At 40.4% G+C, this 56,927-nt stretch carries 62 protein-coding genes and 1 riboswitch (1 of these 63 running past the window's edge); of the genes, 35 read left to right on the forward strand and 27 right to left on the reverse strand.

All coding sequences use genetic code 11. The annotated features are described in order from the left end of the window. Positions 1–94: 94 nt before the first annotated feature. The gene (locus L990_RS02790; protein ID WP_047445319.1) at positions 95–697 is read left to right on the forward strand and encodes a hypothetical protein; all 603 of its coding nucleotides are present in this window, start codon (positions 95–97) and stop codon (positions 695–697) included. Positions 698–757: 60 nt separating this feature from the next. On the opposite strand, the gene L990_RS02795 is transcribed toward L990_RS02790, so the two are convergent. From L990_RS02795 to L990_RS02845, 11 genes are all read right to left on the reverse strand, one after another. Continuing rightward, entirely contained in the window at positions 758–1,420 is a 663-nt protein-coding gene (locus tag L990_RS02795) for an HAD family hydrolase (protein ID WP_047445321.1), read from the reverse strand. A gap of 313 nt (positions 1,421–1,733) precedes the next feature. Continuing rightward, on the reverse strand, positions 1,734–2,804 hold the full coding sequence (locus tag L990_RS02800; RefSeq protein WP_047445323.1) for a type I restriction endonuclease: 1,071 nt from the start codon (positions 2,802–2,804) through the stop codon (positions 1,734–1,736). Between the two features lie 445 nt (positions 2,805–3,249). Further along, positions 3,250–4,194, reverse strand: a complete 945-nt coding sequence (locus L990_RS02805; protein WP_047445326.1) for a DUF4421 family protein — start codon at positions 4,192–4,194, stop codon at positions 3,250–3,252. Between the two features lie 489 nt (positions 4,195–4,683). Continuing rightward, positions 4,684–5,148 (reverse strand): hypothetical protein, encoded by a 465-nt coding sequence (locus L990_RS02810; protein WP_047445328.1) that lies wholly within the window; start codon positions 5,146–5,148, stop codon positions 4,684–4,686. Positions 5,149–5,184: 36 nt separating this feature from the next. Beyond that, on the reverse strand, positions 5,185–5,670 hold the full coding sequence (locus tag L990_RS02815; RefSeq protein ID WP_047445331.1) for a DUF2628 domain-containing protein: 486 nt from the start codon (positions 5,668–5,670) through the stop codon (positions 5,185–5,187). A 59-nt stretch (positions 5,671–5,729) separates the two neighbouring features. Further along, positions 5,730–6,260, reverse strand: coding sequence for a DUF4920 domain-containing protein (locus L990_RS02820; protein WP_047445333.1), 531 nt, complete (start codon positions 6,258–6,260; stop codon positions 5,730–5,732). A 61-nt stretch (positions 6,261–6,321) separates the two neighbouring features. Beyond that, positions 6,322–7,059: an energy transducer TonB gene (locus L990_RS19050; protein ID WP_052180674.1), complete on the reverse strand. Its 738-nt coding sequence runs from the start codon at positions 7,057–7,059 to the stop codon at positions 6,322–6,324. Between the two features lie 246 nt (positions 7,060–7,305). Next, positions 7,306–8,154 carry a hypothetical protein gene (locus tag L990_RS02830; RefSeq protein ID WP_047445335.1) on the reverse strand — a complete coding sequence of 283 codons (849 nt, stop codon included), beginning with the start codon at positions 8,152–8,154 and terminating at the stop codon, positions 7,306–7,308. A 62-nt stretch (positions 8,155–8,216) separates the two neighbouring features. Continuing rightward, the gene (locus L990_RS02835) at positions 8,217–8,648 is read right to left on the reverse strand and encodes a hypothetical protein (protein ID WP_047445337.1); all 432 of its coding nucleotides are present in this window, start codon (positions 8,646–8,648) and stop codon (positions 8,217–8,219) included. 19 nt (positions 8,649–8,667) lie between these two features. Continuing rightward, on the reverse strand, positions 8,668–9,048 hold the full coding sequence (locus tag L990_RS02840) for a DUF2007 domain-containing protein (protein ID WP_047445339.1): 381 nt from the start codon (positions 9,046–9,048) through the stop codon (positions 8,668–8,670). Between the two features lie 83 nt (positions 9,049–9,131). Then, positions 9,132–10,049 carry an alpha/beta hydrolase family protein gene (locus L990_RS02845; RefSeq protein ID WP_047445341.1) on the reverse strand — a complete coding sequence of 306 codons (918 nt, stop codon included), beginning with the start codon at positions 10,047–10,049 and terminating at the stop codon, positions 9,132–9,134. A 362-nt stretch (positions 10,050–10,411) separates the two neighbouring features. After that, a riboswitch (TPP riboswitch) is annotated at positions 10,412–10,507 on the forward strand. A 72-nt stretch (positions 10,508–10,579) separates the two neighbouring features. Between L990_RS02845 and L990_RS02850 the strand changes: the two genes are divergently transcribed. The 3 genes from L990_RS02850 (at position 10,580) to L990_RS02860 (ending at position 14,331) form a co-directional block, all read left to right on the forward strand. After that, positions 10,580–13,027 carry a TonB-dependent receptor gene (locus tag L990_RS02850; RefSeq protein ID WP_047445344.1) on the forward strand — a complete coding sequence of 816 codons (2,448 nt, stop codon included), beginning with the start codon at positions 10,580–10,582 and terminating at the stop codon, positions 13,025–13,027. 63 nt (positions 13,028–13,090) lie between these two features. Then, positions 13,091–13,696 carry a nicotinamide riboside transporter PnuC gene (pnuC, locus tag L990_RS02855; protein WP_047445346.1) on the forward strand — a complete coding sequence of 202 codons (606 nt, stop codon included), beginning with the start codon at positions 13,091–13,093 and terminating at the stop codon, positions 13,694–13,696. Further along, complete coding sequence (locus L990_RS02860; RefSeq protein WP_047445348.1) at positions 13,690–14,331, forward strand: thiamine diphosphokinase; 642 nt, start codon at positions 13,690–13,692, stop codon at positions 14,329–14,331. Before pnuC ends, L990_RS02860 begins: the two co-directional genes overlap by 7 nt. 50 nt (positions 14,332–14,381) lie before the next feature. Here the strand turns inward: L990_RS02860 and L990_RS02865 are convergent, their stop codons facing one another. Continuing rightward, positions 14,382–14,843 carry a hypothetical protein gene (locus L990_RS02865; protein WP_047445351.1) on the reverse strand — a complete coding sequence of 154 codons (462 nt, stop codon included), beginning with the start codon at positions 14,841–14,843 and terminating at the stop codon, positions 14,382–14,384. A gap of 226 nt (positions 14,844–15,069) precedes the next feature. Between L990_RS02865 and panB the strand changes: the two genes are divergently transcribed. The 7 genes from panB (at position 15,070) to L990_RS02900 (ending at position 25,591) form a co-directional block, all read left to right on the forward strand. Further along, entirely contained in the window at positions 15,070–15,885 is an 816-nt protein-coding gene (panB, locus tag L990_RS02870) for a 3-methyl-2-oxobutanoate hydroxymethyltransferase (RefSeq protein ID WP_047445353.1), read from the forward strand. 3 nt (positions 15,886–15,888) lie between these two features. After that, positions 15,889–16,590 (forward strand): RluA family pseudouridine synthase, encoded by a 702-nt coding sequence (locus L990_RS02875; protein WP_047445355.1) that lies wholly within the window; start codon positions 15,889–15,891, stop codon positions 16,588–16,590. 478 nt (positions 16,591–17,068) lie between these two features. Next, a complete protein-coding gene (hutI, locus tag L990_RS02880) occupies positions 17,069–18,313 on the forward strand; it encodes an imidazolonepropionase (protein ID WP_047445357.1) in 1,245 nt (414 codons plus the stop codon). Between the two features lie 11 nt (positions 18,314–18,324). Further along, positions 18,325–19,071, forward strand: coding sequence for a DUF4197 domain-containing protein (locus L990_RS02885; protein ID WP_047445359.1), 747 nt, complete (start codon positions 18,325–18,327; stop codon positions 19,069–19,071). A 19-nt stretch (positions 19,072–19,090) separates the two neighbouring features. Beyond that, positions 19,091–20,779 carry a glutamate formimidoyltransferase gene (gene ftcD, locus L990_RS02890; RefSeq protein ID WP_047445361.1) on the forward strand — a complete coding sequence of 563 codons (1,689 nt, stop codon included), beginning with the start codon at positions 19,091–19,093 and terminating at the stop codon, positions 20,777–20,779. A gap of 169 nt (positions 20,780–20,948) precedes the next feature. Next, positions 20,949–24,164, forward strand: coding sequence for a SusC/RagA family TonB-linked outer membrane protein (locus L990_RS02895; RefSeq protein WP_047445362.1), 3,216 nt, complete (start codon positions 20,949–20,951; stop codon positions 24,162–24,164). Positions 24,165–24,181: 17 nt separating this feature from the next. Next, complete coding sequence (locus tag L990_RS02900) at positions 24,182–25,591, forward strand: SusD/RagB family nutrient-binding outer membrane lipoprotein (protein WP_047445365.1); 1,410 nt, start codon at positions 24,182–24,184, stop codon at positions 25,589–25,591. Positions 25,592–25,715: 124 nt separating this feature from the next. Here the strand turns inward: L990_RS02900 and L990_RS02905 are convergent, their stop codons facing one another. Then, complete coding sequence (locus tag L990_RS02905) at positions 25,716–26,081, reverse strand: DUF3276 family protein (protein ID WP_052180676.1); 366 nt, start codon at positions 26,079–26,081, stop codon at positions 25,716–25,718. 316 nt (positions 26,082–26,397) lie between these two features. On the opposite strand from L990_RS02905, the gene L990_RS02910 reads away from it, so the two are divergent. The 7 genes from L990_RS02910 (at position 26,398) to L990_RS02940 (ending at position 30,966) form a co-directional block, all read left to right on the forward strand. After that, positions 26,398–27,363 carry a transcription antitermination protein NusB gene (locus tag L990_RS02910; protein WP_047445367.1) on the forward strand — a complete coding sequence of 322 codons (966 nt, stop codon included), beginning with the start codon at positions 26,398–26,400 and terminating at the stop codon, positions 27,361–27,363. Between the two features lie 110 nt (positions 27,364–27,473). Continuing rightward, complete coding sequence (locus L990_RS02915; protein WP_197057218.1) at positions 27,474–27,776, forward strand: DUF1573 domain-containing protein; 303 nt, start codon at positions 27,474–27,476, stop codon at positions 27,774–27,776. Positions 27,777–27,798: 22 nt separating this feature from the next. Beyond that, the gene (gene yajC / locus L990_RS02920) at positions 27,799–28,116 is read left to right on the forward strand and encodes a preprotein translocase subunit YajC (protein WP_047445369.1); all 318 of its coding nucleotides are present in this window, start codon (positions 27,799–27,801) and stop codon (positions 28,114–28,116) included. 230 nt (positions 28,117–28,346) lie between these two features. Continuing rightward, positions 28,347–29,186, forward strand: a complete 840-nt coding sequence (locus tag L990_RS02925; RefSeq protein WP_197057219.1) for a CdaR family protein — start codon at positions 28,347–28,349, stop codon at positions 29,184–29,186. Then, a complete protein-coding gene (coaE, locus tag L990_RS02930; protein ID WP_047445373.1) occupies positions 29,183–29,773 on the forward strand; it encodes a dephospho-CoA kinase in 591 nt (196 codons plus the stop codon). The genes L990_RS02925 and coaE overlap by 4 nt, the downstream gene beginning before the upstream one ends. A 2-nt stretch (positions 29,774–29,775) precedes the next feature. Further along, complete coding sequence (locus tag L990_RS02935; RefSeq protein WP_047445374.1) at positions 29,776–30,498, forward strand: TerB family tellurite resistance protein; 723 nt, start codon at positions 29,776–29,778, stop codon at positions 30,496–30,498. Between the two features lie 45 nt (positions 30,499–30,543). Further along, positions 30,544–30,966, forward strand: a complete 423-nt coding sequence (locus L990_RS02940; protein WP_047445376.1) for a DUF5606 domain-containing protein — start codon at positions 30,544–30,546, stop codon at positions 30,964–30,966. A 45-nt stretch (positions 30,967–31,011) separates the two neighbouring features. On the opposite strand, the gene lepB is transcribed toward L990_RS02940, so the two are convergent. The 7 genes from lepB to L990_RS02975 form a co-directional block, all read right to left on the reverse strand. Further along, positions 31,012–32,361: a signal peptidase I gene (lepB, locus tag L990_RS02945; protein ID WP_047445378.1), complete on the reverse strand. Its 1,350-nt coding sequence runs from the start codon at positions 32,359–32,361 to the stop codon at positions 31,012–31,014. A gap of 14 nt (positions 32,362–32,375) precedes the next feature. After that, entirely contained in the window at positions 32,376–33,092 is a 717-nt protein-coding gene (dapB, locus tag L990_RS02950; protein ID WP_047445380.1) for a 4-hydroxy-tetrahydrodipicolinate reductase, read from the reverse strand. Positions 33,093–33,261: 169 nt separating this feature from the next. Further along, positions 33,262–33,606: a 50S ribosomal protein L20 gene (gene rplT, locus L990_RS02955; protein ID WP_047445382.1), complete on the reverse strand. Its 345-nt coding sequence runs from the start codon at positions 33,604–33,606 to the stop codon at positions 33,262–33,264. Between the two features lie 82 nt (positions 33,607–33,688). Then, on the reverse strand, positions 33,689–33,883 hold the full coding sequence (rpmI, locus tag L990_RS02960; protein ID WP_047445384.1) for a 50S ribosomal protein L35: 195 nt from the start codon (positions 33,881–33,883) through the stop codon (positions 33,689–33,691). A gap of 36 nt (positions 33,884–33,919) precedes the next feature. Next, the gene (infC, locus tag L990_RS02965; protein WP_047445386.1) at positions 33,920–34,423 is read right to left on the reverse strand and encodes a translation initiation factor IF-3; all 504 of its coding nucleotides are present in this window, start codon (positions 34,421–34,423) and stop codon (positions 33,920–33,922) included. 102 nt (positions 34,424–34,525) lie between these two features. After that, positions 34,526–36,463: a threonine--tRNA ligase gene (gene thrS, locus L990_RS02970; protein ID WP_047445388.1), complete on the reverse strand. Its 1,938-nt coding sequence runs from the start codon at positions 36,461–36,463 to the stop codon at positions 34,526–34,528. 304 nt (positions 36,464–36,767) lie between these two features. Continuing rightward, positions 36,768–37,334, reverse strand: a complete 567-nt coding sequence (locus L990_RS02975; protein ID WP_047445390.1) for a hypothetical protein — start codon at positions 37,332–37,334, stop codon at positions 36,768–36,770. A gap of 221 nt (positions 37,335–37,555) precedes the next feature. Between L990_RS02975 and L990_RS02980 the strand changes: the two genes are divergently transcribed. The 16 genes from L990_RS02980 (at position 37,556) to L990_RS03055 (ending at position 50,117) form a co-directional block, all read left to right on the forward strand. Further along, positions 37,556–39,466 (forward strand): AMP-dependent synthetase/ligase, encoded by a 1,911-nt coding sequence (locus L990_RS02980; protein ID WP_047445391.1) that lies wholly within the window; start codon positions 37,556–37,558, stop codon positions 39,464–39,466. 206 nt (positions 39,467–39,672) lie between these two features. After that, positions 39,673–40,170, forward strand: coding sequence for a hypothetical protein (locus tag L990_RS02985; protein WP_156121301.1), 498 nt, complete (start codon positions 39,673–39,675; stop codon positions 40,168–40,170). Positions 40,171–40,311: 141 nt separating this feature from the next. Next, positions 40,312–40,689, forward strand: coding sequence for a LytR/AlgR family response regulator transcription factor (locus L990_RS02990; RefSeq protein WP_047445393.1), 378 nt, complete (start codon positions 40,312–40,314; stop codon positions 40,687–40,689). Positions 40,690–40,887: 198 nt separating this feature from the next. Beyond that, positions 40,888–41,289, forward strand: a complete 402-nt coding sequence (locus tag L990_RS02995) for a LytTR family DNA-binding domain-containing protein (protein WP_047445395.1) — start codon at positions 40,888–40,890, stop codon at positions 41,287–41,289. Between the two features lie 156 nt (positions 41,290–41,445). Then, positions 41,446–42,078 (forward strand): DUF2589 domain-containing protein, encoded by a 633-nt coding sequence (locus tag L990_RS03000; RefSeq protein WP_047445397.1) that lies wholly within the window; start codon positions 41,446–41,448, stop codon positions 42,076–42,078. A gap of 136 nt (positions 42,079–42,214) precedes the next feature. Next, a complete protein-coding gene (locus tag L990_RS03005; protein ID WP_047445399.1) occupies positions 42,215–42,835 on the forward strand; it encodes a DUF2589 domain-containing protein in 621 nt (206 codons plus the stop codon). Between the two features lie 2 nt (positions 42,836–42,837). Continuing rightward, positions 42,838–43,050 carry a hypothetical protein gene (locus tag L990_RS03010; RefSeq protein WP_047445401.1) on the forward strand — a complete coding sequence of 71 codons (213 nt, stop codon included), beginning with the start codon at positions 42,838–42,840 and terminating at the stop codon, positions 43,048–43,050. 4 nt (positions 43,051–43,054) lie between these two features. Next, a complete protein-coding gene (locus L990_RS03015) occupies positions 43,055–43,513 on the forward strand; it encodes a DUF2589 domain-containing protein (protein WP_047445403.1) in 459 nt (152 codons plus the stop codon). A gap of 17 nt (positions 43,514–43,530) precedes the next feature. Beyond that, the gene (locus tag L990_RS03020) at positions 43,531–43,977 is read left to right on the forward strand and encodes a hypothetical protein (protein ID WP_047445405.1); all 447 of its coding nucleotides are present in this window, start codon (positions 43,531–43,533) and stop codon (positions 43,975–43,977) included. A 209-nt stretch (positions 43,978–44,186) separates the two neighbouring features. Further along, a complete protein-coding gene (locus L990_RS03025) occupies positions 44,187–44,717 on the forward strand; it encodes a hypothetical protein (protein ID WP_156121303.1) in 531 nt (176 codons plus the stop codon). Between the two features lie 105 nt (positions 44,718–44,822). Continuing rightward, complete coding sequence (locus L990_RS03030; RefSeq protein WP_047445410.1) at positions 44,823–45,281, forward strand: D-Ala-D-Ala carboxypeptidase family metallohydrolase; 459 nt, start codon at positions 44,823–44,825, stop codon at positions 45,279–45,281. A gap of 121 nt (positions 45,282–45,402) precedes the next feature. Then, positions 45,403–45,645, forward strand: a complete 243-nt coding sequence (locus L990_RS03035) for a hypothetical protein (RefSeq protein ID WP_047445412.1) — start codon at positions 45,403–45,405, stop codon at positions 45,643–45,645. 118 nt (positions 45,646–45,763) lie between these two features. Continuing rightward, positions 45,764–47,980 (forward strand): hypothetical protein, encoded by a 2,217-nt coding sequence (locus L990_RS03040; protein ID WP_156121305.1) that lies wholly within the window; start codon positions 45,764–45,766, stop codon positions 47,978–47,980. Between the two features lie 117 nt (positions 47,981–48,097). Further along, positions 48,098–48,859, forward strand: coding sequence for a 23S rRNA (guanosine(2251)-2'-O)-methyltransferase RlmB (gene rlmB / locus L990_RS03045; protein ID WP_047445416.1), 762 nt, complete (start codon positions 48,098–48,100; stop codon positions 48,857–48,859). Between the two features lie 181 nt (positions 48,860–49,040). Then, positions 49,041–49,349: a hypothetical protein gene (locus L990_RS03050; RefSeq protein ID WP_156121307.1), complete on the forward strand. Its 309-nt coding sequence runs from the start codon at positions 49,041–49,043 to the stop codon at positions 49,347–49,349. 147 nt (positions 49,350–49,496) lie between these two features. Beyond that, complete coding sequence (locus L990_RS03055) at positions 49,497–50,117, forward strand: RNA polymerase sigma factor (RefSeq protein WP_197057220.1); 621 nt, start codon at positions 49,497–49,499, stop codon at positions 50,115–50,117. A gap of 58 nt (positions 50,118–50,175) precedes the next feature. On the opposite strand, the gene L990_RS19055 is transcribed toward L990_RS03055, so the two are convergent. Together L990_RS19055 and L990_RS03065 are read right to left on the reverse strand one after the other, a co-directional pair. Beyond that, positions 50,176–50,889 carry an FKBP-type peptidyl-prolyl cis-trans isomerase gene (locus L990_RS19055; protein ID WP_052180679.1) on the reverse strand — a complete coding sequence of 238 codons (714 nt, stop codon included), beginning with the start codon at positions 50,887–50,889 and terminating at the stop codon, positions 50,176–50,178. Positions 50,890–51,037: 148 nt separating this feature from the next. Beyond that, entirely contained in the window at positions 51,038–51,541 is a 504-nt protein-coding gene (locus L990_RS03065) for a hypothetical protein (protein WP_156121309.1), read from the reverse strand. Positions 51,542–51,655: 114 nt separating this feature from the next. Between L990_RS03065 and mltG the strand changes: the two genes are divergently transcribed. Then, on the forward strand, positions 51,656–52,726 hold the full coding sequence (gene mltG / locus L990_RS03070) for an endolytic transglycosylase MltG (RefSeq protein ID WP_047445420.1): 1,071 nt from the start codon (positions 51,656–51,658) through the stop codon (positions 52,724–52,726). Positions 52,727–52,768: 42 nt separating this feature from the next. Here mltG and murB read toward each other — a convergent pair whose 3' ends face one another. From murB to odhB, 5 genes are all read right to left on the reverse strand, one after another. After that, entirely contained in the window at positions 52,769–53,770 is a 1,002-nt protein-coding gene (murB, locus tag L990_RS03075) for a UDP-N-acetylmuramate dehydrogenase (RefSeq protein WP_047445422.1), read from the reverse strand. A gap of 79 nt (positions 53,771–53,849) precedes the next feature. After that, positions 53,850–54,323, reverse strand: coding sequence for a hypothetical protein (locus L990_RS03080; protein ID WP_047445424.1), 474 nt, complete (start codon positions 54,321–54,323; stop codon positions 53,850–53,852). 7 nt (positions 54,324–54,330) lie between these two features. Continuing rightward, the gene (locus L990_RS03085) at positions 54,331–54,933 is read right to left on the reverse strand and encodes a 3'-5' exonuclease (protein ID WP_047445427.1); all 603 of its coding nucleotides are present in this window, start codon (positions 54,931–54,933) and stop codon (positions 54,331–54,333) included. A 108-nt stretch (positions 54,934–55,041) separates the two neighbouring features. Further along, the gene (locus L990_RS03090; RefSeq protein WP_047445431.1) at positions 55,042–55,971 is read right to left on the reverse strand and encodes an NYN domain-containing protein; all 930 of its coding nucleotides are present in this window, start codon (positions 55,969–55,971) and stop codon (positions 55,042–55,044) included. 203 nt (positions 55,972–56,174) lie between these two features. Beyond that, positions 56,175–56,927 carry the 3' portion of a 2-oxoglutarate dehydrogenase complex dihydrolipoyllysine-residue succinyltransferase gene (gene odhB / locus L990_RS03095; protein WP_047445433.1) on the reverse strand. The gene runs 498 nt beyond the window's last position, so 753 of the gene's 1,251 nt are visible here — the last part of the coding sequence; the start codon falls outside the window, past its right edge; it ends in the stop codon at positions 56,175–56,177.

Consider the following 56,927-nt stretch of genomic DNA (forward strand, 5'->3'; position numbering starts at 1 on the left):
TTTTTATTTTATCCTTGTTTTATGGGTTAGTAAAGTGCTTTGCAAAAAATCGGTACACTTTGATTTCATTTAGCGGTATGCTGCTGCTTTTGCATTGCTATTTGGTGGCTTTGCGATACTATTCGGTTGTTTTGCGGCGCTATTCGTTGGCTTTGCGGAACTATTCGGTTGTCTTGCGGCTCTATTCGGTGGCTTTGCAATACTATTCGGTTGTCTTGCGGCGCTATTCGGTGGCTTTGCGAAACTATTCGGTTGTCTTGCGGCGCTATTCGGTGGCTTTGCGATACTATTCGGTTGTCTTGCGGAACTATTCGGTGGCTTTGCGATGCTATTCGGTTGTCTTGCGGAATTATTCGTTGGCTTTGTTATTATAATCGGCCCTACAGCTAAGCTTGTTGATGGTTATGCAAAGCTATTTGTTGCTGTTGTAGCCCTATTCAGTGGGTTTGATGAGCTACTTGTTATTTTTGCAGCTTTTATTGGTAGCCTTGTGCAGCTATTGGTTGCCCCTGCTAACGCATATTATTCTTTTGCGGGGTATTCTGTCTTTTTTTACTTCTTAGCTGCAATACTCGATAGATTGTTTGTGATTGCTGCTATTGAGGTTGATGGCAGCGTGAAGTGCTGCATTACGTACTATTTTACCGATGCGGTAAATGTTTTTGCAATGTGGGTGCAAATGGGGAAGGTGCTTTAAAAAAAAATGGCGCAAGAAGCTGAATGGAGATTGCCTCTTGCGCGTTATGGGGTGTTTGTTCTACCTTACCACCTCTAGCAGCGACCTGTTGAACTGGTCGAAGTGGGAGATTTGTGGCAGGTCGAACTCGCTGTAGCGGCTGCCTGTCGAATTTACAATTACTACGGCTGCGGCCTTTGCCCGTAGGGCTGCCTGAATGCCGGAGCTCGAATCTTCGAAGATTATAGACTTTTCTTTGTCTACCTCCAGCGCTGCGGCAGCTTTCTCGAATAGGTCGGGATGGGGCTTGCCCCTTACGGTGCCGTCGTTGTAGATTATATGCTTTTCGTCGAAGTACTGGAGCAGCCCAAACTTTTCTATAAAGAAGTCGACGTTTGATTTGCCTGCGGCGGTAGCTATGGCCATTGGTATGCCCTCCGATTTGAGGTGTTGTAGCAGCGAAATGGCTCCGGGCGCTAGCTCCATTGCATGCTTAAGGCATTCGTTGCGGTATATTACCTCCTTTTCTTCGGTTCTGCGCTCCACCTCGTCGTTCGCCATGCTGCGATTGAAGAGGATCTCGAAGGTATCCTTTCCGTTGCGACCGTGAATGTACTCGCGCTTTTGTTCGGGGGTAAGCTCAATGTTATGCTCCTGCAGGTACTTATCCCACGATGTTTCTTGGTATTCCGAATCCCAGAATAGGGTTCCATTGAAATCGAATATGACTCCACCTCTGCTCATAACCGTACGTTAAGGTTTTTGTTGGGTTTGAGGGGGCAAAGTAAGGGCTATTATCGGAGCTACTGGTCGATGATATTTTAAATTCTACAAATAATTTTGTATTGGAGGCTTTGAGTTGTGGGGCTGATGCCGTAGAGTTATATTTCTTTTGTTTGATTTTTTTTGAATCTGAATATTCTAGTAGAATTCTGTTCTAGCCTTTTGATGGTATATAATTATTTTGGTTTGAGTAGGAGTTTTTATTGATGATGTGGGCATAAAGAGTAAGCATCTGAAGCTTACTCTTTATGCTGTTAATAATATTATTTATCTACTACTTGTCGTTTTCGTAGTTGTCTAAAGTCGAAAGAAGTTCGTTGGTGTATTTGTAGATATCGTCTAGTGATTCTATTTCTACTTTTGTCTCTTTCTTTTCTGCATCAAATATTCCAAGGTACTTTTTAGACATGCTGTTGAGCCATAATCTGCAAATTGGTTTGCGATTGTTGTCGTCAAGGATTATGCTAAAATATGTTTGGGAGTCTCTGTAAAATATTCTGGAAGAGTCAATTTTTGTTCGTAGTATACTTTTTACAATATAAAAACCGTTTAATTCATCTTCCGTTGTTAAAACTTTTGATTCAGATGTTTCGTTCGATTGGCTTTCTGTTTGACTTTCTTCTTTGGCTGGTTTTGTTTGATTGATGGCGTTCATTAGCCGATCACTTACGATGTCATTGAATGTTTGATCGAGGGTTCTTTTTACAAGTTCGGTGAATTGGGTCATTACTTTTTCTGTTGCTTTCCCCTCATAGACTCTACTTACAAAGAATTTGACAAATTCAGGAGATGGTTTTGCAATTTCATTACTTAAAACCATTTTAATAGCATTGGTATATTTAAGTTCGCTGGCCGATGTTAGTATTGTATTGATATCGAATCCGCTTTTGTGAAACTTTGAAAGTTCTTTTATTTGCTGTTCTTTCGGATTTGTTATGTCGAAGCTGAAAAATGGTTTTTCGTCCATTTTATTTGACAGATCAAGGTCTGTGAAAAAGTTATATTGCACTCCATTGGTAAGCAATGCAAATCGGGCATTGGTTAGATGAAAATATTTATGGATTTGAGTGTAATGCTTATCAAGATTTTCTGAGTGATTTTTGCATTCTATGATCATTACAGGTTTTTCTTCCTTAAGAATGGCATAGTCAACTTTCTCGATGTTTTTTGCGCCGTAATCTGTTATGAATTCAGGGACAACTTCCATTGGGTTGAAAACATCGTACCCTAGACATTGGATGAAAGGCATGATGAAGGCACTTTTTGTTGCTTCTTCGGTTTGAATTTGGTCTTTCATCTTTACAACTTTATCTCCAAGTTGTTTGATTTGTTCTTTGAATTCCATGATGTTCTTTTTTAGTAAGTTATATAGTTGTTTTTCTTCTTTTGTATTCAGTATTTCAACAAAAATGGAAGTGCAATCAGAAATTTTTTGCTTGCTACAGCAAAATCAATTTATATCAGATTCAAAATGTCTAACTAAGGGTATTTGTTGTAGTACGTTCTTTTATAGAAATAGTGAATCTTTTAGAATTTTGTAATTTTAGTAATTATTTCTTCACGATGTTCGCGAAAAGTAAATTAAAGTGAAATAATATTAATAATTCAAGACGGTTGACTTTTAGTTTGACGGCGTGAGTGGCTAGAGGTTCTTTTTGAGGGTCTGTGTTATGCTTGCGATTTTAAATCGCTTTTGGTAGTTATATAGTAAACTTATACAGTTTTTTTGGGGAACTCTAAAATTATCTGTATTCCTATGTTGTTTTGTCTTTTATTGATTTGTTTTTAGCCTATCGCTGTATGCTAAACTTTCGGACGTAGAAAAAGTATATCCGCCCGTAGTTGAGGTTTACCATGGCGTTTGTTTTATCGCGTAGCTCGATGTAGTTGGTTACGAAGGCCATTCCGGCATGCCATTTCTCGTGGTTGTAGCAGATGGTGGCCCGTGCTAAAGCGGTTGGGGCCACGTAGAGATTGCGGTTAAAGAAAGATTTTATGCTGTTGTTTACCAAGTTTGCCCCTAAGGTGATCGATCCGTTAAAGAGCCATCTTTTTTGGGGTACCCAGCTGTAGGAGTAACCTACGTTGACGCCTGCTTGGTAGGCCGACTTCTTTTTTTGTCCATCGAACTTAAACGAGCTATCGGCTGTGAGGCGAATGAAATGCAGCGCGCCGCCCACCAGAAGGCTTCCGGCCGATTTTATTTGCCGCTCGTTCTGATCGAAAGCTGCCTGGTACGAAAATTTATTGCCGTTGAACACGTATTGGCCAACGATGCCAGTTCCGAAAACCGATAGGTCGGGGCAGTCTATCTTAATGGGCAGCACGTTTCGCGAATCGCTGAATAATCCCTTGTACTGCTGGTAAAATATATCGAGCACGTACTTTCTGCCGTACTGGTTAAAGAGCACGTCGAACGATTTGGTGCGAACGTACTTGTTTTCGGATCTTGCGCCGGTAATCCAGCCTATTGATATTCCAAATGGGAGCTTTGGGTGGGCCAATCCGATGCCAATACCTGTTGGATTGTTGGATCGATAGGTTACCTCCTTGTCCTGCTCGGTTTCCTTTAGGTTTAGTCCAAGCAGGTTGCTGTATAGGTAAGGCTTAAGTATGAATTCATTTTTATGAAGCTCGATGTAGCTGCTATCAACTTGCGAAAAACCGCTTACATGATTCCAAAATATTAGTGCGAGTAACCCTACTGCACGTCTGATGTGCCGACAATTTTTCATTAACGCCCGTTTCCGTTTCCTATCTACTTCTTGCAGGGATCAACCTTTCCCTAAATTCACTCAAATGGCTAAATGCTTTAGCGAGGTAGGGGAGTAGTAGCGCCCTTATGCCAGTACGTATGCACGGGTAGGCATTTATCGCATCGAAGCTCCAATAAACTTCGCATTCCTAACAGTAAAGCGACTGTAACCTTTTAATTTGATGCTGCAAAAGTACTTTTTTCGGATATTGGTGCAACTCCCCGAGGCGAATATCATGCTACCTAGCAGCGCTTTTAGCTTTTTAGCTGGCAAGTTTAGGTTTATGGGCTGCCGGTTGCTCCTGTTTTTTTATCGGATGGGGCCTGTAGCCCTTTTGTTAGTTGATTGATGCAATGCGTTTGGGTTTACGCAGCTGCAGTTGCTGCATCTTTTTAGTGGGGATAGCTTACGCTAGGCTGCGCTGGTAGCGAAAAAGGAACGGTGGCGCTTGCTTGTCGCGATGTTGGCTTAGGTTAGCAGCATGCCCTCCAGCTTCCATCCTGTTGCGGTGTTTACAAGGGTAAATAGGAGGTTGTAGGCTCCCTCTTCGGCATTTTTACTTTGTATGGTGTACACGATACGGATGGTGTTGCCATCGAGCGATGCCGAGAAGGGAATGCCATTTAACGAGGGCAGATGTTTAAGCTCGTTGAGGTAGCTGTTAAGCACTACAGCGTTGGGGTAGCGATGGTTGTTGCCGCTGCTATCGGGGCGGCACTCGGTGCACTGTAGGGTGTCGAGCGAATTTTGGGCTAGGTAGCTTGTGTTTTTATCATCCAGCGCCTTTGCAAATACGTGCCATAGGCTGTCGGCATAGGTGCTTGTCTGATTTTGCTTGCTGCCGCTGCCGCTTTGTTGTCCGCTGCCGCTGCAGCCCGCTAGCGCCAGCAGTGCAACGGCTACCTTACCCACTTTTTTTGCTACCTCTACCATAGTAAATACGATGCTTATTTTGTTGGCTACAATTACCTATCCGGCAACCGATGCGGTTATGATGCTACAAATGATGCCTATCAAAATAAGTATTGTTACAATAAGGCTGTTAGTTCCTCCTTTTCTTTCTAGGGCTTGGTGTAGCAAGCTTTCGTCGCCCTCGAAATTTTGGGCTACCTCTCCAACTTTTTTTATGGCATGCTTAATGTACAGGTAGTTGGCCGTAAAACCGTAGGTAATTGCCAAACAAATATTGCATATAAGATCGATGCTTTTTATTTGGGCATCGTCATAAATGCCGTAGTACCCAACTATTTTCTCTTCGGTGATGCTTACTAATGTAATTAGCACAGAAATAAGGAATGCGTGTAGGTACATTTTGCGGTAGGCAAACCAGAATATGGAGAAAAGAAATGCGTGGAGGTTAAACGTAAATTTTTTACCCTGCTCGTACTGCTCCAGCTTGTTGGTGTAGTATTCTGTGGATGTTTTTACGAATGCTTCGAAGTGTTCTTGCTTCATTAGTGTGATAGTTTTCCTCTATTTTATGGATTGCAAAATTTACACTTTATTCTGTAGGCTTACTTTACCTCCTCTATCTTTTCGGCGGTAATCTTAACCAGCGATATGTAGCCCTTCTTCGAATTTTTCAGCTTTGCGCGCAGGTCGGCCGCCCCCTTTTGCGATATTTCGGCAGCCTTGCCCTTTTCTTGCTGCTTCTTTACCCATACAGAGTCGATGCACATCTTTTTGTCGATGCTACAGGCGAGAATCTGCCGCTTTTCGACCTGAGAGATGTAGGCTTCGTCTAACCGAGTTTCCGTTACCTTTCCGGTAACCCGCACGGTTTTTCCGTTCAGGTTGTAGCTTATTTTTCCCTCCTTGTCCTTTAGCGTAACCATGATTTCGCTCTTGTTGGGCGTTTCGATCTTCATTTTTTTTCCGTCGACACCGCAAATATGGGTAACCTTGCCCGTTACCTCTACCTTTTTTCCAGCTAGCTTGTCGATGCCGCTAATGAGATCGTCGGCGTTTACCTTTTTTGTTTGCGCTATCGCATCTATTCCCATTAGGCAAAAAAATGCCAGCACTAGGGCTATCTGTTTTTTCATAGGTTGGTGGGTTTTATTCCTATTGCATGTGTAAAAGGATGGTTGTTTGTTTAGTACAGTCCTAGTTCAATTGAAATTTAATGGGAATGGCAAATGATATATCCGCTTTTTTCCCTTCTACATACCCAGCTTCCCAAAATATGGACGATTCATTAACTACTCGAATGGCCTCATTATCTAATAAATCGCTGTGAGTATTGGAATATACAACCTTCGCATTACAAACTCGTCCTTCCTTATTTATGGTAAAACGAACAAAAACAACGCCTTGTTTTTTATTTTGTAAAGCTTCTATTGGATATTCTAGCTTTAGTCTAATAAATGATTGTATTTTAGAACGATCTTCTCCATTAAATCTAGGGTATACTATTATAGGAAAGTATGATGTGTCTTTTCCGGTAGATGTATAGCATTTCCCTGTTACTACAGAATCTAACTTGTAGGTATCTTTTCGGCGTAAGGTTCCCGTAGAATCGTATCCGAATACCTCTCCATCTAACCTGTTTTCGTTATAGTTTAATTTGTATTTAATGGCACCATTTAGATAGTACTCTTTTGTTTCTCCATGCTTTATTTTATGATTATTCTTTTTGTAGTAGCCTTCTTCTAGCAAAATTTCATTGAGGTTGTATTTCTTTATTAGAATTGATTTGTCTCGAATGCTATCAGTGTAAATTTTGAGAAGGGAGGTTGCTTTTGCTTTTTGTGTTTTGATTCCATCATCGTCGATATACTCAATTTTTTGTGCAAAAGAGCTGATGGTAAATGCGCAAAGCATTAAGGTAATGATCTTCTTCATGTTTTCGATGTTATTGCACCCTTCGCAAATGCGCTGGTGCTGTTTTGTAGTTATGGATAGATATTTTCTTGTTTATAGCTTCGAAGGTAACCGTTTTTGTTCCAAAATTAGTCGTAGTTGAGCGAACATTTTTTTTACTGTGGGATGTTTTTTTAGAGTTGTTGCTTGCGTTTTGTTTAGTGATTGACTTTATACCTTACTCTAGCACAAATTATTTCGATGATGTATGGCGTGTCTATTTTAGCTTTAACGGGTTGGTTGCTTAGTTAATATGTACGCAAGTTTACCTGCTTTTAGATTTCTATTTTCTTCGCTTCCTGTTAAATCATACAAGTAAATAGTATCTCCTTTTATCTTAAATCCATACGTTTTTTCTTTTTTTGAATAGATGTTGAAGCATATCTGTTCGATGGTAGGCTTGTATGCCCCTAAGTAATCGGTAAAAATGTAGAATGTTTTAAATTGAGGATGCCCAACTACAATTCCATTGCTATTAAATGTGATTAATGTTTTGTTGTTGTATTTGTCTTGGACGATGTATTTCCCGTCAAGGATACTCTTGTTGGTGATTACTTGTATTCCCCAATCTAAGTCCTCATCTTGAGGCCTGTTGGCTATTTTGGTGAATTTTTTTGAGTCGAGTAAAAGGGAATTTTTGTCGTAGTGGTATAAAATTAGTTCGATTACTCCATTTTCTTGTTCGTAGCCGATTTCGTAGAAATTCTTCTCATCATCATAATCGGGGATGTTTGTTTTTAATCCTTTCCCACAGCATCCTTTAATAAAGAATAGGGTGAATAGCGTTCCTTCGTGGTTGTTTAGGCTTGCGCCTACTTCGATGCTATCTAGTAGGTTGTTCGTTTTTATGTGTAAGGCAGCATATCCGTCCAGTGTATGTGCCGATTTTATTGGAGATTTTGTTTTTTTTATTGAATTAACATAATCACGTGCAACCCATACTCCATTTATAATGGGACTATAGCGATGTTTTAAGCTGTCTATGTCGTTTTTTGTAGCTCTTTGCGCAAAAGTTCTTGTTGTATTTGCATTCCATATAAGGAGAACGATTGAAATTAATATTTTGAGAAGTTTCATTTATCCGTTTGTTGTTATTTGTTGATATCGATTATTTTATATGCGTTATTGGCTGTTTTTGCTTATCGGTGTGGTTCGCTTTTTTTTATGTGCTCCTTTATCAATGCTATCCTTTGCTCGTGATCGGCGGAGTTGGCTTCGTCTATCACCTTGATGTGCTCTAAAATTAGGAGCGCCCTGTGGAGGAGGGCGAGCTTGGTGTTACACTCCTGCTTAACGGCTATTTTTTCGAGCAGGGTGCTTAGCATAAGCAAGTTTTCGATGTCGAATCCTTTTATCTTCTCGATGTACTCTACTGCCTGGTCGTCGTTTTTTTGGATGAAGGCCCCGAGATCGAATTCGAGGTAGTATAAAAGGTCTTCGGCTGTTTGCCTATACAGCACCTCGGCTGTAGCACCCTTACGATGTGCACTGCCAGCTACTTTACTGGCAATCATTCTTACTATTGCTCCTGTTTTTTCTATTTCGCGGAGCATGTAATCCTTCTGTTCCATATTTTTTATCGAACTTAGGTTATACCGAAAGAAATATAACTGGGAGTATGATGGCCATTATTAAAATGGTGATAAGTATAATAAAGCGCAGCTCCACCGTTAGCGTTCCAATGAGCGGCAATCTTGATGTTTTTTTGTCGAACTCCGAAATGAAGGACGGGGTAGGTGTTGTTTCCTCCTTAATGTAGCCTGCTTCGAGCAGCGCCTGCATGGCTTGTTCTACGTCGGTTTCTTTTACCTGCACCTTTACGCCTCCAATGGCGTTGGAGTAAAAGTTATTTACCTGCGCAGTTAAATCGTCCTTAATTGTTACTTCAATTCCTTCCGACTCGAGCTTTGCTTTTGCTAGGTAGGCCTCTTGTGGGTAGGTAAACGATATTACAGTAATCCAATTTTCCATAGTTAGGGTTATTTTGGGGAAACTTGAGCCTGCCTTTGGATGGATTAAGCTCAAGTTCTGTTTTTCTTACCCTAAATATAGCACTATAAGTATTTATTGAGAAATTCTAGCACCTTTTTGTTGTAAACCTCGAAGTTTTGCATCGGTCCGTTCGCGCCTCCATGCTCCGCTTTAGGTACAATCCATATTTCTTTTTCTCCAGGTAGCATCGCTAGGATGGATTTGCTCATTGCAACAGGCGTTCTCTCATCTTTTTCGCCAACAATTAGCAATGTTGGCCTTTTGAAACGTGGTGCTAGCATAATTGGGTTTAATTCTTTAGGATAATCTGCTGGCACTATTAGCTGCCTGTTCTTATTTTTTGGCAGCGCGCGGATTATTGGCATCACCTCATCGAATGATGTCATAAGCGCTTGCCTTACAAAGCACTTTATGTCCGAATCCAGACTTGCCGCTGCCATTGATAGGTACGCTCCTGTCGACCATCCCATCAGCGCAATGCGTGTTGGATCAACCTCTGGCTGTTTTTTTACCATCTCAATCACCGATTTGTAGTCGGTAAGAAATTCGGTGTACACCATGTAGTCCTCGTTCATCTTCCACTCGTAGCTTTCGCCAAACCCGCGCCAGTCGAAGGTTACGACGTTGTATCCGTTGGCAATGTAGCTCCCGGCAAGCGCGTACTGCATCCAGCTCATGTTTGCGGCGTCGCCGTTACATATTATTATGGTTGGGCGCTTTCTTTTGTCGAGCAGTTTGTAGGTTCGTTTAGTAGGATTTTCCCACGCTTGCTCTTTTTCCTTGCTGCTTAGCGAATCTTGTGCCGGGTATAGCCATGTTTTTATTCTAAGCTTATCTGGAGTTGTAACATCTAGGTCGCGATATATCAGCCCTAGGTGTTCTGGATAAAACCGATATTTTCTATCGGGTTTTATGGCTATTGCGGTAGCCGAACAAAACAATAGTAGGATAGCGAGGCCTGCTGTAATTCTTTTTGTCATGGTTTTGTGTAGTTTAATGGGTAATGCTAAGTTTTAAAACGGTGTTGCTGCATATAATATTGCAATATCTTAGGATGATGCGCTTTTTACATGGTTATTGGTCCTAAATGTGGAATGGGTGTTTCGTCTATCAGTCTTGTTTCGACGTTTGATAGGTTTGCTCTTTAGCAAGTTTACGCGTATGTTTAAAATGCTTTCTACTAAATGGCTGTTGTTAGGGTGTTTGTTTACCATTATTTATATTGGCATTTAGTTTATGAATGCGATGTTGCTAAAAATCATTTGGATGTAAGTCTTGTTTTTGCATTTTAGTGCATGTCTAATTTATATCTCTTTATTAAAATATTTTACGTTACCTTTGCATCGACTAACGGGGGTGCCCTAATATTACGGGCTGAGATTATACCCTTTAACCTGATCCGGGTAGTGCCGGCGTAGGGAGTAAAGCGAACATATCTACATTTTATTTTCCCCCTTTTAATATTTACGGCGGTAGTCGTGCCGATGTTTAATTATTAAAAGATTTAATCATGCGCAAGTTAAGCGTAATCGTTACGCTGCTTTTGGTTTTTGCCGCTCTGGTAGGTTCGGCAGCCATTAAAGGCGGAAAAACAATCTCTGGAACAGTTGTTGGAGTAAAGGGAGAGCCTCTGGTTGGGGCTACCGTGCTAATCGAAGGTGTTGGTAAGGGAGCTACCACCAACGGTCGTGGGTTTTATCGCATTGGTGATGTAAAACCAGGTGTATATACCCTTCGATTTAGCTTTGTTGGCTATCAAACACAGCAGCTTCGTGTCGACATTAAGGAGAGTCAGGCTTTAAACGCGGTGCTAGAGGTGCAATCGGTTCTTGGCGACGAGGTGGTGGTATCCGCTACTCGTGCATCAAAGCGAACTCCAATGGCATTTACCGATCTTAAGGCTTACGAGATAAAAAGAAACAATACAGGAGGCGATGTTGCTCAAATATTTGAGCTAACACCCTCTTTTGTGGCCACCACCGAGAGCGGAATAGGTATCGGTAACACCGCATTTAGTATTCGTGGTACCGATGCAAGCCGCATCAACATTACCGTTGATGGTTTTCCCATTAACGACCCCGAGTCGCAGCAGGTTTTCTTTGTTAACATGCCCGACGTAACCTCTTCTGCTAGCAGCGTGCAAATTCAGCGTGGTGTTGGAACGTCAACCAACGGTGCAGGAGCATTTGGTGCTACCGTAAACTTCCAAACAGGCTCTGTTAGCAACGAACCTTATGCCGAGATTAACAACTACGTGGGTTCTTACAACTCGTGGCGCGGAAATTTTTTAGCGGGCACGGGATTAATTAACAACCGCTTCCGTTTTGACGCCCGCATCTCTCGTGCTAAGAGCGATGGCTATGTTGATAGGGCTACTTCTGACCATAAATCGGCTCAGGTGTCTGGTTCTTACTACGGCGATCGTAGTACGCTTAAGGCCACCATAATTTATGGAGAAGAGAAAACCGGAATTAGCTGGACGGGCGTTCCCAGCTCTATTATTGGTACAGACAGAACCTATAATCCTGCCGGATATTATAAGGATAAGAATTTCAACACCCACATTTACGGAAACGAAACCGATAACTACAAGCAATCGCACTATCTGCTTAACTACTCTCGTAAGTTGTCTGAAATATCAAGCCTGAATGTCGGTTTCTTTTTTACTCATGGCGAAGGATTTTACGAGAATTATAAGGATAGCTCAAAGGTTAAGAAGTACGGGTTGAAGCCTTACGATTACAATGGTAAAACATACAAGTACAACGATTTTGTTGTGCAAAAATGGTTGGATAACGACAATGTGGGATCAACAGCCTCCTTTGTTTTTACTCCAACGGCCAACTTGAACTTCACTTTAGGCGGTGCAGTTAGCCGATTTACCAATGATCATTTTGGAAAGATTAAATGGTCGGAGATTAACCAAGGTATTTTGCCCGATTACGAGTGGTATCGTAGCAAGTCAACCAAGGATGATGCCAATATTTACTTTAAAACGTCATGGCAGGTAACCGACAATCTAAACGTTTATGGCGATATTCAGCACCGCTACATTTACTACAAAATGAAGGGGCTTGACGACGATGTTGTTGATATTTCCCAAAGCCATACATTCAATTTTTGGAATCCTAAGATGGGGGTTTTTTATTCTCTTGATGAAAAAAACAGCATGTTCGCCTCTTTTTCGGTAGCCAATCGCGAACCAACTCGCACCGACTATACCGATAACTTTAAATCTGCCAATAAAATTACTTCAGAACGTCTTTTCGATTACGAACTTGGGTATAAATATGCAGGAAGTACAATAAATTTGGGTCTCAATGTTTACTATATGCACTATCGCGATCAGCTTGTTCTTACGGGTAAACTAAATGATGTGGGATATCCAATTCGCCAAAATGTTCCTACCAGTTATCGCCGTGGAGTTGAGTTAATGGCTGGCGTTAAGATTTTAGACAACCTAAGATGGGAGGGAAATTTGACGCTTAGCCAGAATAAAATTAAAGACTTCGTCTATTCCGTGGAGTTGTCTGATTTGAATCCAGATGGGACGTGGGTAAACTATGAGATTAAGGACTACCATTTGGGAACTACCCGCATTTCTTTTTCTCCTGATGTGATTGGTGCAAGCCAACTTACATTTGAGCCGTTCCGAAACTTTAATATTATACTCACCTCTAAGTATGTTGGACGTCAGTACTACGATAATTCGGAGAATGCAAGCAGAATGCTAAAGGCTTACTTTGTGAATAATCTAAAAGTTGGTTACGATTTCTCGGTTGCTGGAGTTAAAAATATAGGAGTTCAAGTTGGTGTAAATAACCTGTTGAATGAGAAGTATATTGCTAATGCTTGGGTTTATCGTGCTGAGTTCAGAAATGCGCCAGACTATATTGAGGACGGCTTATTCCCTCAAGCAGTGCGTAACTATTGGTGCCGCTTATCGCTACGCTTCTAAAATATTTCATCTTTAATATTACCGATACGCTTTTACATAGCGTATCGGTAAAATCTTATAGAAATGGTTAGTTGGATTGCTGAAAACTATGTGGAAGTTGTTGGTGCAGCCTTGGGGCTCATTTTTCTTTATCTGGAGATAAAGGAAAAGGTGTGGCTTTGGCCAGTGGGGTTGCTTTCGTCTATTTTTTATGTGGTAATCTTCTTCGAGGCAAAGTTTTATGCTGATATGGGATTACAGGTGTACTACGTTGTTATTAGTATTTATGGTTGGTATCGGTGGTGGCGAGGAGCTGGAGGTCATTCTCATAATAACCTGCCAATAGTTAATCTGAAATTTGGACTTGGGGTTAAGCTATTAGCCATAAACACCGCTTTATTCTTCGGAATTGCAGAAATCCTTAGGCGATTTACCGATTCTCCAATTCCCTATTGGGATGCGTTTACTACCTCTTTAAGCATTATTGCAACTTGGATGCTGGCAAAAAAAATCATTGAGCAGTGGTGGATTTGGGTAATTGCTAACTTTGTCTCGACGTGCTTATTTGTATGGAGGGGCTTATACCCATCGGTGGTGCTTTTCTTCTTTTACACGGTTATGGCGTTTGTAGGCTACTACTCGTGGCGTAAAACGTTACGCGTACAAAAAAAAGATGCTGAACAATGTTAAATTCTGATGTTACGGTGATTTTGGCCGATGGTGAGTTTCCTTCTCATCCAACGGCGCTTAATATTCTTCGCTTTTGTAGCAGAGTTATTTGCTGCGACGGGGCGGCTGCAAAGCTTGTTGCTAGCGGCATTCGGAACCCAGACTTTGTGGTTGGCGATTTAGATTCGATTGATCAAAACTTGGTTGAGGAGTTGAATGGTAAGGTTGTCCATTTTGAGACACAAGACACCAACGACCTAACGAAAGCGTTTGAATTTGCAATTGATAGCGGATATCAGGATATCGTTATTCTTGGAGCAACGGGATTGAGGGAAGATCATACCTTAGGCAATATCTCTTTGCTGATGAATTATGCTGAAAGGGCGAACGTTCGGATGTATACCAACTATGGTTTTTTTGTTGCGTTACGTAGTTCTTCTCGGATAGAAAGTGAAAAAGGACAGCAGGTGTCTGTGTTTTCGTTTACCCCCGATGTGCCAATATCCTATCAAGGGCTGAAATGGGATATTACCAATCGTCCGTTAAAAATGTGGTGGGAGGGTACTTTAAATGAATCTCTCGGCGACTATTTTACCATCGAGTTCGAAAATGCAAAGGTGGTTGTTTATCTTGCCTACATGGATGTGAAAAAATAAAGGATGAAGTTCTCTCCATCCTTTATGCTATTTGAAAGGTTGTGCTTGCGTTACGCCACTTCTGTATTGTAGCTTAAAATAAGCTTCGAATGGCGAGCGTACTCAACGTAAACTTTGTCGCCAGGATTAAATTCGTCCCAAGAACCGGTACTTAATAGTTGGAAACTGTGGTTGTTGAAAATTTTTGTTCCGTTAATTTCCATCACCAAGTTTTTCTTTTTGTTTAGCGATACTTTCTCTTTGATTATTGCAGTCCCAACTACCTTTATCCGCTCCTTCAAATCCCTCAATATTCCTACAAACTTGTAGGTAAATAGTATTGCCCATCCTATAAAGTTAATAGGCATTCCAAGTACAATTCCGCTCACACCAAAGGTGGTGTAGGATAAAACTAAAATTAAGGCGGCAGTTGAACCTGCATAAATCCAATACCGCTTAGTTAAACCTTTAATGTACCCACGGAGGATCTGTACTTCGCGCCCCGTTAGGCTGTCAAAGTTGTAAATAAGCATATAGATTAAAAGTTACAGGTGAAAAATTCTAATTCCAACGCGCTAAAAATATGAATTATTGTCAATAATCCGTTGCGTAATGACATTATTTATCTCTTTTTTTGAGATTGGAGTGGAGATTGGGTTCGTTTTCCATATTTATGGGGAATAAGCGTAAAATGTTAATTGAACTACTTACCTTTGCCCATTATTTACTTGCAAAGATTACTTAGCAAACCCAAAGTTTATGTCTGTAGAAAGCAACGTAAGGGTGGTTACCACTCATCGCCTTGCCGAAATGAAGGCAAAAGGCGAAAAGATCGCAATGTTAACCGCATACGATTACTCTATGGCTCGCATTCTTGATGCAGCAGGTATCGATGTGCTTTTAGTTGGAGATTCTGCGTCAAACGTAATGGCTGGGCACAAGTCTACGTTGCCAATTACGCTTGATCAAATGATATACCATGCGCAGTCGGTTGTTCGCGCCGTAAAGCGTGCCCTCGTAGTTGTCGACCTTCCATTTGGAACGTATCAAGGTAACTCAAAAGAGGCATTGGCGTCGGCCATTCGAATAATGAAGGAGAGCGAGGCTGATGCAGTAAAGCTTGAAGGCGGGGCTGAAGTTATAGAATCTGTACAGCGTATTCTATCTGCAGGGATTCCTGTGATGGGGCACTTGGGGCTTACACCTCAGTCTATTCATAAGTTTGGGACTTATACCGTTCGAGCTAAAGAGCAAGCAGAAGCAGAGAAGTTAGTGCAAGACGCACATCTACTAGAGGTGGCAGGCTGTTTTGCGGTTGTTCTCGAAAAGATTCCGGCTTCGTTGGGAACCAGAGTTGCCAGCGAGCTCAAAATTCCAATTATAGGAATTGGAGCCGGGAACGGTGTCGATGGGCAGGTGCTTGTTTCTCATGATATGATGGGAATAACGCATGAGTTCTCACCTCGTTTCCTTCGTCGCTACCTTAATTTGTACGACGAAATGAAGGAGGCCGTGGAGATGTACGTAAAAGATGTAAAAAGTTCAGATTTCCCTAACGATAAGGAGCAATATTAGCCAATGGCTTTCAATCCAAATAACATAATCTACGAGGACAATCATATCCTTGCTTACAATAAGCAGGTCGGAGATATCGTTCAGGGCGATAAAACAGGAGACCAGCCTTTGTCCGAAATTATTAAGGTATTTATAAAGGAGCGCGACGCTAAGCCTGGTAATGTTTTTTTGGGAGTTACCCATCGAATTGATAGGCCAACAACAGGTGTCGTTATTTTTGCCAAAACAAGTAAGGCTCTGGAGCGTATGAATGCGCTTTTTCGCGACGGCGGAGTTGCTAAAACGTATTGGGCAATTGTGAAAAGCAGGCCTGAAAAGAATGAGGATTTGCTGGTTAACTATCTTGTTCGCAACGAAAAACAGAATAAAAGTTATGCTTATGATGAGCCTAAAAAGGATTCGAAGGAGGCAAAACTTAGGTATAAGGTTGTTGCTCAAAGCGATAACTACTCATTGCTCGAAGTGGCACTAATGACAGGGCGGCATCATCAGATTCGCACTCAGCTATCTAAGATTGGGTCGCCAATAAAAGGTGACCTAAAATATGGGTTTTCACGCTCAAATCCTGATGGAGGCATCTGCTTGCATGCTCGTAAGGTGGAGTTTGTGCATCCAGTAAAAAAGGAACGACTGGTTATTGAAGCCCCAGTTCCAGATGATGCATTGTGGAAGTATTTTGAAAAAATACTATGGAAGGAAGGGTAGCCCAACGGGGTTACCCTTTTTTCGTACGAATTGGTGTTTTTTCTTTCTAATAAATTTTGATAGGGATACATTGTTGAAAACAATGCAAAGCTGATGTTTTGTTGCTTTTTTTTATGTTAATAAATACATGTTCCTAGCGTTAAGTGTTTATTGCAAACTTTATGGGCTAATATCAATGTATTCAGATGTCTATTTTGTATTTGTTTCAGGAAGAGCATGTGCATATTTTTTGATTATGGCACGAAATGTGTAAACAAAAAGCATAACCTGTTTTAATTAACCTTAGTTGCTGAGAAAGGCGTTGCAGTGATGCAGTAGCCTTTTTCTTTTATATAACCTTTCTATCTGTCTATTTTGATTTTCATGCATCCTTCCTTTTAAACCTTAGTTTTTTCTGGGGGTGTTAGTCTAACTTTAATTTTTTTATAAATTTGACCTGAATAAGCTATTGATTGTAGCTTTTTTAAAAGTCATATATATGAAACTGTTAGTAAAGAATATAAAGAAGCTTGTACAGGTTGAGGATTTACCTAAACGTTGGGTGGCAGGCAAGGATATGCAAACACTTCCATGTGTTGATAATGCCTATCTTCTTATTAGAGATGGCTTAATTGCGGATTTTGGACCAATGGAGTTTTGTCCAACAGGTACAGATGCAGAAGAAGTTGATGCTACCGGGCGTATGGTTTTTCCATCATTTTGCGATTCGCATACCCATATAATATATGCCGGAAGCCGAGAAATTGAGTATATAGATAAGATAAGAGGTCTTTCTTACGAAGAAATTGCGAAGCGTGGAGGCGGTATTTTAAACTCGGCTCAACGACTTCGTGAAGCTTCGGAAGATGAACTTTTTGAAGCAGCAATGGAGCGCGTTAATGAGATTATATCGTTGGGAACTGGTGCTGTCGAGATTAAAAGCGGTTATGGCTTAAGTACGGATTCCGAACTAAAAATGCTTCGAGTGGCTCAACGTATAAAAAGAGAATCGCCTATTACTGTTAAAACAACTTTTTTAGGGGCACATGCTGTGCCTGCAGAGTATAAAGGCCGCCAGTCTGAGTATGTTGATTTAATTATTAACGAAATGATACCTGCTGTTGCTGCAGAGAACTTGGCCGATTTTATTGATGTTTTCTGTGATAAAGGCTTTTTTACCGTAGAAGAAACGGAAAGGATGATGGAGGCGGGTGCTAAATATGGTATGCGCCCTAAAATTCATGCCAATGAGCTGGCTCTTTCTGGTGGTATTCAGGCAGGAGTAAGGTATTCTGCTCTTTCTGTAGATCATTTAGAGTTCACAGAAAAAGATGAAATGGAATCGCTGCTTAGCTCAACGACCATGCCAACGGTGCTGCCAGGCGCTGCATTTTTCTTAGAGATGGAGTATCCGCCTGTAAGAAAAATGATGGAGGCAGGATTACCCGTAGCTCTGGCTTCTGACTATAATCCAGGCTCATCCCCATCTGGTGATATGAAATTTATTTTGAGTTTGGCCTGCGTAAAAATGAAAATGCTTCCCGAAGAGGCAATTAATGCAGCAACAATAAACTCTGCATATGCTATGGGGCTAAGCGAAACCCATGGTTCTATTTCTAGAGGAAAAATTGCAAACTTTTTTATTACAAAGCCAATTCCTTCGTACGAATATATGCCATATGCTTACACGCAAAAGTTGGTGGATGAGGTATATTTGCATGGCGAAAAAGTATGTAATAAGTAAATCTTTTTATTATGAGAGTTAAATTGATTGTTTGGGTGTTGTTGTTCGCGATGACGGGTACTGCTCATGGGCAGCTGTTGAAGAAGTTGAAAAAAACAGCAAAAACCATAACATCAACTACTGCTAATGGGTCCTCTTCTGCTCTTTCCAATGCCGATTATGTAAAAGGGTTGAAGGAGGCCTTGAATATTGCTGCGAATAATTCTGCGGTTACCGCATCGACCATTGATGGATTTAATAAAAATGTGGATATAAGAATTCCTTTTCCTCAAGATGCAATTGTTGTGAAAAACTATGCAGTTAAGATGGGGCTAAAGCCTCAGGTTGATGTTTTTGAGGAAAAGTTAAATAGGGCGGCAGAACTTGCAGCAAAAAAGGCTGCTCCGATTTTCTTAAGTGCAATTCAGAGTATGAGTATCACTGATGCTACTGGTATTGCAATGGGAGAGAAAAATGCTGCAACGCAGTATTTGAGGAAGACATCGGGCGTCGAGCTAAGTAATCAGTTTAAGCCAATTGTTGCAGAGGCATTGGCTAGCGTTTCAATTGCAAAATATTGGAAACCTTTGGCTGACTCCTATAATAAGGTATCTCTTTTTATAGGGAAAGAGCAGGTTAATGCTAACTTGGAGGAGTATGTCACTAGCAAGGCGGTAGATGGACTGTTTCTTCTTGTAGAAAAGGAGGAGGCTAATATAAGGAAGGAGCCAGTTAAGTATGGTTCCGATTTGCTAAAAAAAATATTTACAACAAAATAAAACCCAAGACCTATCAATTATGGAACAAAGGTTAATAGAATGCGTTCCCAACTTCTCAGAAGGGAATGATATGGCTATAATTAAGCAGATTACTGATCAAATCGAATCTGTTGATGGCGTTAAATTGTTGGACGTAGATCCAGGAAAAGCAACTAACCGTACGGTAGTTACCTTTGTTGGAACTCCAGAAGAGGTTTGCGAGGCAGCTTTTCGTGCCACCAAAAAGGCGAAAGAACTTATTGATATGAGCAAGCATCATGGTGCTCACCCTCGTTTTGGTGCTACGGATGTACTGCCACTAATTCCGGTTGCAAACATTACAATGGAAGAGGTCGTTGCTTATGCTCATAAGTTGGCTAAGCGTATTGGAGACGAACTTGATTACCCCGTTTATTGTTACGAAAATGCAGCGTTTGATGAAAAACGTCGTAATCTGGCGTATTGTCGTAGTGGAGAGTATGAAGCGCTTCCTGAAAAATTGACAAAACCAGAATGGAAACCCGATTTTGGTCCTGCTAAGTTTGTTGCTGAAACTGGTGCGATTGCAGTTGGTGCTCGTAACTTCTTGATTGCTGTAAATTTCAACTTAAATACGACATCTACACGTCGCGCAAATGCGGTCGCTTTTGATGTGCGTGAAAAGGGGCGTCCTGTAAGAGAAGGGAACCCTGTTACAGGTAAGAAAAAGTTAGATGAGAATGGAAAAGAAATATGGACCCCAGGTACTCTAAAAGGAACCAAGGCTATTGGTTGGTTTATCGACGAGTATGGAGTTGCTCAGGTTTCAATGAATATTACAGACATTAACCAAACGCCTTTACATGTTGCTTTCGAAGAAGTTAAAAGGAAAGCAGATGCACGTGGTTTGAGGGTTACTGGAACTGAAATTGTTGGTCTAGTTCCTGCTAGCGTGATTATGGATGCTGGGAAATACTTTCTTGCTAAGCAGCAACGCTCTGCTGGTATTGCAGATGAAGAGATAATAAAGATTGCCATAAAATCGATGGGGCTTGATGAACTTTATCCTTTTGAACCTAACAAAAAAATTGTAGAGGAAATGATAAAGGATGAAAAGAAGCAGCTAATTGATCTAACAGTGACAGGCTTTGCGATCGAGACTGCTTCTGAATCGCCTGCACCTGGTGGCGGATCTATTGCGGCTTACATGGGGGCTCTAGGTGCAGCATTAGGAACTATGGTTGCCAACCTTTCTGCTCACAAACCAGGCTGGGACGACCGATGGGAGGAATACTCAAAGGTAGCAGAGCAGGGGAAATCCTATATGGATCAACTTTTAAGGATGGTTGATGAAGACACCAACGCATTCAACAAAATTATGGATGCTCTGTCTTTGCCCAAGAAGACTGATGAGGAAAAAAATGCAAGAAAGAAGGCTATCCAAGATGCCACAAGGTATGCGACAGAAGTGCCCTATAAGACGATGCTACTTTGCTATGATTCTATGCAGGTTATGTTAGAAATGGCAAAAAAAGGAAATCCAAATTCGGTTTCAGACGCAGGAGTTGGAGCATTAGCCGCTCGTAGCGGAGTATATGGTGCTTATCTTAACGTTTGTATTAATGCCAAAGGTTTGGAAGATCAAAAGTTCGCTAGCGAAATTCTTGAAAATGCCAATGGTTTACTAACAAAAACGATTTGTCTAGAACAAGAGATCCTTCGGATTGTAATGGAAATAATCAATAAGTAGTATAATCAATAAAGTTGAAAAGGCTTTACCAGTTCGGTAAAGCCTTTTTTGCGTTTTGTAATTAGGAAATGTGTTAAAAATGGCACTGCCTGAAAAAATAATAATTTAATATTTGTTTTTAAAAATAAATTAAATGTACATTGCAACTGTTAAACTAATTTTCTAATGTATGAAACGAATAAAGCTGCTATTGCTGTCGGCTTTCGTTTGTCTTGGGCTATCCAATGCTTTGGCCCAAACGAAAGTTGCAGGACTGGTTACAAGTTCTGAAGATGGTCAACCAATTCCAGGTGTGACTATAATCGTAAAAGGTATTTCAGGTGTTGGTACTACCACTAATATTGATGGTAAGTACTCCATTAGTGTTCCTGCTTCAGGAAAAACTCTTGTGTTTAGTTATATAGGCTTTGTAACACAGGAGATTGCTTTACAAGGGAAAACAGCTGTAAATGTTGTTTTAATTCCAGATTCAAAAAAATTGGATGAGGTTGTTGTAACCGCAATGGGGATTAAAATGAGTAAAGATAAGACTGGAACTTCTGTTACTTCTGTAAAATCAGACAAATTGGATAGAACGGGCGAAACGGGAGTAATTCAAAGTCTTTCTGGTAAATCTTCAGGGTTGCAAATTGTTCGCAGTTCTGGAGAACCTGGTGCTGGTGCTTACATGCAAATCAGAGGGCAAAATACAATTACAGGGAATATACAGCCTTTAGTGATTGTTGATGGAGTACCTGTTACTTCAGGAGAACAAGGCGGAGGTGCTATAGATGGAGTTACTCAGCAATCGAGGCTAAATGATATAAATGCAAATGATATTGAATCAGTAGAAGTGCTAAAAGGGGCTTCGGCTGCCGCTGTTTGGGGAACAAGAGCGGCAAATGGAGTTATCATCATAACTACTAAGAGTGGTAAAAGCCAAAAATCGAAACCAGTCGTAGATTTTTACGCCAGTCTAACGCTTGATAAGATCAATGTTGAATGGGATAAGCAGGATAAGTTTGGTCAAGGGAAAGATGGAAAATGGAATCCTTCAAAAGGTGAGAGTTGGGGTGATAAAATTGCTGCACGAGCAGGAGGAGAAGATATCGTAAATAAAACAGGAGAGTATTTTTTGACACCTGATGGAACTAAAATTTATCCGATTGTTACAAAACAATCAAAAAATACTTACAACAATGTAAATAGAGATCAGGTTTTTCAGAATGGTATTGCAAAAGAATTTGGGGCTTCTGTTTCTATGGGAGATGAAACTGGCTCTGCATTTATTAGTATCGCCAATTTAAATCAGGAAGGTGTTATAAAGTCTTCAGATTATGACAGAACAAATGTTCGTTTTAACTTAAAGAAGAATTTGAGTAGCACAATAAAGGCAAAATTAAATACCTATTATACAAAGGTAAAGAGTAATCGAATACAAAAAGGTTCAAACCCAGATGGGCTATATCTTGGATACTTACGCACGTCTCCTGATTTTGATAATACCTATTATAAAGGAACGTATGTGAATAGTAATGGATTATTGTTTCTAAATAGTCAGCGTTCCTATCGAAATTATCTGGGATCAGCGGCTCCTGCATACAATAATCCAGGTTGGACAATTAATGAACAGTTGAATAATTCAACAGTTGATCGATTTTTAATTAACCCAGAATTGAATATAGATATTTTTAAAAATTTAACATTAACCGCAAGGTATGGGCTTGATATATCTTTAGATAAGCGTGAAACTTTTTTCCCAAAGAACTCGGCCTCTGAACGTCAGTCTGGGTATTATTCTGAAGACCATTTATTTACAAAGGAACAGACTGCGGAGGTTTTTTTGAGAGGGTTTAGGCAGTTCTCTAAAGACTTTGCTTTGACGACAATTTTGGGAGGACAGTTGAATGATAGATACTACAATACAATAACTGGTGAATATTCAAATTATATAAACTACTTAGATCCTAGAAAATTTATTTATGATCAAGCAACAAGTGACTCGAAAAATCCATATAACTATTTATCTCACAAAAAAATGTTAGGGGGATATTTGGTTATAAATGCAGATATATTCGATCAAGTATTTGCGGAGTTTACAACTAGGATTGAGAGATCTAACTCTTACGATGGAACTTTATTTTATCCATCAGGATCTTTAGCATGGCAATTCACCAAATTTACAGGTACTAATAAGGTGCTTTCATTTGGGAAATTGAGGGTGTCCTATGGAACTGTTGGTATTGAACCTCCTTTATATATAACATCTGACGATTATTTGGCCGGTTATGTAGAATCTGGATGGGGTGAAAAGTTGAACTCGACATATTTTGGAGGACACTTTAGAAGAAGTGGTGTCAGAGGTAATCCTAATATTAAGCCAGAAAAAAAGCAAGAAGTTGAATTCGGGACTGATTTAAGATTTTTGAATGATCGCATTTCTTTAAGTGGTTCGCTTTATTTCAATAAGACAACGGATGTAATATTTTCTATAGACAAACCAGCTTCTAGTGGTTATAGTAGTGTAATTTCTAATGCAGGGGAGATTACCAATAAGGGGATAGAGTTGGATATAAATGGAGATCTTCTTAAAACTAATGATTTAACATTAAACATAATGGCTAACTGGTCCACCAACAAAAATAAAGTTAAGTTGGCAGGAGGTGTTCAATCTGTTTTCTTGGATGGATTTACAGGAACTTCTTCTAGGGCAGTAGATGGAGAGCCATTAGGAACTTTGTGGGGCGGAAAATGGGCTAGAAATGACAATGGAAGTTTAAAGTTGGATTCTAAAGGTTTCCCATATGCTGCAGAGAAGGAAGGAATACTTGGCGATCCTAATCCTGATTGGAGAGGTGGCATTGGCGCAAGATTAAACTACAAGGGGTTAACTTTTAGTTTCTTATTTGAGCGGTCTCAAGGCGGAGATATGTGGGCTGGAACTTATGGCGTGTTGAATCACTTTGGGATAAACCCAGAAACCGCAAATGAGGTTACTTTGAGCAAGGATGTTGTTAATGCAATTGGTAATGTAGTGCCGAAAGGAAGTACTGTTCGTGGTAACTTAGTCAATTTTGGAGCAGGCGAAGTTCTTTTGGATCAAAATTGGTATCAGACAAACGGAGGTGGTTTTGGGCCTGTTGCTGAACAATTTGTTGTTGATGCAACATGGACTCGTTTGCGAGAAGTTAGCCTCTCCTATGCACTGCCATCTAAGTTGCTTAGTAAAATAAAGGTAAGGAGTGTAGAGTTAGGAGTTGTAGGACGTAACTTGTTCTTATGGACAGATTTTAAAGGTGTTGACCCTGAAACTAATTTAACAGGTACAACAAACGGACGTGGGCTTGATTATTTTAACAATCCAGGCACTAAAGCTTTCGTATTTTCTGTAAAACTTGGTTTTTAATGTAAAAAGCGATAAAAATGAAGAAGATATTAATTTATACTTTGGCCATACTATCCTTAGCAGTAGTCAACCAATCATGTAGTTATGTCGATCTTGAGACCGAAGATCCTAATAACTTTACCGACGCGCCTTCTGAATTAATGATAAATCAACCATTACTGTCCTTATGTTTGGTTCAGGAGGGTGACTTGGCTCGAATTACAGGTATTTTTTCTAATCAGTTTACAGGTGCTGATCGTCAATATTTATCATTGAATCAGTATATAACGACTACTGGTGATTATGACAATATTTGGGCAACTCTTTATGTGGATGGTGTTGCTCAATGTAAAATCATAGAGCAAAAGGCTGCCACTCTAAATTTAAAGAAACTTCAAGGGGTCGCAAAAATTGTTCGTGCATATTTAATTGGAACAGCGGCGGATTTGTGGGGAGATGTTCCTTATACCGAGGCCGCAAATGATTTGAAATATCCAATGCCAAAATACGATAATCAGGTTAGTGTGTATGATTCCGTGCAAGTCCTTTTGGATAAAGCAATTGATTTGTATAAAGTTGGTGCAGACAGTGACAATGGGAAGGTTTACGGTAATTTAACTTTGGATGAGTCAGTGTTGAAGCAGTTCGATTGGCTAAATGTTGCTTATAGTTTAAAGGCTCGTTACTTTTTGCATGCCAAAAACTATCAAAAAGCATTAGATAATGCATTGAAAGGAATTGGAAAACCAGAGCAAAGTTGGATTTTTAATCATGACGATAAAGGCAACTATTCTGATGGCAAATTTAACTTGTTTTATAGCTTTTTGGAATGGAATAGAGGCGGTTATTTAAATGCTGATGATGCCTACCTTCCTCGTATTTTGGATTCAGGAGAGAGTACTTATAGAGGAAATGCTAAGACTAATGAGGCTGCTAGATTTAAGTATTATTTTCTAAGCGGAGGTGATGCTGTTTATGCAAGTCTCTATGATCCAAATATGTCGGATGGGATATTTGCGGTTAATTCTGGCTATACCCTTTTAAGTTATGCAGAAACTCGTTTAATTGAGGCAGAATGCTATTTGCGTATAGCAGTTCCTAATAAGCAGGCTGCTCTAAATGCTCTTAATCAGGTGAGACAAGCACTTAATACTTATTATGGAGGTAATTTTTATCAAGATTATGTTGATTCCGATTTTTTAACTAATAGTGATTTGTTAAAGGAGATCCTTTTGGAGAAATATATATCATTATTTGGACAAATAGAGGTTTACAATGATTTGCGACGTTCTAATAATTTAATAGGAGTTCCATTAAAAAAGGGAGCCGTTTTAAATAAAATTCCAGAGAGATTGTTGTATCCTCAAACAGAAGTGGGGGCTAATAAAAATATGCCTGCAATACAAAGTATTGATAAACCAACAAGGGTTAATGGTGGAAATAGTTAGTATTTAGGTTTGTATAGCAGTTTGTTAGAGAGGGGGAGGTCGAGAGGCCTGCCCCTCTTGTTTACTAATAGCCAACAAAAAAGGTGAACCTAAAGTGTTCACCTTTTTTGTTGATATCCTTTAATTATTTGTCTAAATCTTCAAAATTAAGGATTGGTGTGAGGTTTTCTTGATTTTTATCATCGTCAAATAGTAGTGATGACGAGAGTTCTGGTTGCGTCCCTTTTACAAAATCAACAGTATTGTTTATTGCTGTAATGAACTTGTCAAAATCTTCTTTGTAAAGGTACAGATGGTGCTTTTCGTAAACAAACTGCCCATTTCTGAGCAGCCTCTTCTTGCTTTCTGTAATGGTGATGTAGTACTCACTACTTTTCATCTTCTTTACATCAAAAAAATAAGTCCGTTTCCCTGCTCTAAAAGATTCTGTATAAATTTCTTCTTTTTCGATAGGGTTAGTTTCATTAATTAAAGAATCAAATTCATTCATTTATTTTCCCCCAAAAAATTATTTTCAACACTTTACAAATTTAACAAAAATATCTATGTTAAATCTGGTTAATCCTTTTTTTTGGTCATAGGTATGACTTTTTATGAAAAGTGGATGGTGTTTTTTAATACGCTCGGAGTTGCGCATCCTTACTTTAGCAAGTAACCTGTTTTTGTATGTTTGATAGCTGGCTATTTTTGTTCTCCGTATTTTTGTTGTGCAGAAATATTTCACGTATTTTGATTAAATGAATTTGTAATTGCTGCTTCAAAAAAATACCTTTGTAGGCTAGTTTTAAAAAACGTTCTTTATAATCATGGTAAGCAGAAGACTACTTCGGATTAAAATTTTAAAAGCGCTCTACGGTCATTTCAAAAGTGGTGACAAGACTATTAATGCCTCTGAAAAGGAACTATTCCAAAGCATTGAGAAGACCTACGACCTTTATCATTACATAATGCAGCTCCTTGTCGAGGTTGCTGATTATGCTCAGTCAAGAATTGACATTGGAAAGCAGAAGTATCTTCCTTCACCTGAAGAAAAAAATCCTAATACAAAATTTGTTGACAATATTATAATTGGTCAACTTCGCCGAAACGAGCAGCTCAACAAGCGGTTGCACCAAAACTCATTATCGTGGGAGAATAATCCTGAATTAATAAAGAAACTTTACATGAATATGCTTTCAAAGCCTTACTATAAAGCTTATATGGCTGATTCTAGTAGGAGTTTTGAGCAAGATCAAGCATTTGCCTTGGAGTTTTTTTGGAATGAAATAGAGGATTTCGAAGATTTGTATCAAATTTTAGAGGATCAGTCAATTTATTGGATTGATGATGTTGAGTTTGAGCTAGGAATGATCATCAAAACAATAAAGAAATTTAAGGAAGATCAGCCTTCTTATGCCTCTTTGATGCCTTTGTATAAGGACAATGCGGATTATGAATTTACAAAGCGTTTGTTTAGAAAAGCAACGGTTAACCACTTAGAGTACAGACAAATTGTTGATGAGTATACAAGCAACTGGGATGTAGATCGTATTGCCTATATGGATATCCTTATCATGATTGAGGCGATTGCCGAAATGATTGAGTTTAAGGAGATGCCTATTAAAATTTCGATGAATGAGTTTATTGAACTTTCGAAGTTATTCAGTACGCCAAATAGCAGTACATTTGTTAATGGAGTACTCGATAAGGTCGTGAAATCGCTGACAGAAAAAGGTATTATTGTAAAGGAAGGCTTAGGTCTTGTCGAGCCTGAAGTTCAGGAGGAGGAGTAATGAGGCTTTTTCTATTCGCTTGTGCTGCTGTTTTTCTGTTTTCTTGCGGAGGTAAGAATGCGGAAAAACAACCCTCCAATGTTGGTCGTTCTGGAAATCAGGAATGTGCAATGATGAAATTTGAACAAACGTCTTCCGATTTTGGAGAAGTTGCGCAAGGTGAGAAAGTCGTTCTTTTTTATACCTTTGAAAACGCAGGTGGGAGTGATTTGGTAATATATGAAGCAATTCCATCATGTGGGTGTACATCTCCTAAATTTGATGAATCGCCAGTAAAACCAGGCGAAAAAAGGACTGTCGAAGTCACTTTTGATTCGGATGGATGGAGCGGGAAGCAGCAAAAGTCTATTACATTTAAGACCAATGGTGTTCCTGATTACACCACTATTTTACTTTCGGGTACCGTAAACTAGTTTTAAATAAAACAATACTTAGATGACAAACTCGTTTTTACTACTTCAAGCAGCACCTCAGTCGGGTGGTGGTATTAGTATGCTTATAATGATGGTTCTTATCATTGTTGTAATGTACTTTTTCATGATTCGTCCTCAACAAAAGAAGCAAAAGGAGCTTGCAAAGTTCCGTAGTAGCCTTCAAAAAGGAGATAAGATTGTTACTATTGGTGGAATTTACGGAAAGATCGCTGATATTAACGATCAGTATGTTACTGTTGAAGTTGGTGGTGATGTAAGAATTAAATTTGACAAGTCTGCGATCCTTAAGGATATGAGCGATGCTCCTCAGTCTCGTTAACCGATAAACTTATTTTTAAGAGGCTTTCATTTTTTCATTAACTTTATGGAATTGAAAGCCTCTTTTTTTATTGCTATATGGCATTTAAAAGTACAAAACGTTTTATTGATATAATCCTATTAAAAAGGAGAATTCGTATAACTGAAAAGTTTGTCGTTTTTTGCTTTTTTTTAGTTTTTTCAAGCGCAATTTGGTATCTCAATAAGCTGAGTGGAGATTACGTTATTGATTTGAAATTACCTGTTAAAGTAACCTATACAGATACGGATAAAATCTTGGTTGATGAGGGCGAAACATATCTAAAAGTTCAGGTAAAAACCAAAGGATATACCATTTTACGCTATAAATTTAAGACAGCACTGAACCCTGTTCAAATAGATATTGCGTCTTATCGGCTATTTCGTCAAAGTGGGAGCGGCGACAGGTATTACGTCCTGTCGAATTTCTTAAAGTCAAATCTGGCAACTCAACTTCCCAGCAATATTAAAATTGAGAATATAAATCCAGATACGCTATTCTTTAGATTTTCCTCCTCTTATTCTAAGATTGTTCCTATTGTGGCAAGTGCAAAACTCTCTTTTGAGGATCAGTATATGCAGGTTGGGCATATTCTTATTTCACCCAATCGTGTGAAAATTAGTGGACCAGAAAGCGTTATTCGCAATGTAAAGTACGTAAAAACGGAACTTATTTCTGGAGAGTTGCTGAATGAATCTATTTCAGGGACTACTGGTTTAGAGGCGCATCCCAATATTCTAATGTCTACAAAGGATGTGCGTTATACGGTAGATGTTGCTAAGTATGCGGAATCAACGATACGTTTGCCGATTAAAATGTCGGGTGTAGACTCTAATTCTGTACTGCTAATTCCATCTGTGGCAGAGTTGACATACCGTGTTGCCCTGAAGGATTATGGAAAAGTTCAGGCATCTCTTTTTAAGCTTACAGTAAAAGGTCTTCCTTCGGGACTTTCCAATTTGGTGAAGGTAAAGGTGGATACTTTTCCTTATTTTGTGAGCCATATTCGGGTTGACCCTGAATTTGTAGAAGTTTATAATCAAAAGAAATGATTGTAGTTGGATTGACAGGAGGGATCGGTTCCGGAAAATCAACGATTAAGCAAGTTTTTGAAATTCTTCATGTTCCAGTCTTTGAGTCAGACAAGGAAGGGCATGCTGTTTTGCAAGACGCTGGTGTTGTCGCTAAACTTAAAGATGTTTTTGGAGCTGATGTTATATCGCAGAACGGAGAAGTTGATCGGAAGCGATTGGCTTCTATTGTATTTTCAAATAAGGATCAACTTTCGGTTCTAAATGGGATTATTCATCCAGCCGTTAGAGATAAATTTAAGAGCTGGAAGGATGCTCATTGCCATAGCCCTTATGTGATAAATGAGGCTGCGATTCTTTTTGAAAGTGGCCTTAATTTGCATGTTGATTGTAGCATAAATGTGAGTGCACCTGCTGATATTCGCATCGAAAGAGTTATTTTACGAGATAAAATTGATAAAAAGCAGGTTCTTGATAGAATAGCGAACCAAATGAGTGATGATCAGCGAGAAATGCTGGCAACTTGGACTATTATAAACGACGGGAAGTGCCCTGTAATTCCTCAGATTTTAAAAATTGACGGTCAATTAAGAAATAAAATAGAATAGTTATGCGATTTGGAAAGTGGGTTGGCGGAAGCATTGGCTGGTGGGTCGGAGGCCCAATTGGTGCCATTATAGGTTTTGCTGTAGGTACTTTTTTTGATAATAGTGAAGTTCGAGTGGGGGCAGAAGGGTACCAGCCCCAATCTGCCCAGGATGGATTTAAGGTGAGCCTGGTGGTTCTTGTTGCCGCCGTTATGAAGGCCGATGGAGAAGTGAAAAAATCGGAGTTAGATTTTGTAAAAGATTTTTTTGTTCGAAATTTTGGCGTTGATGCAACTCGTGATGCTATGCTGATGCTTCGCGATGTGCTAAAGCAGGATGTTTCTATAGATGATGTGTGCCGCCAAATTGGTCAACATTTGGATTATAATACGCGTCTACAGCTGCTGCACTTTCTTTACGGCATTGGGAAGGCTGATGGAGTTCTTGATCAGCGCGAGCTTAGCGTTATTGAGAGAATTGCTTATGCAATGGGAATTTCAGGAGCGGATATGTCTTCAACTAAAGGGATGTACTATGAGGACATAAACTCGGCATATGCCGTTCTTGAGGTGTCGAGTACAGCATCTGATGATGAGGTGAAGAAAGCTTACCGTATTGCGGCTGTAAAGTATCACCCCGACAAGGTAGCGCATCTTGGAGTCGATGTTCAGAAATCGGCCAATGAAAGATTTAGGCAGGTAAATGAAGCTTATGATAAAATTAAGAAAGCCAGAGGTATGGCATAATTTTATATATTTGTACGTTACAACAGAAATAAACTAAATAGTAGTATGGATTTAAGGAAGATTTTGGCAGTTGCCGGATATCCAGGTCTTTACCAATTTGTGGCTCAAGGCCGCAATGGTATTATTGTAGAAAGCCTCGAAGATAAGAAACGATCTAATATTCCTGCTTCGGCAAAGGTTAGTGCCTTAGGGGAAATAGCAATTTATACTGATAGCGAAGAAATTGCTCTTCAAGATGTGCTTCTTGCCATAAAGGAGAAAATGGCAGGAGGACCTGCTCTTGATGCGAAAAAAGCGACAAATGATCAGCTTAAAAAGGCAATGGAGGAGGTTCTTCCTAGCTATGATCGTGAGCGAGTTTATGCTTCTGATATGAAGAAGTTGTTCCTTTGGTATAATATACTTCAAAGTAACGACATGCTTGATTTTGAAGTAGTAGAAGAAACTGAAGAATCTGCTGAAGAATAGTTCTAAAAAAAGGCGACCAAATTTGGTCGCCTTTTTTATGATTTCTTACTTTATTCCGTTAAATATTCGGCTCCATCTAATTCCTCCGAAAAGACCTTTTTGTCCATCGACAGAGAACCAAATGAAGGATGCTTTTCCAACAATATGATCCTCAGGAACAAACCCCCAGTAGCGAGAGTCTGCCGAGTTATGCCTATTATCACCCATCATGAAAAAGTAGTCCATTTTGAAGGTGTAAGAGTTAGTCTGCTTCCCATTAATAGTAATGGTCGAACCGTTCACTTCCAGCTTGTTTTTCTCGTAAATCTCAATGATTCTTCTGTATAGCGGTAGGTTAAGAGATGTCAGTGTAACGGTTGTTCCTTTTTTAGGAATCCAAATTGGACCAAAGTTGTCAACGCTCCACTTGTATCTGGGATCGCTAGGGAAGATATCAATGGATACATCATCCTTGCTGCTAATACTTTCTGCGATATAAACGATATTGTCCAGCTTCTTTATTTCCGCTATGTTTTCAAATGTTGTGGTGATGGAATAGGTAGAAAGCTGATTTTGATCTATCTGCACATCACCCTGGTTGATGCCTAAATTTTCGAATACAGCAGGGTTGATTTCGGTCCCATTCGTTCTTACGATGAATGTGCTTTGTTGTCCTTTTGGGGTATATGCAGGTTTGCTGTTTACGAAAAGCTTACCTTCTTTTACTTGAAGAACATCTCCTGGTATTGCGACGCAACGCTTTATGTAGTTTTCCTTTTTGTCTACAGGACGTACGATAATGTCGTTATTGCTCCAGATTGCTTCTCTGCCATAGTTTCTAACGAGCTGATAGTAGCTTGCTTCTTGATGCTGAAGAACAACCGTGTCGCCTTCGGGAAAGTTGAAAACCACAACGTCGTTTCGTTTCACCTCTCCAAATCCAGCCAAACGCTTATATGGAAGTTCAATCCACGTAAGGAAGGATTTTTTCATGCTGTTGGTAAAAGGCAGTGAGTGGTGGACGAAAGGGAAGGAGATCGGCGTGTTGGGGACTCTTGGACCGTAAGCTGTTTTGCTTACAAAAAGATAATCACCAACTAATAGGGTCTTTTCCATTGATGGGGACGGAATAACGTAGGCCTCAATGAAAAAAATACGAATGATAGATGCCGCAATCACCGCAAAAATGATTGCATCAACCCATTCGATTACAGCATTTTTTTTGCCGCTTTGTTTGTAGTTGCGAGGCTTCCAGAATGTCCAGTTCACCTTTTTGGTGATGTACATGTCGTAGATGATGGCGACTCCAATGATCAGCCAAAAGTTCTGAAGCCAAATTAAAAATAGCAAGTAGGCTAGCGTTATATAGCCAAACTTAAACCATTTATTCGAAAGAATTTCTTTGATTTTGTTCATTCAGAGTGATTGAATTACAGTGTAAGTAAATCGTTCATTGTGTGTATTCCTTTTTTGCCCACTAGGTATTCTGCCGCAAGTACAGCACCTAGGGCAAAGCCTTGCCTGCTTTTTGCGTCGTGAGTAAGGGTTATGGTATCTACAGGAGAGTTGTATGTCACGGTATGAATGCCTGGAATGTCTCCTTTTCGTATAGAGATAATTCCCAACTTACTATCATCAGTTGTAGATTCGTTAACCCATCCAGTTTTTTGTGGGTATTCTTTTAAAATATGCTCAGCAAGGGTGATGGCAGTGCCACTAGGAGCGTCCAATTTCTGGTTGTGGTGCCACTCTTCCATTTCAACGGAGTAATCCTTCAATTTGGCCATGATTTTGGCTAGATACTCGTTTACGTGGAAGAATATGTTTACTCCAAGGCTAAAGTTTGAAGCGTAGAATAAACCTCCGTTATTTTGTGTTACGAATGCTTCCATCTCTGGGAGCCTGTCTAGCCAACCTGTAGAGCCACAAACAAGAGGGACTCCAGCCAATGTGCTCGCTTTGATGTTTTCTATGGCAGAATGAGGGGTGGTAAACTCTATGGCAACATCGGCGGCTTTAAATTTTTCCGACTTAATATCCGGCTGGTTGTCCTTGTCAATAATAAGTATGATCTGGTGCCCTCTGTCGAGCAATATTTTTTCTATTTCGTGGCCCATTTTGCCATACCCGATAAGCGCTACCTTCATTCTCGTAATCTATTGTTCTTGTTAACGAAATTATTTGACTTTTATTGCCCAAATATACTAAAGTACAGCCTACTTTTCTTGTTTGCGATGAAGCTTTTCGATAAAATATCACCTGCAGAAATAAAAAAAGGAGATCTATCGATCTCCTTCTTCCTATTTAGTTTTAACTCTATTTCAAAGTTGCAACGATAGCATCGAATGCAGTTGGGTGATTTAGAGCTAGGTCGGCTAAAACCTTACGGTTTAGAGCAACACCACTTTTCTTAATCTTACCCATGAATTCAGAGTAGCTGAATCCGTGCGCACGAGCTGCTGCATTAATTCTCACGATCCAAAGTGCGCGGAAGCTGCGTTTTTTGTTCTTTCTATCGCGGTATGCATAGGTTTGACCCTTTTCCCACGAGTTCTTGGCAACTGTCCAAACATTTTTTCTTGCACCAAATTGACCTTTGGTACGCTTTAAGATTTTCTTTCTTCTAGCTCTTGAAGCTACGGAATTGACTGATCTTGGCATAGTAATAAATGTTTACGAATTTATAGCGGTCGATTTAACGACTCTTTGGGGGCTATTTCATTCGGTTTGTTAATAAAAAACCTTATAGTACAAGCAGAAGCTTGATGTTGTTCATATCAGCAGGGTGAACCAAGCTAATGTGAGTAAGGTTGCGTTTGCGCTTAGTGTCCTTCTTTGTAAGAATGTGACGCTTGAAAGCATGCTTTCTTTTGATCTTGCCAGTGCCAGTGATTTGGAATCGCTTCTTGGCACCAGCGTTGGTTTTCATTTTTGGCATGAGAACTAACTATTAAAGTGTTAAAACTAAAAATCTTTATTTTTTCTTTGCCGCTTTGGGAGCCATAAACATAATCATACGTTTACCCTCAAGTTTAGGTAGCTGTTCTACCTTTCCTAGGTCTTCGAGCTCTTGCGCAAAACGAAGAAGCAGGATTTCCCCTTGTTCCTTAAACAGGATGGAGCGTCCTTTAAAGAATACGTAGGCTTTAACTTTAGACCCTTCTTTAAGGAAGTTTTCGGCATGCTTTAGTTTGAAGTTAAAGTCATGATCGTCGGTGTTAGGACCGAATCGAATCTCCTTAACTACCACTTTTGCCGCTTTCGCCTTTATCTCTTTTTGCTTCTTTTTTTGTTGATACAAAAACTTTTGGTAGTCGATAATACGACATACCGGTGGATCTGCATTAGGTGTAATCTCAACCAAATCCAACTCCTGCTCATCTGCCATTCTGCGTGCATCGGCAATTGAGAAGACACCGGGGGTCTCAATATTATCGCCAACGAGGCGAACCTGCCTTGCAGTTATTGCTTCGTTGATGCGTAAGCCATCATCTTTGTCCTTGCCATGCTGAGGCTTAAGAGGGCTTCTTCCTGGTTTTTGTAATGCGCTAATAGCTTTATCTCCTATTTTTAGTTACAATTAATTGGCAATCTGGCTTTCAACCTCTGATGTAATAAGCGACGTGAATTCTTCTATCGTCATTACACCCTTGTCGCCTTCGCCTTGCTTACGTACGGCTACGGTACCGGTTTCCGCTTCCTTTTCGCCAACGATAAGTAGGTAAGGGATACGCTTCAATTCGTTGTCGCGAATCTTCTTGCCAATCTTCTCGTTACGGTCATCTAAAACGGCGCGAATATCGGAATTATTTAGCAAATTTAAAACATTTTCCGCGTATTCGTTATACTTTTCGCTAATTGGTAGAATTACGGCCTGCTCGGGTGTTAGCCAGAGAGGGAATTTACCTCCTGTATGCTCAAGTAAAACGGCCACAAAACGTTCCATTGATCCAAATGGAGCGCGGTGAATCATAATTGGGCGGTGACGTTTATCGTCGCTTCCGATGTATTCTAGGTCAAAGCGTTCTGGTAGGTTGTAGTCAACCTGGATGGTTCCCAACTGCCATTTACGTCCAATAGCATCTTTTACCATGAAGTCTAACTTTGGACCGTAGAATGCAGCTTCTCCGTATTCCACTACAGTGTTTAAGCCTTTTTCGGATGCCGCTTCAATGATTGCCTGCTCTGCTTTCTCCCAATTTTCGTCGGTGCCAATATACTTTTCACGATTAACCTTGTCGCGTAAAGATATTTGCGCGGTGTAATCTTTGAAATCAAGCGTTTTGAAGATGTATAGAACGATGTCAATAACCTTCATAAACTCATCCTTTAGCTGATCGGGACGACAGAAAAGGTGGGCATCATCTTGGGTAAAGCCACGTACTCTAGTCAAACCGTGTAGTTCGCCACTTTGTTCGTAGCGGTAAACGGTTCCGAACTCGGCCAAGCGAAGAGGTAGATCCTTGTACGAACGAGGACGCGCCTTGTAGATTTCGCAGTGGTGAGGACAGTTCATCGGCTTAAGAAGAAATTCTTCTGTTTCATCTGGTGTATGGATTGGTTGGAACGAGTCCTTACCATATTTTGCATAGTGGCCAGATGTTACGTAAAGCTCTTTTTGACCTATATGTGGGGTAATTACCTGCTGGTAACCATGCTTTTTTTGTAGTACCTTAAGGAAATTCTCTAGGCGAGCACGAAGATCGGCTCCTTTGGGTAACCATAGAGGTAGGCCTTGTCCAACTCGTTGAGAGAAGGTAAATAGTTCCAACTCCTTACCCAGCTTCCGGTGATCGCGTTTTTTTGCCTCTTCGAGTAGCACAAGATATTCATCAAGCTGCTTCTTTTGAGGGAAGGAGATGCCGTATATACGGGTAAGCATCTTGTTCTTTTCGTTTCCACGCCAGTAAGCACCCGCAATGCTGGTAAGCTTAATTGCCTTGATCGAACCTGTGTCTGGAAGGTGTGGTCCACGACAAAGGTCGGTGAAGTTTCCTTGGGTGTAGAAGGTGATGGTTCCGTCCTGTAGGTCTCTAATTAGCTCTACTTTGTAAGGATCTCCCTTCTCTGTATATGTATTTAAGGCTTCCTCTTTAGATACTTCTTTGCGAACATAGGGTGATTTGGTTCTTGCCAACTCGAGCATCTTGTTCTCTATTTTAACAAGATCAGCTTCTACAAGAGGCTGTCCATTTAGATCGATATCGTAGTAAAAGCCATTCTCGATGCTTGGTCCAATTCCTAGTTTAACGCCTGGATATATTGCTTCTAGCGCCTCTGCCATAAGGTGGGCCGAGGAGTGCCAAAAGGCATTTTTCCCTTCCGTATCATCCCACTTGTGGAGCTTCAAGGTTGCGTCCGTCGTTATTGGGCGCGTCAAGTCCCAAACTTGACCATTAACGGTTGCCGCTAGTACATCTTGAGCCAGTCGAGGGCTAATAGACTTAGCAATATCCAAGCTGGAGCTTCCTTCGGGATATTCCTTTACGCTATTGTCTGGAAAGGTAATTTTAATCATACTGTTTGTAACATTTACACTTTTGAACTTACAAATATATTCGATTTTTGCCTTGTTTAAAGATTAATCTGCCTTTTATTCTACCCATTTGCTCCGAAATATCGTCAATTTATCCGATTGAAGAGAAGGCTGAGCATGTTGGATGGAGTAAGCACGTCAAAAATAGTGCCTATAAGCGACATGTAAGACTGCTTTTGTCCTTGAACGATCGTTTTTTGTAAAATATAGGAAACTAAAGTGCTATATAACTTAGTATCGTTCAACGGAGAGCTAATGCTCGCTTTTTTGTCTATCTGCCGCGTGTTTAGTTTTGTTCGTTGGGAATTCCTTGTAGGGAAATCTCCTCCGCTTCTTTTGCGTGCAGAGCTAGCCAAATAAAGTAGATTAGCATCGTGTAAAAAAGCACGTTTGCTACCTGGCTAAAGAATTTGGCAACTGCGGTGGCTGCTAAAACAACTAAAAGTGAGGTGATAATCTTTGATAACACCCAGAGAACTTTTAGATAATCGAGTGTTTGCTTTTGTACCTTGCCCTTAAACCACGAGGTGTAAATCCATATAATGGTTGCCAATCCAATGATTTTTAGGGAAAAAGCTATCCAAAGAATGGGGATGACAAAAATGAGGTAGGTTAGGAGGTATCCAATGGTGGTAAGCAATGCCGCAATACCGATTGTCGCTATTTTTTTTGTTTGGAAAAGCAGCGAGCCGTTTACTACAATCAGAAGAATTCCGCCTATTTCTGCCATCCGCATCGAATAATCTAGCACAAACTTTCCCCATGTAAGGTTGGTGAAAAATTGTAGGATTGTTCCTAAAACAGCCAAAATCAACGATGTAATGGTAAAATAAAGTAGCGGTTTGAATTTCATTCTGTAAGTAGATTTAGGGTTGCTAATAAAGCGATTTTTGCTAAAGATTGGTTCGTTAATTCAAATTAAAATTACTTTTACAGGTTCGTTTTTTGAAATAGAGCGTGTTAGTCTAAGTTCGGTTACCAACCTCTACTTAGATTGCCGATTTCTGTCAACAAAGATCGAGAAGTTGGCTATTGTTGAATCATAAAATATTTGTGCAACCGTAAAAGTACCATATGAATACTATTATTGATCTATTTGAAGAGAGCGTAAAGAAGTATCCTGATGTAGCTTACCTTTGGGAGAAGAGTAATGGCGCTTTTCAGCCTACAACCTATGCCGAGACTCGTGAAATAGTTAGAGAATTTGCTGCGGGTCTAATGGAAATAGGGGTGCAAGCTGAGGATAAAATTGCAATTCTGTCGGAAGGGCGTAATGCTTGGATGATTTCGGAACTTGGGATTTTTTATGCTGCCGCTACAGATGTCCCCCTCTCAATTAAGTTGGAGGAGGCCAACGATCTACTTTTTAGGTTGGAACACTCCGAGTCGCGATACATTATAGTTTCAGGAAACCAGCTGCCAAAGATTAGGAGTATTATTGGCAAGCTGCCCAATATACAGAAGGTGATTGTGATTGACAGGCTGGATACTTATCAGCCAGGAGAGATCTGTTGGGACGAAGTTCGTGAATTGGGCATAGCGGCGCTGCGGAATTCCCAAAAGCAAGGCGAGCTGATAGAGAGAACCGCACTGGTAACGCCATCATCCTTTGCCAACATTACCTATACCTCCGGCACTACTGCCGATCCTAAAGGAATAATCCTAACGCATAGCAACTATACCTCGAATGTTCAGCAGGCTCTATCGCTTATGGATATCCCGGTTGGTTATAGAACCCTCATTATACTCCCCTTGGATCACTGCTTTGCGCATGTGGCCGGCATGTACAGTTTTATGGCTAGTGGCGGAAGCATCGGAACGGTTCAGGTGGGGCGAACACCAATGGAAACGCTGAAGAATATTCCTATTAACATAAAGGAGTTTAAGCCGAATCTGCTATTGAGCGTCCCCGCTTTGGCAAAAAACTTTAGGAAAAATATTGAGGCGGGAATTCGTGCGAAGGGTAAGGTTCCCGAGCTGCTTTTCAACGCGGGATTAAAGGTGGCCTACGCCTACAACAAGCAGGGATATAATAAGGGTGAAGGGCTTCGAATCCTTCTAAAACCCTTGGTGAACCTTTTTGACAAGATTCTCTTCTCGAAGCTGCGTGGGGTGTTTGGTGGCGAACTCGATTTTTTTATCGGAGGTGGTGCGCTGCTTGATATCGAACTTCAGCGTTTCTACTATGCTATTGGAATTCCCATGTATCAGGGATACGGACTGTCGGAGGCAACGCCAATAATATCGTCTAATGCAGCTAAAAAGCATAAGCTGGGTTCATCCGGATTTCTTGTGCATCCAATGGAACTTAAGATAATGGATGACGCAGGCCGCTCGTTGCCGGTAGGTGAGAAGGGTGAAATTGTGATTAAGGGTGGCAACGTGATGCACGGCTACTGGCGCAATGACAAGGCTACCGCCGAAACGGTGGTAGACGGCTGGCTGCATACTGGCGACATGGGCTACATGGATAAGGATGGCTTTTTGTACGTAATGGGCCGCTTTAAAAGCCTGCTCATAGGCTCCGATGGAGAGAAGTATAGTCCCGAAGGGATTGAGGAGGCGCTGGTTGCCCACTGTAGGTTTATCGATCAGGTAATACTTTACAATTCGCAAAACCCCTACACGGTGGCGCTAATCGTGCCCAATAAGGAGGCTATGAAGCGCTACGTAAAGCACCATAGCCATCATCATAAGTTTGGATGGGACACTACCGAAGGGAAGAAAAAAGCTATAGAGAAACTGAATGAGGAGTTGGCCCAGTTTCGCAAGGGAGGACATCGCGCCGGGATGTTCCCTGAGCGTTGGCTTCCAACAACCTTTGCTATCCTACCCGAAGCATTTACCGAGCAAAACGGTATGATGAACAGCACCATGAAGATTGTTCGTGGCAAGGTGGAGGCTGCCTACCAGAATGTTATCCAAGACCTCTACGCTAACGGTAAGGATATCTATAGCGCCTACAACATAAAATCGCTGGAGTAGCATTTTTCGGCTATTAAACTTTAAGCGCCATTTCATTAGGTTGGAATGGCGCTTTTGCTTAATGGTGTTCTATGACCATTTTGTCTGTGTCCGAATGCCGAATTAGGACTCTGTCTGGGTCAGTCCTACAAACGTTAAACTTCCATCAAAATCAAACTAAACATTGCCAGTTGGTGTTGGTATAGATGTTTTTAAATCCTACAGTTATGAAAAGAATTTTAGTGTTTTTATTCGTGATCTCTTTAGGTGTAGGGGCGTCGGCTTACGCTCAAACCGTGTCTAAAGATGTGGAAAGGCTAAAGAAGGATGTAAAGGACGAGAAGGTTAAGAAGCAGTCCGACCTAAAGGCTGATGTAAAGGCCAAGGAAGACAAGGTTAAAACTAAGGAAAAGAGTACCAAGGAGGCGATTAAGGAGGATTACCAAAAGTCGAAGGCTGCCGTAAAGAAGGAGGAAAAGAAGGTGGAAGCCAAGACGAAAGCGGCTTACAACGATGTGAAGAGCGCTGTTAAGGAGGATAAGGAGGCCGTGAAAAAGGAGTACCAGAAAGATAAGGGCAAAGTGAAGGCTAAAGCGGCCGAACTTACGACTACCGATCAGCTGGTTCCCAACCTAAAAGGTCCAAATGGCGAGAAGGTTTACCTTGGGCCTAAAGGCGGAAAGTATTACATCAACAAAAACGGGAACAAGACTTACTTAAAGTAAACATCAAAGGCTGCCATCACAGGCAGCCTTTTTTATGGGAAGTTTTGGCTCGATAGAAGTGCACGTTTACTGGGGATTTCCTTCTTTTTTTGCCTGTTGCTTTGCTTTATTTGCCGTTATTCAGCAACTGGTAATTTATATATGAAAGAAAAAAGCATAAAGCAAACTATTAATATTCTTGAAATTCCTGCGCAAGACAGCATAATGGCTATTCGCGAAAAGAATTTGACAAGATTTATTAATCTAAGAGATGTTACGCACATCAAGAGCAACAGCTACTTGTCAATAGTTTATACGATCGAAGGGGAGGCTTTCACTTTTTCTAAGCTGCTGAGGCAGTTTGAGGAGAGCCTTCATGATTACGGATTTGTGCGGGTAAACAGAAACTCCATCGTCAATTTGATTCACGTAGAGCGGTATGAAGCAGGTGATAACCCGGTTGTATTTTTACGAGGGGAGCGAAATTTAGCGGTTTCTCGTCGTCGCTGCCGCCTTATTCGAAGTTTATACCTTTTTTAATAGCTTAACATAAAGAGTGTTTTTAACCTCTTATTGGACTATTGCGACCTTTTATTAGGTTTTTTTACCATAGTAAATATAAGGTGTTTTGATGCTGTAACTTGTGTATTAAATAAATCTTTCTTTTAGGAGCGATTTACTAATATTTTAATTCTCTTATAAGAATGTTGTGTGTGAAATCTGTAAAAGATCATTAAAATGGAAAGCGTAAACTATCAAACAACAGGAGGGGCGGGAATTCACCAGCCAAAGTTTATTAGCCAGAAAGAGCAGAAAATTATAGTAAGGGCAAAGTCGGTTAGCCATATTCTGAATATGGCCGAGGTTACGCATTTGATTTGCGATTGCTACCTCACAACGCTGTATTCAAAATCGGGTGGAAGTGTGATGGTAGCCAAACTACTAAAGGAGTTTGATGATGAGTTGCGCGATTACGGTTTTATACGGGTTAACCGGAATGCAATGGTAAATGTGTTGCACGTGGTTAGCATTGCAAACGGGCGTCGTCGGCTGGTGACCCTTTCAAATAATGCCACAATAGAGATATCTAGAAGGGGAATGGCTAGGCTAAAAGAGTCGGTTGAAGTAAAAAGCCTATAAGAGAGCAGCTGGTAAGGCTTTTCGCACCCTTCATTAGATCTGCAGACCAATGTACGCTAACAGGCAGATAGGATTGTAAATTTGAGATGTAATTAATTACAAGTGGATGGTGACGCCACTATAAATGCAGCCAAAAAACAGTTATAAATTACAATTATGTCACAAGAATTGGTTTCAATGGCGCAGGCATTTTCTGGTCTGCCCATGGATTCTCTAATCGGAGGTCCACTTAATGCTGCTGCAAAAGCAAACGCAGCAATGGCTCTTACCCAAACATCATTTTTGTTAGACACATGCTTTAGTAAAAAGGATGAGAAGAACTATGAGCCTATCCTTATTTCGATGACTCTGACAAGAGGGGTTATCCAACCAGCTGAAGCCGGAAAGGATCCTATCATCAAGCAGGTGCAAACAAAGTTCGAGCTGCCTATCTTGACCATTATTCCTCTAAACTCGTTGGCTGTAGACAATGTTGACATTTCGTTCGAAATGGAAGTGAAGTCTAGCTTTGGGGAGGATACTCATGAAGAAAAGTCTAAGGCTCTTAAAGCAGAATCAAGCTTCGAAGCAAAGTTTGGGTATGGTCCTTTCTCTGCCACCATTAAGGGTAGCGTTAGCTACGATCAGAAGGAGTCTTCTTCTCGTGATACCCACTACCAGAAAAGCAACTCTGCAAAGTACACTGTAAACGTGCATGCAGGACAGCTTCCACTTCCTCAGGGGGTAACGACTATCATTGACGCTTTCACGAAGTCTATTGAACCTATTGAACTGCCTGTAAGCAAGTAGACCGAAAGTAGGATTAAAGATTTTGGTAAGGTTTAGTTGAGTGAGGTTTGAACGGATGTTCAGCATCTCTATGTAAAGTATTCACTGGCATGTAAAAATGCCAGTGAATATCAAAAATCTTTTGACAACAATTATTATGGATAACAGTAACGATTCGGGACCGCAGTTCGGGAAGCAGCTACCTAGCATGGTAGATCTTCTAAGTGCTCCGTTGGTTGCGGCAGCCTCAGCCAACTCGTATATGGTAAGGGAGCAAACTCGATTTTTAATGGACACCTGCTTTGTGGCCAAAGGCTCAAACCAATTTGAACCGATAATGATTGAGATGTCTCTGACAAGATCGGTAATGAAGGAGGGGGCAGGAGATGGACCCCAGTTTCAGACTGTAAGAAGCGTTTTTCAGGTCCCTATTCTCACAATGGTTCCCTTGAATTCATTGGCGGTAGATAATGTGGATATTGATTTTAGCATGGAGGTGGTGTCGTATTCGAGCAATACCTCTACCACAACGACAAAGAAGGAGGAGCCGAACGCAGGTACTAGCGGATGGTATGACAAATCAGCCTCTAACGAGCCAGCATTAACAGGAAAACTTAGCTATGATTCTAACGATAAAAGTGAGAATAGAAGCCATAACGCATCTAAGCTAAACGTGAAAATTCATGCAGGAACGGTTCCTTTACCAACTGGCGTAACCACCCTGATAGACCTGTACCTGAAATCAATTAACGCAGTCCCATCTTCAGTACAGCAATAGCTATGGATGATAAATTACAGAAAATAGGATGTCCCGTTTGCCAGCATCCGATATACTTTGAGGTAAAACGGCTAATACAAGGCGAATCGTTTATCTGCGCAAACTGTAAGAGTGCGGTCAGCCTTTCTTCATCGAGCAGCCAAGTGGTGCAGCAGGTGATGTCAGAGTACGAAAAGTTGAAGGTTAAAAAAAATATAAACGACAAAAAAAACTAGAACTATGATAAAGTTAAGAGCGTTTGTAGATGCAATCCATGATGCAATTGTAGGTGCTAACGATACGCTTACGGATAGCAGCGTGGGGATTATTGCCAAATTTTTTAAAAAGGCATCGCCAGATGGAAGTGACGATGTTCTTGTTCCAGAATCGATTGTAGTAAAGTATCCCCATGTAACAGACAAGGGGGTAGAGGAAGTTGATGTGAAAGTGCCGCTGCTGACGTTGGCTCCTATAACCTGTCCTACGATAGATGAAGTGGAGTTTACAACAAAGTTCGAGATGGATATTGTCGAGAATGAGCTGAATCTAAACTTCTCGAGAGATAATAAAGATACCAAGGAAACGACTTCAAATAGAACTGGAAATATAAAAATACGAATAACACCACAGGAAATTCCAGAGGGGTTAAAGAGCATCATTGAAGGGTACGAAAGAGTTTTGAAATCACAGATTCCTTGATTTAAAATTTTACGGCTATGTGGTTTCGGAATAAAAAGTCAAGAAAACAGGAGGTCTCTCTATCTCAGATTATAGCCGACTTTAAAGAGGCTCTGAATAGAAGCCAAGAGGCTCATGAAAAGTATCAGTTAGCCCGGGTAAAAGAGTTCTACAATGCAGATGGGACGCTAAAAACTACCAGGTTTAAGGCGGAAGACGGCATGGAGATGGAAATTCCCAACTGTAAGCTTGTAAACCATTCCATACTTCATCTGGATGAGTTTAGGATGCAGTTTCAGGCACGAATAGGGGAAGTAAAATTGGACGGGTTACGGGAAAATTATGCTGAAATGGTAACGGCTCCTTTGCTAGTGACTTTTTCGGAAATGGTTGGAGGAAGCCAGATTCAAGTCGAAATTTCTTACAAAAAAAATAAGGAAGAAACGCTGCTTTTACATTCGAAACTGAATGAGGATAGGTTGTAGCGGTGCTTTTAATTTGTGGAATAGCTATCAGTTGAGTAGGATAGAATTACAGGTAAGCCGAAAACTGGATAGAGTAGGCAAAATTATTGGGGTGTGCTTTTTCTGAGGAACTCATTAGGGCTTAAAAGTCAAGAGAAGGGCTATGTGTTGATTTTAGGCTGTAGAAGATACTCCATGTAAGCAGCATCTCCTTTTTAAAACAAAATTTTATGGTGAGTTACAGACAGTCGTTTAACAATTCTTGCGGGGCAGCTTCTCTTATGTGTGCAGCGTTAGAGCTAGGTGTTAATACAATTCCAAACAAGCCCGCGATTCATCCTCTGTGGACTGGTTCTCATACAATACACGAGAGGGGGGACCTTACATCAGAGGCTAGAATTTACGCGGTAACTTCAGGTAGCCCTGGTGCTCCATCAAACCAGAGCGGGTATTCGCTACCTAGTCGTATTGGTTTTACTGCAAAGGAGTTAGGTTTGACAACTATTGCTTTTGTTCCAAGATCTATTGTTGGTAATCTGTTGCTTTTTTTGTATGGAAGCGAAAAAATTGATGCAGAAAGGGTTGGAATGTTGCTTAAAAGAGAGGCTGCTCCACCGCTAGCCGATAGGCAGCGACTTTTGAGAATATTGAGAGTTGGAGAAGCTCTAGTTGGCGTCCTAACACTGGACTACATTATGTTATGGAGCGTCCTGACGCTAGTATTATGGACCCTGCTGTTGGGCAAAATTTTCCAAATTTAGATATGGCCATTGCCGCACATCGGGCTAATGGGGTGTCATATCAAGATACAGGGTTGGCTATTTTGGTTGTTTAATCCTAAGTGTGTTCCTTAAAAATTTGATGTTATGAATTTATCTAAGAACCTTACGTTGGAGGAGGTTACAAAGTCCTCGACGGCTGAAAAATTAAAGATTCGGAACGATAATATGACCGAAGAAGTTTTAGCCAACTTGAAAGCGTTGGCAGAGGCCATATTTCAAGCTGCAAGAGATAAGTTGGGCCCAATTCGAATTTCATCTGGATATAGGTCTCCTGAGTTAAATAAGGCTGTTGGAGGGTCACAAACCTCACAACACTCCAAAGGAGAGGCGTTAGACCTTCAGGGAATTAGCGTGTCAAATAAAGAGTTGTTCATGTTTATCAAAGATCATCTAGATTTTGATCAGCTAATATGGGAGTTTGGAACCAATACTAATCCAGAGTGGGTGCATGTTTCATATCGAAGAAGCGGAAAAAATCGTAAGCAGGTTTTAATTTCTGTGAAAGAAAATGGGAAAACAGGATATAAAAATTGGCCAGCATAACGATTTTTATTGCACTCTATACCTGATTTAAAAATTTAATGGATGGCTATTATCTAAAATAATAGCAGGCAGATCTGAAAAGCCTTAATAGAGTAGGTGAAATTTTTAAAATAAAAACTTTATGAGCGATTACTATTGTTGGTTGCAGTACTACGATAAGGATACAGCCAAGCAAACTAGCAGCAGTGAGATAAGGTACTATCAAGGACATAAGCATGGGGTTCAGCCAAGTGCAAATAACTGGAATGACTGTCTTAATGATTTAGTTTTGGCTGTAAATGGGGTTAGAAATCCCCCATTGAAACCTTTGTCAAAAGAAGTTATCAGTAAAGATGCAGAAAGAAAAACGCGCTCTGCGCACTAGTTAACTTTTTCTGCGAGCTCCCATTTGTTTTTTATCGAATCAGAAGAAGAAATAGTAGTTTTTTCTTTTTAAAAAGACTGTTAAAACGGTTCCCATGCCTTTCTTTAAAAGAAGTACATTGAAAAAGAACTTAGTGAAAATAGGAGTTCTGGTGGGTGTTTGCTTGGTGGTGTCACATTTTAGCAAAACGGTATTAAGTGAAGACGGGGAGCGGAGAAGCCTTATAAGCTATGCGGACGAGGTTGTTGCTCAGATCGGTGATAGTCTTTTGTTTGAAACTGGATTAACACAGCATATAGTCGACTCAGTTGGGGCGAAGGTTGCTTTGGGTTGTTTAGAAAACTCGGTCGATTATTTTGATACGTTGTTGTTTAGAAGGGTGGCACTGTCGGTGCTTGAACGAAATTCTCGTATCGACGGTGCCTTTATTCTCCTTTTAAAAAAGAAAGATGGAGCGAATGTTCGGCTAGAAGCCGCTGCATACTGGGAAAGAAAAAAAGACTCGGTAGAGGTTACTAATTGTACTAGGGACAATTGCTTGCTTTGGAATTCAGAAAGTCTCATTTGGGAAACCGTATCAAAGGATGGAGGTTTGTCCTCTTGGATTGCACCTCACTTCAATCTGCTTATCAAAAAGAGGGTCGTTACTTATGCTTGCGAGATAAAGCTGTCTGACAGTTTGTTTTGCTATGTAGGAGCAGACTATACCGTTTCTAAAGTTTATAGCATGCTCAATGGCTGGAAGGCAGGTCGGATAGGGTATCCTTACTTGATGAATAATAGCGAAGAGTTTATAGCTCATCCTAACAGTGATACTCGTACGCTAGGAGAAATAGGGAGAGCATATGGTGAGGAAACTTTAGTAAAACTGTCTGAAAATATTGAAGATACAGCAAGGATAAATCCAACGGATTACTATCATTTGAATACAGTATCTAAGGCAATGTGCTGGGAAAATGTGGTTCGTCTAGATTCTTTGGGTTGGCTATTAGGTGTTTCTATAACAGATCAACAAGTGTATAGTAATCCTCAATACTTTAATCAGCAGCGAAAAAACTGCATGCAGAGTTCGTTTGCCTATTTAGGCGGATTGCTGATTTTTGAGATATTGGTGATTTTGCTTTTGTTTCGGAAAGAAGAGGTGGCTTCATTAGTGGGAGGCACTGTGCTAATTATTTTCATTGTTGAGATTGTTTTGTTATGTCATATTAGTATTAGATATCCTTCTATTGATTTTTCAGATATGGAGATTGCTAAGAGCGCTAGCCAAAAGAGCAAATTGCTGAGGGAAGGGGTTGAGAATAATAAGGATACTCAAAAGATTTCAACCAATTTTGATCGTTGGAATTTTTCGATGTTGCTAGACGAGGATGGTGCAAAAGACTACGTTAATCTTTATAGAAGGGGGTTGGTGGGGAAGACTGATTTGCAAACGTTTCTAGTACCTGTCGGAGTATATGTGTTAACTGTTAAATTTACAGATTCATACACAACAACGCTTTCTGGCTATGTTTGGCAGATCATTCCTTATGGCCAAAATATTCAGCCTGGTATCTTATTTCCCGATGCTGAAAATTCAAATTTTGATCATAAAGATAGCGCCTTTGTAGTTGGGGGTAATCATGAAAAGTCGATTTTTTACAGGTGGCATTTTTCTACAGAAATTAGAGAACCGTTTGATTATAAGAGATTCCCATTCGACTATAATGCACTTTGGATTAGAATTTGGCCAGCGGATATGGATAAAAATGTGATTTTAATACCAGATTTTAAATCATATAACCTAATCCATCCATCTTTTAAGCCAGGCCTCGATAACGATGTTATAATTCCAGGATGGGAGATTGACGGAACCTACTATTCATTTAAAGAAAAGAGTTATAGCACTAGTTTTGACTCCAATCAGTCCAACTTTAAGGATGGGTTTCCGGAGTTGCATTATAACATAATTCTCAGAAGGGATTATTTCGATACCATAATAACGCGAATAATACCTATTGCCGTCCTTCTTTTTATGACCTACTCTATTTTATGGATATCAAAGCGAGAGGATGCTTTAGATGTTGCAATTGCTTGTGCTGGATTGTTGTTTGTTGCAGTCTTTGAGCATGTTAATCTCCGTAAAAACATGGATGCAACTGGCGTAATTTATATGGAGTACTACTATTTTGCAACTTATATGCTTTTAGTTCTAGCTTCTGTAAATGCAATTCTAGATAGTCGACTTTCTAGATATCTCCCAGAATATCTCGGTTTTTCAAAGTTGATGGTTATCGTATATTGGCCATTGCTGCTTCTGATCGTTTTAGTGGCAACTATCATAACTTTTTATTAATCATGGTGTTTTTTCTTCTTTTGTCTAATGCTAATAGCTTATTAGACAAAACAGAGAAGGAATCATTAAGGCTTATTTTCTTTCCTTTTCGTATCTTTGCCGCAAATAATTAGAGTTATGAGCGAAAGCAATCAGAACGCAATTTTCGGTATACGCCCTGTGATAGAGGCGATAAATGCTGGCAAACAGCTGGATAAGGTAATGGTTAAGAATGGGCTCGAAGGGGAGCTGATTCAGGAGTTGAAGGATTTGCTTAAGCGCAACCGTATCTTTGTACAGTATGTTCCCGAAGAGAAGCTGAACTCTGTAACCCGCCAAAACCATCAGGGAGTAATTGCTTTTGCGGCTCAAATAGAGTACTACGAGTTGGAGGTGGTGGTAACCGCCGCCCTCGAAAAGGAGAAGGCTCCTCTATTCCTCATTCTTGATGGGGTAACCGATGTGCGCAACTTTGGTGCTATTGCTCGTACGGCCGAGTGTGCCGGGGTCGATGCCATTATTATTCCAGCAAAGGGATCTGCCCAAATCAACTCCGATGCCATTAAAGCATCGGCTGGGGCGCTGCACTTCATCCCGGTTGTTAAGGTATCTAGCCTTCGCACGGCCATCTTCTATCTGCGCGATAGCGGTATTCAGATTGTGGCCTCATCCGAAAAGGCCCGCCATATGATGTACAAGGTGGACATGACGCCACCAACAGCAATTATCATGGGATCGGAGGATAAGGGGATTTCTAGCGATAACCTCAAGTTTGTTGACGAGATGGTGAAGGTACCACTAAGCGGACAAATTGAGTCGCTAAACGTAGGGGTTGCTGCCGCGCTGGTTGTTTTTGAGGCTGTTCGCCAGCGTATTTACGAGCACTTAGAGGAGATTTAATGCTTTTTTACTTGATAGTAGGGAGCGCTGAACCGTTGGTTTCAGCGCTTTTTTTTTCGGGGGATTAGCCGCCAGTCTGGGCATATTGCCGATTGCTGTTTTGGGCAAGATATTTTTGCTACCTTTTAGGAGCCTAAAACATCGTTTCCGATAGTTTGTTGTTGGTGCTAAAACTTAAAATATGGAATGTAACAGTTGTAAATCTGAGCTGGCTCTCCGAAATATCATGGAGCTGGCCTTTAAGGGAAAATCTACCTGCCTAAAATGCGGAACCTCGCTAGGCTTAAAAAACCGCTTTTTTGTAACCTTTCTGCTGGTGCTGCTGCTTTTGTTTGTGCTAGTCGCATCCTACTTTTTGGTGGTTAGCCGCATCAAAATGGGTATGGGCATAGGGTGGAGCGTGCTGACTTTACTAACGCCTTGGGTAATTTTTATGGTTGTTTTTGCCATGCTGGTGGTTCCTGCAATGGAGGTTGAACGGCGAAGTTAACAAACTGTTTTTTGTGTAATGGCTAATTTTACAGCTGTTTATGCGCTTTGTGCTGGTTTCGTTAGCTAAAAATTTAACAAGTCGTTAACCCTTTTCTGTTAGTTTTTAAGCAGCTCTAAGGGCTAGTTTGAATATTTTGCAGCGTGTTTGAAAGACAGAGATAACAGTTTTGACAACCTTCAAAAAATTCAGACTTTGAAAACGGCTACTCTAACAGATAATGACTTGGTTGGTCGCATAGCAACTGGATGCGATAACTCTTATGCAATACTACACGATCGTTACCGTCGTAAGGTTTTAGGGTATGTTACTCTTTTTATCCGTCGTCAGGACGTTGCCGAAGATATAACGCAGGACGTTTTTATTAAGGCATACCGATCTTTGAAGGCTGGATACTATCAGGACAATGGGAAGTTTGTGCCTTGGTTGATGCGCATTGCCCGTAACTTGGTTATCGATCACTTTCGGAAGGATTCTCCCATTTTTGTGGAAGATGGTAGCCCAATGGACTACAAACTGCGTAGTATGACAGGGGATGATTCTCCTGAAAAGTTAATAATTAGAAAGCAGCAGAAGTACAGCATAAAAAGCCTTATTGACGAGCTTCCGAAGGAGCAGAAAGAGGTGGTGCTGCTTCGTTTTTATATTGGCTTAAGCTTTAAGGAAATTGCAGAATATACCGATGTGAGTATAAATACAGCTCTAGGACGCATGCGGTATGCCTTGATTAACCTAAAGAAAAAGGCTGTTTCAATGGAACGTTTTTAAACATGTCTGTTTGTGTTTGTTTAAAGAAAGAGGCTACCCTTTAGGATAGCCTCTTTCTTTATTTCATATTTCCTTTTATCACTTTAATGAGGTCTACCCTAAAAATCAAACCTTTATTGGGCTCTATCTTTGAGTTTCCCTCTGCTCCGTAGGCCAAACTGCTTGGGATGTATAGCATGATGGTATCTCCGGGTCGTACTAGCTGTAGCCCTTCCTGCCATCCTTCAATGAGGTCTTTCATCGGTACTTTGGTTGGGACGCCTAGCTCGTATGAGGAGTCGAACTTAGAGCCATTAAGGAAACGGCTCTCGTAGTTAATAAGAACGGAGTCTTGGAGTGTTGGTGCTGCTTCGGGCGAATTTCCTCGGACAATTATTTCGTATTGAAGGCCGCTGGGAGTCGTTTTTATGTTTGCCTTTTTCTTATTTTCAGCGAAAAAGCGAATTTCCTCATCGGAGTTATCCTTCGTTATCTTGGCTATACGATCCTGCTCTTTCGTATAGGCCTGACTTTGGAGTAATTCTAGCAAATAAGCTTGCTGTTCCGAATCGATCAGCTTACCGGTGCTTTTGCTCGCCTTCATCCCTTGGTATACCAAGTCGTAGTTTAGCACCATATTAATTTGATCCAGCGAGTTGGCAACAGCCATTCCGTACGCATATGAAATGCTGTCGTTTTGTGTTCTTAGAAACACCTTGGTGGTGTTGGTCTGAGCAAATGAAATACTGGCAACAAGCGCAAGTATTCCAACTAGGGCAATCCTTACTTTCATAACGGAGGTTTTTAGTTTGATTTGTACCTAACAAGTAACCGTTAAGGTTGCCATAAAGTTGGATTTTGACGAAAATTAAAGTAGTCTGGTTCGAGAAGTATAAAAAAATCCCCTCGCATCAGAAGGGATTTCCTTTAGATTTTCAGTCTTAGTATAATTGGGATACTTCTTGCTTTATTTTTTGTTTGGCTGCCTGGTTGGGCGATGCATCAAGATTGGCGTATGCTTCTAGGATAATTCTTGATAGCTGTATGGCCCTATCTGTTGGTTCAACTTTTAGGCTGCACGAGTTTATAAGTCCTACAGTATTGTTCTTAGCGTTTACAATGTGGGTCCAAGCATCCTGGCTTAGGTAAAGTTGCTGTGATAGATTGTGCTCAAATTCCGAACGGATGCTGCTTAGCAGCTTCGATTGCAGCTCGTTGGCAGTTTGGCATTGTCCAACTCTTACTAAAAGAGAGTCTGGTGCTATTCTTTCCAAAAAAATAAGGCATCGTTCGTAGGCCTGTAGCCTTAATGGAATGGTTATTTTGCTCGATGAAATCTTCTTTTCAACTTCTTTTAAGGACGTTTGGTTACGCGAAATAAGCATCATGGCCACAATGGCAACGGCGCTAATGCTTGCTATAGATGCGATAAGTAGGATTTCCATCTTCATTAAATTTTTCCAAAAATATAATATAACTGCGGACAATTGTCATCCTTTTTGAAGGTTTGGGGTTAAGGTTTACCATATTTCGCTTATTTTGCAGAAAAATTTTGCTAAATGAGTTCATCAAAAAAATCAAAAGGAAAACACCCGTTGAGAAGGGTGGTTATAGCTATTGGTTTGGTTGGCGTATGTGCTGCCCTAATATGGGGCTACGTTCAGTATACCCGAGTGTATAAGAATAACGTAGAGTTGGGCGAAAAAAAATCGGCCTACGTTTGTATTCCAACAGGAAGTGACTTTGCTTCTACCATGTCAATATTTAAAGAAAGCGGCTATATTAAAGATTTTGACTCGTTTGAGCGCTATGCAAACGTTAGGGGATACTTCAATAAAATTCGGCCAGGAAGATATAAACTGGTGAAAGGAATGAGTAACCATAGGTTGCTGAACATGCTTCAGTCTGGGACGCAGGAGCCTGTTCGTCTTGCAATAAACAATATCAGAACTAAAGAAAAGCTGGCTTCTATAATAGGTAAAAATTTGGAACCCGACTCGTTGAAAATTATAGCATTGCTTAATAGCGATTCTGTTGCAGCCTCGTTAGGAATGACTCCAGAAACGATTATTAGCCTTTTTATTCCTAATACTTATGAAATGTACTGGAATATTTCGGCCTCGGATTTAATCGGAAGGATGAAAAAGGAGTATGACGGGTTTTGGTCAAAAAAAGGAAGGCAGCATAAGGCCGATTCGATGTCGTTAACCCGTGAGCAGGTGATTACAGTTGCTTCTATTGTTGATGAAGAAACCAACTATTCGCCAGAAATGCCAACCATTGCAGGTGTTTACCTTAATCGAATCAAAAAGGGGATGCTCCTTCAGGCTGATCCAACCGTAAAATTTGCCATTGGAGATCCTACTATTCGTCGTATTCTTAATCGTCATTTGGTCTTTGATTCGCCATATAATACGTATAAGTATAAAGGGTTGCCTCCAGGTCCAATTGCACTACCTTCGATAGAGGCTATTGATGCTGTGCTGAATAGCCATAAAACGGATTACCTCTATTTTTGTGCTAAAGCAGATTTTTCAGGAGCGCATGCTTTTGCCACTAACGAGGCTGACCATTTGAAAAATGCGAGGGAATACCAAACTGCACTAAATAAACGAAATATCAAGAAATAGAAAAGGCCGCAATTGCGGCCTTTTCTATTTCTTGATATGTTATTAAAGGATGTTTACCTCTTTTTCGAGTTCAATCGAGAACTTGATTCTTACGGCCTCTATAATTTCGTTTGCAAGGTCTATAACTTCTTCCCCTTTCGCATTTCCTAGGTTTATTAGCACCAAAGCCTGCTGGCTATGAACTCCAACATTACCTCGCTTTATACCCTTAAATCCGCAGGTTTCAATGAGCCATGCGGCTGGGATTTTAACCATTTGGTTTGCCGCAGGGTAACTTGGGATGTTTGCGTAGCTGCTTTGAATAGTTTCGAATAGATTTTGGTTTATGGTTGGGTTTTTAAAAAAACTACCACAGTTGCCAAAAACTTTGGGAGAGGGGAGTTTTCGCTCTCTTATTGATATTACGGCATTACGAACAGTTTGGATGTTTGTTTTCGAGTAGTTCTTTAACTCCTCTTCAATGTTCCCATAGTGGGTTTTTAAGGTTGGGGTTTTACTCAATTCGAAGGTTACATGGGTAATTACAGTCTTCCCTTTTAGGCTGCGTTTAAATATGCTATCTCTATAGCCGAATTGGCATTCCTCGTTGCTAAATGAAAAAGGAGATTGATTCTCAATATAAAATCCGTCAACCTTGATAATTGTATCTTTTACCTCTACTCCATATGCTCCAATATTTTGCACTGGGCAAGCACCTACATTTCCCGGTATTAAAGAGAGATTTTCTAGGCCACCTAATTCTCTTTCGACCGTAAATTTTACGAAGTCGTCCCAATCCACACCCGCACTCGATTTAATCCAAACGCTATTAGGTGTTTCGTTTACAATCTCTATATTTTTTTCTAGAGGTTGTAGGACTACTCCATCAAAGTCGCTGGTAAATATGCTATTGCTACCTCCTCCTAGGATGTATAAGGGCGATTGGTTATTTTTTAGGAAACTGAAGAGTTCGTCGTTGTTACAGGTCTGAATAAATTTTCTGGCCTTGGCTTCGATTCCAAAAGTGGTTAGCTCCTTTAAGGAGACGTTTTCTTTTACAATCATCAATATTGTTTTTGTTTTACACAAAGATACCATAGCACAGATGTTATGCGCTATAAGTCGTGTTAAATGGTAAAAAAGGCTATTCTGTCTCTTCTGTAACTTCTGGATTTATACCAATAATTTCGAGAACACCCTCCTTGCTCTGTACTGCAATCATTTGGTACACGATGTAAATTGCACCAATGATCAGCAGGTAGGTATTGTTGGCAAAAAAGAAGAGTGTTAGGTTGATAAGAAATGCTGCGCAAACAATGAGCAGTTTGGTGATGAATGCAACTCGGTATATTCTTAAGCTGGCCTCAGTGGGGCTTTTAGTGTCGATTCGAGATATCCTTTTGCTGTAAATTCGATTTGCTAGCGGAATGGCTATAACTCCAACAGCTATTGCTGCAATGTATAGTTTGGTAGATAGCTCCTCGCTAGGAGCAAATCCTACAAATTTTTTAATAAGGGAGGTTGATAGTAGGAGTACAATCATGGCTCCGATGCAGCTCCAGTTAAGCAGGGTTAGTGATGATGTCGTTTTGTTGATTTGTTCTTCTAGGAATTTCATGACGGCGCTATTTTGTTAACTTTAGGTTCGATGTGTATTCCATGCATTTTTTGAGGCATTCAGCTGTAATCAATGCATCTTCTAGAGCGTTATGCTCATCGCTTTCGCGGCTTAATCCAAAATAGTCGGCTATGGCATTTAGGCTGAGAGATTGTGGTGTTTTTACCCCATTTTTTGATAAAATTTCAAACAGATAAAATGCAATGTTATGCAAGTCGAGCAGCTTGTTTGAAAAAGGCCATTCCTTTTTCTCTTTTCTGTAGGCTGCTTTTAGAAAAACGACGTCATACATTACGCTTTGTCCGCAGATATTTACACTTTTGAGGGCGTTGAATTTACTCCCTGTATTGGGAAGTGTTGCATGTATCCATTCCTCAAATTCATCTAGTACTTCGTAAAGCATTGGGGCATCTTCAAGTTCCTCCCAGGTTAGCTGGTGTATCTTTTGCGAAGAAAGGGAGAAACTCTCCTCATTTTCGGGATATACGTTAGATATATACGTGTCAAGCAGTTCCCAGTTGTTGCTGTACAATCCTGCTCCAACTTGAATAATTTCGTGCCATCCAGGCTCAATTCCGCTTAGCTCTAAATCCAGTACTAGGTGTGCCATAGGTTAAAATGGAAGCTTCAAAGTTATAACTTAAGTGTAATTTTCCTATATGGTGCAAAAAAAAGACCATCAAGCAATGGTCTTCTTTTTTATAATTTGATGGATTATCTAGTAAACCTTTCTAACATTTTTAGCAACATCTTGTCCATGGATGTTTTGCTCAACGGTAAATTCAACTGGATCGCCAGGCATTAAATCGTTAAAGTCAACATCTTGTAGGTCTAAATAGTGGAAGAATAGGTTGTTGTTCGGATGTTTAATGAATCCGTAACCGTTCTTCAAGCTAAGTATTTCACCCTCTTGGTATTCTTCTGCCGAAATTTTTGCTTTCGAAGGAGATGAAGGGATGTTGGTGGTGATATTAACCTTTGGTGCGCTTTCGTTGCTAACGAATAGGTTGTCAACAATGTCGAGATCCTCGTCGTTATTGTCAATTTCGCTATGCATAGGAATTGGGTAACTAACCTCTTCTAGTAGATCTTGAGATGTTTTGGTTACAACCTTTTGACCTTCATCGTTGGTATACTCAAATTCCCATCCAAGAACCATAACTCGGGTTCCGAGGGTGTTTAGCTTGCGAACCAATGGAACATAATCACCATTAGAAGCAATTAAAACTACTACGTCAAACTTTTTTAGGATAGAAAGTTCAAATGCTTCAAGCGCTAACCACACGTCAATACCTCTTTCTTCCTTCTTTCCAAAATTATTCTTGAATGGGAGGTAGTGGGTAATTACGCCTTCAGACATTAGAATGTCATCAAAAACGCGGTCGTAGTAGAGCTGATTTCCTCTTTGGCTAGCATCTTGAGCGCTGTAACGACATCTGAAATAGTGAGCATCTGCGATCTTACAAAGCTTAATGTCTACGTCTTCTTCTTTACCTACTAGGTGACGGATGTAATAATGCAGACCAGAAATGCTTAGACGTCTTTTGCGAGGGTGAACGTAGTTGTAGTAATTGCTGACTTGTAAGAAGTAGTTTCCGTCGTAAAAGACACCAATCCTCTTTAAAGAAGAGGCACATCCATTGTTCATAATTGTACTGTTATTAATTTAATATAAAATTTATGTATTCAGGGCGTGTTAGTAACACTTCACTGTTTTCCAAAACTCAACGGCTATGCTAATTAAGCATTTGTAAAATTACGACGTATTTTTAAAAAAATCACTAGGCAAAGTCAAAATAATCTATTTTTTATAAAAAAAAACAGGAATGACGGCTGAAAGTTCATTTTCAACTATATATCTAGTAAGGTTTTTTCTGGATTCTCTCCGTTGTAAAGTAGGAAGATTGGATTTTCTAGCAGCTGTTTAACTCTAACCAAGAAGCCTACGGAATCTTTCCCGTCAATAATTCTGTGGTCGTAGGAGAGGGCTATGTACATCATTGGGCGAATTTCTACTTTCCCATTGATAGCAACAGGGCGTTCGATGATGTTGTGCATTCCTAGTATTCCCGATTGTGGAGGATTGATTATGGGGGTTGACATCATTGAACCAAATACTCCTCCGTTGGTGATTGTAAATGTACCTCCAGTCATTTCATCTAGTGAGAGCTTTCCGTTTCGTCCTTTATCTGCCAGCTCCTGTATCTTTTTTTCAATTCCGGCTAGCGAAAGGTTTTGAGCATCGCGTACAATTGGAACCATCAATCCTTTTGGGGTTTGCACTGCTATGGAAATATCGTAGTAGCTTGGAGTGATGATTTCATCCCCATTAATCATAGAGTTTACCATAGGGTGTTGCTTTAGAGCCTCGACTGTAGCTTTTGTGAAGAAGGACATAATTCCCAGCTTGGTACCATGCTTCTCAACGAATTCTTTCTGGTATTTTTTACGTAGCTCCATCACAGCCGTCATATCTACCTCATTAAAGGTGGTAAGCATGGCAGTTTCGTTCTTTACGGCAACTAAACGTTGCGCCAGTTTTTTACGCAGCTGGCTCATTGGCACTCGTTCTTCGGCCCGTTCGGAGGTTGGCTGCGACTTTTC

Source organism: Alistipes sp. ZOR0009, from assembly GCF_000798815.1.
GTDB lineage: Bacteria > Bacteroidota > Bacteroidia > Bacteroidales > ZOR0009 > Acetobacteroides.

Bases quoted from the DNA above. Each gene is read 5' to 3' on its own strand.
- L990_RS02795 (WP_047445321.1), bottom strand. From the start codon at position 1,420: ATGAGCAGAGGTGGAGTCATATTCGATTTCAATGGAACCCTATTCTGG.
- L990_RS02800 (WP_047445323.1), bottom strand. From the start codon at position 2,804: ATGGAATTCAAAGAACAAATCAAACAACTTGGAGATAAAGTTGTAAAG.
- L990_RS02805 (WP_047445326.1), bottom strand. From the start codon at position 4,194: ATGAAAAATTGTCGGCACATCAGACGTGCAGTAGGGTTACTCGCACTA.
- L990_RS02810 (WP_047445328.1), bottom strand. From the start codon at position 5,148: ATGGTAGAGGTAGCAAAAAAAGTGGGTAAGGTAGCCGTTGCACTGCTG.
- L990_RS02815 (WP_047445331.1), bottom strand. From the start codon at position 5,670: ATGAAGCAAGAACACTTCGAAGCATTCGTAAAAACATCCACAGAATAC.
- L990_RS02820 (WP_047445333.1), bottom strand. From the start codon at position 6,260: ATGAAAAAACAGATAGCCCTAGTGCTGGCATTTTTTTGCCTAATGGGA.
- L990_RS19050 (WP_052180674.1), bottom strand. From the start codon at position 7,059: ATGAAGAAGATCATTACCTTAATGCTTTGCGCATTTACCATCAGCTCT.
- L990_RS02830 (WP_047445335.1), bottom strand. From the start codon at position 8,154: ATGAAACTTCTCAAAATATTAATTTCAATCGTTCTCCTTATATGGAAT.
- L990_RS02835 (WP_047445337.1), bottom strand. From the start codon at position 8,648: ATGGAACAGAAGGATTACATGCTCCGCGAAATAGAAAAAACAGGAGCA.
- L990_RS02840 (WP_047445339.1), bottom strand. From the start codon at position 9,048: ATGGAAAATTGGATTACTGTAATATCGTTTACCTACCCACAAGAGGCC.
- L990_RS02845 (WP_047445341.1), bottom strand. From the start codon at position 10,049: ATGACAAAAAGAATTACAGCAGGCCTCGCTATCCTACTATTGTTTTGT.
- L990_RS02850 (WP_047445344.1), top strand. From the start codon at position 10,580: ATGCGCAAGTTAAGCGTAATCGTTACGCTGCTTTTGGTTTTTGCCGCT.
- pnuC (WP_047445346.1), top strand. From the start codon at position 13,091: ATGGTTAGTTGGATTGCTGAAAACTATGTGGAAGTTGTTGGTGCAGCC.
- L990_RS02860 (WP_047445348.1), top strand. From the start codon at position 13,690: ATGTTAAATTCTGATGTTACGGTGATTTTGGCCGATGGTGAGTTTCCT.
- L990_RS02865 (WP_047445351.1), bottom strand. From the start codon at position 14,843: ATGCTTATTTACAACTTTGACAGCCTAACGGGGCGCGAAGTACAGATC.
- panB (WP_047445353.1), top strand. From the start codon at position 15,070: ATGTCTGTAGAAAGCAACGTAAGGGTGGTTACCACTCATCGCCTTGCC.
- L990_RS02875 (WP_047445355.1), top strand. From the start codon at position 15,889: ATGGCTTTCAATCCAAATAACATAATCTACGAGGACAATCATATCCTT.
- hutI (WP_047445357.1), top strand. From the start codon at position 17,069: ATGAAACTGTTAGTAAAGAATATAAAGAAGCTTGTACAGGTTGAGGAT.
- L990_RS02885 (WP_047445359.1), top strand. From the start codon at position 18,325: ATGAGAGTTAAATTGATTGTTTGGGTGTTGTTGTTCGCGATGACGGGT.
- ftcD (WP_047445361.1), top strand. From the start codon at position 19,091: ATGGAACAAAGGTTAATAGAATGCGTTCCCAACTTCTCAGAAGGGAAT.
- L990_RS02895 (WP_047445362.1), top strand. From the start codon at position 20,949: ATGAAACGAATAAAGCTGCTATTGCTGTCGGCTTTCGTTTGTCTTGGG.
- L990_RS02900 (WP_047445365.1), top strand. From the start codon at position 24,182: ATGAAGAAGATATTAATTTATACTTTGGCCATACTATCCTTAGCAGTA.
- L990_RS02905 (WP_052180676.1), bottom strand. From the start codon at position 26,081: ATGAATGAATTTGATTCTTTAATTAATGAAACTAACCCTATCGAAAAA.
- L990_RS02910 (WP_047445367.1), top strand. From the start codon at position 26,398: ATGGTAAGCAGAAGACTACTTCGGATTAAAATTTTAAAAGCGCTCTAC.
- L990_RS02915 (WP_197057218.1), top strand. From the start codon at position 27,474: ATGATGAAATTTGAACAAACGTCTTCCGATTTTGGAGAAGTTGCGCAA.
- yajC (WP_047445369.1), top strand. From the start codon at position 27,799: ATGACAAACTCGTTTTTACTACTTCAAGCAGCACCTCAGTCGGGTGGT.
- coaE (WP_047445373.1), top strand. From the start codon at position 29,183: ATGATTGTAGTTGGATTGACAGGAGGGATCGGTTCCGGAAAATCAACG.
- L990_RS02935 (WP_047445374.1), top strand. From the start codon at position 29,776: ATGCGATTTGGAAAGTGGGTTGGCGGAAGCATTGGCTGGTGGGTCGGA.
- L990_RS02940 (WP_047445376.1), top strand. From the start codon at position 30,544: ATGGATTTAAGGAAGATTTTGGCAGTTGCCGGATATCCAGGTCTTTAC.
- lepB (WP_047445378.1), bottom strand. From the start codon at position 32,361: ATGAACAAAATCAAAGAAATTCTTTCGAATAAATGGTTTAAGTTTGGC.
- dapB (WP_047445380.1), bottom strand. From the start codon at position 33,092: ATGAAGGTAGCGCTTATCGGGTATGGCAAAATGGGCCACGAAATAGAA.
- rplT (WP_047445382.1), bottom strand. From the start codon at position 33,606: ATGCCAAGATCAGTCAATTCCGTAGCTTCAAGAGCTAGAAGAAAGAAA.
- rpmI (WP_047445384.1), bottom strand. From the start codon at position 33,883: ATGCCAAAAATGAAAACCAACGCTGGTGCCAAGAAGCGATTCCAAATC.
- thrS (WP_047445388.1), bottom strand. From the start codon at position 36,463: ATGATTAAAATTACCTTTCCAGACAATAGCGTAAAGGAATATCCCGAA.
- L990_RS02975 (WP_047445390.1), bottom strand. From the start codon at position 37,334: ATGAAATTCAAACCGCTACTTTATTTTACCATTACATCGTTGATTTTG.
- L990_RS02980 (WP_047445391.1), top strand. From the start codon at position 37,556: ATGAATACTATTATTGATCTATTTGAAGAGAGCGTAAAGAAGTATCCT.
- L990_RS02985 (WP_156121301.1), top strand. From the start codon at position 39,673: ATGAAAAGAATTTTAGTGTTTTTATTCGTGATCTCTTTAGGTGTAGGG.
- L990_RS02990 (WP_047445393.1), top strand. From the start codon at position 40,312: ATGAAAGAAAAAAGCATAAAGCAAACTATTAATATTCTTGAAATTCCT.
- L990_RS02995 (WP_047445395.1), top strand. From the start codon at position 40,888: ATGGAAAGCGTAAACTATCAAACAACAGGAGGGGCGGGAATTCACCAG.
- L990_RS03000 (WP_047445397.1), top strand. From the start codon at position 41,446: ATGTCACAAGAATTGGTTTCAATGGCGCAGGCATTTTCTGGTCTGCCC.
- L990_RS03005 (WP_047445399.1), top strand. From the start codon at position 42,215: ATGGATAACAGTAACGATTCGGGACCGCAGTTCGGGAAGCAGCTACCT.
- L990_RS03010 (WP_047445401.1), top strand. From the start codon at position 42,838: ATGGATGATAAATTACAGAAAATAGGATGTCCCGTTTGCCAGCATCCG.
- L990_RS03015 (WP_047445403.1), top strand. From the start codon at position 43,055: ATGATAAAGTTAAGAGCGTTTGTAGATGCAATCCATGATGCAATTGTA.
- L990_RS03020 (WP_047445405.1), top strand. From the start codon at position 43,531: ATGTGGTTTCGGAATAAAAAGTCAAGAAAACAGGAGGTCTCTCTATCT.
- L990_RS03025 (WP_156121303.1), top strand. From the start codon at position 44,187: ATGGTGAGTTACAGACAGTCGTTTAACAATTCTTGCGGGGCAGCTTCT.
- L990_RS03030 (WP_047445410.1), top strand. From the start codon at position 44,823: ATGAATTTATCTAAGAACCTTACGTTGGAGGAGGTTACAAAGTCCTCG.
- L990_RS03035 (WP_047445412.1), top strand. From the start codon at position 45,403: ATGAGCGATTACTATTGTTGGTTGCAGTACTACGATAAGGATACAGCC.
- rlmB (WP_047445416.1), top strand. From the start codon at position 48,098: ATGAGCGAAAGCAATCAGAACGCAATTTTCGGTATACGCCCTGTGATA.
- L990_RS03050 (WP_156121307.1), top strand. From the start codon at position 49,041: ATGGAATGTAACAGTTGTAAATCTGAGCTGGCTCTCCGAAATATCATG.
- L990_RS19055 (WP_052180679.1), bottom strand. From the start codon at position 50,889: ATGAAAGTAAGGATTGCCCTAGTTGGAATACTTGCGCTTGTTGCCAGT.
- L990_RS03065 (WP_156121309.1), bottom strand. From the start codon at position 51,541: ATGGAAATCCTACTTATCGCATCTATAGCAAGCATTAGCGCCGTTGCC.
- mltG (WP_047445420.1), top strand. From the start codon at position 51,656: ATGAGTTCATCAAAAAAATCAAAAGGAAAACACCCGTTGAGAAGGGTG.
- murB (WP_047445422.1), bottom strand. From the start codon at position 53,770: ATGATTGTAAAAGAAAACGTCTCCTTAAAGGAGCTAACCACTTTTGGA.
- L990_RS03080 (WP_047445424.1), bottom strand. From the start codon at position 54,323: ATGAAATTCCTAGAAGAACAAATCAACAAAACGACATCATCACTAACC.
- L990_RS03085 (WP_047445427.1), bottom strand. From the start codon at position 54,933: ATGGCACACCTAGTACTGGATTTAGAGCTAAGCGGAATTGAGCCTGGA.
- L990_RS03090 (WP_047445431.1), bottom strand. From the start codon at position 55,971: ATGAACAATGGATGTGCCTCTTCTTTAAAGAGGATTGGTGTCTTTTAC.